This is a genomic window from Acinetobacter portensis (assembly GCF_023158935.1).
Lineage (GTDB): Bacteria > Pseudomonadota > Gammaproteobacteria > Pseudomonadales > Moraxellaceae > Acinetobacter > Acinetobacter faecalis.
Genome location: NZ_CP096120.1, coordinates 747,245 through 804,915 on the forward strand (window position 1 = coordinate 747,245; position 57,671 = coordinate 804,915).

Here is a 57,671-nt window from a genome sequence, read left to right on the forward strand (position 1 = left end):
TCAACATCTACCATCACATAGATATTGAGTGCGTTTATGCTAATTGCTGATGTTATTTTGAGCAATAAAAGTAACAAAGAGAAACAGCTCTATTAACTGAGCAAATACATAAGCCTTTAATTTGTTTTTCTTCTGTGAGAAATAGGCTAAAAATAAAGCAGAATTTGTATGTAAATATATTTTATCGATTAAATATTAATCTAAATTTTAAACTAAATAGTACAAATGGTTCATTATGAATAAAGAGTATAGAAAATTTTGAAGATATTGATGTCTAAATGATGATTTGTATTGTTTGAGAAAATGGATTTGATGATTGAACTCTGACTTTTTCTTGGTAGCATGAGTAGATGTATTATTTAACGGTAAGTTTCTTTTGAAATTGATTGCGCCAATAAAAGCTATTCCAATTCATATTATTTCGGGTTTCCTTGGGGCGGGGAAAACAACCGTATTACAGCATCTTTTAAGCCAAAAACCTGAACATGAAATTTGGGCTGTATTAATGAATGAGTTTGGTCAAATTGGAATTGATCAACAGCTTATGCCACAGTCGAATGGTTTTGCAATTCAAGAATTATTAGGTGGATGTTTGTGTTGTAGTAGTCAATTGCCGATGCAAATTGCGTTATCTCGGTTAATTTCAGAAAATAAAATTGATCGTCTTTTTATTGAGCCTACAGGCTTGGGGCATCCAGCACAATTGTTGGAACAGTTAACAGAACCGCATTGGTTACAACATTTAAGTATGCGTAGTTTGGTTACAGTTATTGATGGTTCACGTTTACATGATTCAGATTGGTCACAGCAAAATTTATATCAAGATCAATTAAAAGCAGCTCAAGTTGTGGTAATTTCACATCAAGATAAAATGACAGATGGTGATATTTTCGCTTTAGAAACATTGAAAAAAGAATATGAAGCTTATCAACAAAAATGGATTTTAACTTCTCAAGGCAAAATATCTATTCTTGATATAGATCAAATATATATAGGCACAAAACGTTTAATTCAGCCTTTATTAAAAATACAAAAAAACTTAACTGCAAATGAACAGCCTGTGATTAAACAATTGCCATATCACTATGTAGAAAGCGCACAAGGTTATAGCGTTGCAGGCTGGAAACTTCCTAAAAGTTGGACATTTAATTTTTATGACGTGCTTGATTTACTATGTGAACAAAAAGATTGGTTGCGTATAAAAGCGGTGTTTAATACAAATGAAGGTTGGAAATCATTTAATTTCAATCCAAATCAATTTAATTATCAAACTGCGCAAGAAGGCATTGATAATCGGATAGAAATTATTTATCAAAATGAACGTGAATGGTTAAATTTTGAAGAACAGCTTTTTCAATGTCGAATTGATTTAAGCGAATAAATCTTCTCTGCAAAAAAAGTTGAAATCTTATATGCTAGGCGCAAATTTGAGGAAAGTTTCATGGCGCTGAAAGCAACGATTTATAAAGCAGATTTGAATATTGCCAATATGGATGTTCATCAATATGGTGATTATCAATTGACAATGGCATTGCATCCATCTGAAACCATTGAGCGTTTAATGGTTCGTATTTTGGCGTATGCGCGCTATGCAGATGAAGCTTTAGAATTTACCAAAGATTTATTTGAAACAGATGAGCCTGCATTGTGGGAAAAAGACTTAACAGGTCAGCTTACAAAATGGATTGAAGTAGGCAGTCCAGATGAGGATAAAGTCAAAAAAGCCAGCGCACGTTGTAAGCAAGTTGCAGTGGTTACATACGGTTCATCTGTAGATGAATGGTACAAACGTAATAGCAAATTGAAAACATTGAAAAATGTGGAAGTTTGGCAGCTTTCAACAGCGACAACAGAAGCTATTCAAGCATTATGTGCACGTACTATGCAGTTGCAATTAAACGTAATGGATGGTGAGTGGACGTTAATTGGTGACAATGCTCAAGCTGTTATTGAGTGGACTCAATTGCAATAAATTGCTTTATTTATAAAGAATTTCAAAGAAGATGTTAGCTTAAGTTAGCATCTTCTTTTTTATACAAAAAATAATCATAAAGATGAAAAACTTACGAAAAAACTAAGCAAATATTGCAGCGTAGAGAAGATGTAAAACTTCATATTTTAGGTTCAATCCCGTTTATACTATAAGTTGAAATATTTGTTTTAAGGTGAATAACTGTGTCAGCAGAATTAGAAATCATTGATTTAAAAGTGGGTGAAGGCAAAGAAGCGGTTAAAGGCGCTTTAATTACAACGCATTACACAGGTTGGTTGGAAGATGGTACAAAGTTCGATTCTTCAATTGACCGTGGTAACTACTTTGAAACTGTGATTGGCACAGGTCGTGTAATTAAAGGTTGGGATCAGGGCATTATGGGAATGAAAGTTGGCGGTAAACGTAAACTTATTGTTCCATCACATTTGGCTTATGGCGAACGTAAAATGGGTAAAGTAATTCCTGCAAACTCAAATTTAATTTTTGAAATTGAATTGTTCGATGTAAAAACTCGCGATTAATCTTTATTTGTTGAATAAGGCAATAAAAGTTGCCTTATTTAATATAAAGCTCGAACTCTCTTTTTCATTTATTCCTTCGTATTGTTAGAAGTATAAAAGGGGAATAAATAATGATGAAAATGACTGATTAAATAAAAATAAATTGAATTGCGTCTAATTAATTAAGCATGTTTTTTTATTTTCTTTAATAAATCATGTACATTAAAAAGGGTGTAAACCGTGAATTTATCGTGGGTGCGCTTATGGTTAAGTTTTTAATATTTATTGTTTTTATTATTGCTATTTTTGCATTTTGCCAAGTTGTCCGTAAAATTAAAATCAATGACGCTTTTAAATCAAAGTATTTTGCAAAATTAAATAGTGTCAAAGTGTCTATGACCAAAGCATCTACACATACATCTGAAGAAATTGTAGAAGTGGTAGACGAATATGAACAGCAACTTTTTGATGATGTTGCTGCAATTTTTTTAGCATCTGAAACGCATGAAATGAAAAAAGAACAAGCGGTAAATATACAAGAATATGTGCTAAATAAAATGCCCATTCAAACGCAAACAAGTTTACGCAATTTAGATTTAGAAGAATGGTCAATTTATTGGGGATTTTATCATCAGTCCTTAGAATATTACGTGGGGCGTTATGGTGTTTTTATTACTCATGTAGATAGAGATGGTTTAGAGCATCAATATAGCTACCGTATTACTGAATAAATATTATGTGAATATGCTGTTTGTTCTTTGCTTTTATCACATCAAATTTAATTTCTGTTTTCTTTATAAAATTACATGAGAAGACTTGAGATTCGCATAAATGATTTCATAATGTGGCAACAGAATGGAATCGATTAATTTATGTCTCCTTTAGAAATATTTGCTGTTATTGTGAGTGTGATAGGCGTAGTACTTACTATTCGCCGTAATATTTGGTGTTGGGGCGTGAACCTCATTGCTTATATTTTGTATGGTTATTTATTCTTTGAATATAAATTGTATGGCGAAACTATTTTACAAATTGTTTTCGTATTTTTAGGTGTATACGGTTTTTATAATTGGTCGAGAACAAAAAAGGAAGACCATGTTATTAAAATTGAACCAATTTCTAAGCAGAAAATAGTGTTTCATGTGTTTATTACCGTAATAGGTGGATTCATTTTTGGTTTAAGTTTGCATTATTTTACCGATGCAGCCTTACCTTTATTAGATTCTCAACTTGCGGCATTTAGTTTACTTGGAACCTATTGGACAAGCCGAAAGCATATTGCAACTTGGGTGCTTTGGGTGTTTGTTGATATTGTTTATACAGGCATGTTTATTTATAAAGATTTGTATTTAACTGCGACTTTATATGCATCTTTTGTAGGTTTAGCGGCTTGGGGATGGCACCAGTGGACTCAAGTGAAAAATAAGCAAGATCAATTGGTTACTAATTAATTTATTTTAATATTTTGTTTAACTTAAGAGAGCTTAATTTCTGATTTTTAAAATTTGTGAATAATAATGAAACCTTATAATAAAAATTTAAAACAAGCTTCGCGTGATTTACGTAATAACATGACCGATGCTGAAAAGTTACTTTGGTCACGGCTTCGTAATAAGCAAATTTTAGGTTTGCAGTTTTATCGGCAAAAGCCGATTTTGAATTTCATAGTGGATTTTTACTGTCCTGCTGTTAATTTGGTGATTGAGTGCGATGGTAGTCAGCATTTTACGGAAGATGGTTTAGAGGCAGATCGAGTTCGAGATGAAGCTTTGGCTCAACTCGGATTAAAGGTGTTGAGATTTGATAATGGGCAAGTGATGGGGCAGATTGATGATGTGGTGGAAGTGGTTTATAGGTATTGTTTGAAAGAGATTTTTAAAGAATCCCCCTAAATACCCCTTTTGCAAAGGGGGACTTCACGCGAATTTTATAGCGGTTGTGGAGTCGGATAGCTCCTCCCTTTTTTAAAGGGAGGTTAGGAGGGATTATGCAGGTCCAGCTTCGTCTTGTAATATTACTTTAGGAATTAGAGCTTCTAGCTCAGAAATATTACTCCATTGTACTGCACCTTCAGGAAGAGCAGCTTCATTTTGATCAAGTAGAGCATCCAAAAGTTGCTTGATTAGATTGTATTTTTCAGGAATAGACTTGATCTTTGATATACAGTGTTCAGGTTTGTTTGTGCTTATATCTTCTGAGAAATAAGCATGTTCAAAATTAATAAGCGAAGCTACTACTTTGCAATTTCCCCCCATTTGGTTCTTGATTTTATTGTTATTAGTCCAAGCAGGGTTTGTTATTTCAACAATGTCATATATTTTATTTTTAGGGGTTGATAGTTGTTTATTCAGTTTTCGACTTTGACATGTAGGAGTATCTGAATCATGTAAAACGTAATATTTATTTTGAAAGTGATTTAAAACTTTCATCATTGAGGCAACAGTTACTTTTCCTCTAGCTCTAATAATATTTAAATCATCATAATTTTGATTCCCATTTCTACTTTCGAATTCACGAATGTAGTTAAAAGCTGCATATTCCGTATCACCCTCAACGACTAAAATTTTCCCTCCAAAAAAGGCATGTGAAATATGAGAGTCAAATAGATTGATTAGTTTTAGATTTTCTTTGTCATCATGATCTAATTGGGTCTGTTCAGGTGAAAATAATGTAGTAGTTTCAATTCCATCTGTAATATTCTTTTCAACACGTATTACTGTTGTATGGTCTTTTGATAAATCTATAAAGTTAGGGGAATGTGTAGCTATCATTATTTGCCAATTTTCACTTTTAGGTAGTGAGTATAAAACGTCACGTGCAGTTGTAATAGCTGTTGGGTGTAAACTAACCTCAGGTTCATCTAAAAGTAATATGTGAGCAGAATTACTGCCTAATTGTTCGTGTTGACTGACTGATTTACTAGAAGTAATTTTAGCTTTATAACCTTTGTCTGCTAATAATTTTAGGATAGTCCATAAAGCTGTTCTTCTGCTCCCGCTGCCTTGTTTTTCTAATGGAAAAATTTCTCCGTTAACATGTCCCATTTTCACTTCAAATTCATCACCTAATAAATCTATTTTTATTTCTTTTTCAGATGGGGGAGCAACAATTTTCAGATTATGGTTTGGAAAAATTCTGCTAATAATTTCATTTGCAGAATTCTCTAATTGTTCAATTTCAGATTCTTGATCTTGTTTGATTTTGTCACGTAAGTCTATCAATGAATCCAAAATTAGTTGGTATGATGTTTTTTCAGATTCTTCAAGTTTAAATTCTTTAATTTGATCATCTAAAATACTTTTTAAGAGTGATTTTATAGCTAGAGCTTGAACTTCAGGACTATCAAAGGTGCTTACCCTATGTGGTTTAGGTCTCTTCGATTTGGCCTTATTTTGCATTCCCCAAGGTTGTTTTTCCTTGTCGCTATCTTCTGCATAGCGATTGAGATTAACATTAAATCCAACTCTTGAAGGGTCTTTATTCGGACTATCCCATGTCCATTTTTCTCGTACTAGAAAATGATCTGTATTTTCAATTGCTAAACACCACTCATCCCCTGGTTTATTCTCGTTAGTGATAATCGAATGTAATTCTATGGTTGGCAAATAGTTACTATTAACTTGATTGTTATGAAAGTCACTTAAATCTAGTTTTAAATTATCAGTGACGGCTTCATATGCTCTAAGAATAGTACTTTTGCCAGTATTATTTGCTCCGACTAAAATAACAATTTTATCTATATCAACCGAGATAGGATCATTACCAATACAGCCAAAATTTTTGATAATTAATTTTTTGATTTTTGGAATAGACATTTTCCCCCATTATAAAGCAATAAGAGTTTATTTTTTAACCATATTTTGCAAGAATGTAAATGTTTAATTTTATCCCTCCCAACCTCCCTTTAAAAAAGGGAGGAGTTGTCGCGTAATTCATTTAATCACATGACAAAGTCCCCCTTTGAAAAAGGGGGATTTAGGGGGATTCCTAGATTAAAAAACAAAAAATCCCCTCACTCGAGGGGATTTTTTTATCTAAACTACAGAGTCTTTAAACCACTGAATCATCCAAATTCGGCGCTAACCAACGCTTCGCTTCATCCAACGTCCAACCTTTGCGCTTCGCATAATCTTCCAACTGATCGCCAGAGATTTTACCCACGTTAAAGTATTCAGTTTCAGGGTTTGCATAGTAGAAACCGCTTACAGATGAAGGTGGCCACATCGCAAAACTAGACGTTAAGAACGTACCCATCTTCTCAGTCGAACCTAACCAATCAAATAAAGACGCTTTTTCAGAATGTTCAGGGCAAGCAGGGTAGCCAGGTGCAGGACGAATACCCACATACTTTTCTTTAATCAAATCATCATTGTTTAAAGTTTCAGAAGCTTGGTAACCCCAGAATTCCTTACGAATACGTTGATGCAAATGTTCTGCAAATGCTTCCGCAAAACGGTCACCCAAAGCTTGAACCAAAATCGCGTTATAGTCATCGCCTTTAGCTTTATATTCTTGCGACATTTCTTCTGCACCAAAAATAGATACAGTGAAACCGCCTAAATAATCTTGAGCTACATCTTTAGGTGCAATAAAGTCCGCTAAAGAATAATTCGCTTTACCTGTTACTTTGTCAGACTGCTGACGAATATGCTCAAATGTATGCGTAACATTGCCAGATTCATCTGTTACAGCAACAGTATCCGCTGCTGTACGGTTTGCAGGGGAAATGCTGAACGTTGCACGAGCATCAAAACGTTTATTTTCAATAATGTCTTTTAGCATGATTTGTGCTTGTTCATACAAATCACGTGCAGCTTCGCCAACCACTTCATCTTCAAGAATTTTAGGGAATTTTCCTGCCAAACTCCAAGAAATAAAGAATGGTGTCCAGTCAAAATATTCAACCAAAGTTTCTAAAGGATAGTTGGTGAATGTCTCTGAACCAATAAAGTTTGGCTTAACAGGTGCATTTTTTTCAAAGTCGATTTTAAATCCATTTTTCACAGATTCTTGATACGACAATTTTGCAGCTTTCGGCTGTTTATTTGCTAAACGCACACGAATTTTTTCATAGTCTGCTGCATAATCTTCTGCCAATTTGGGCTTCATTTCAGCAGATAATAATTGTGTTGCAACACCAACCGCACGAGAAGCATCGGCAGTGTAGTAAACACCATCATTTTGATATTGCGGTGAAATTTTCACAGCAGTATGTGCTTTTGAAGTTGTTGCACCACCAATCATCAGTGGAATGTTAAAGCCTTTACGTTGCATTTCTTTGGCAACAAAAACCATTTCATCCAATGACGGTGTGATTAAACCTGACAAACCAATAATATCGACTTTCTCATCAATTGCAGTTTGTAAGATTTTCTCGCAAGGTACCATTACGCCAAGGTCAACAATGTCATAACCGTTACAGCCAAGTACCACGCCAACAATGTTTTTACCAATGTCGTGAACGTCGCCTTTCACTGTTGCAAGTAAGATTTTACCTTTTGCTTCTGCTTGAGTTTTTTCAGCTTCAATGAATGGGTTTAACCAAGCAACAGCTTGCTTCATTACACGTGCAGATTTTACAACCTGTGGTAAGAACATTTTACCTGCGCCAAATAAGTCGCCAACCACGTTCATACCTGCCATCAATGGACCTTCAATCACATCCAATGGGCGAGTCGATTTTAGACGTGCTTCTTCAGTATCTTGGTCAATATAAGTCGTAATACCTTTTACTAAAGCATATTCAAGACGCTTTTCTACAGATTCATTACGCCATTCAAGGTTTTCTTCGGCTTTTTGTGCGCCTGCTTGACCACGGTATTTTTCAGCAACAGCAAGTAATTTTTCAGTTGCTTCTTGACCGCTTTCACCTTGATTTTGGTTAAGTACAACATCTTCAACCGCAGCTTTTAAGTCTGCATCAATGTCATCATAAATTGCCATTTGACCAGCATTTACAATACCCATTGTCATGCCTTGTTGAATGGCATGGTAAAGGAATACAGAGTGAATAGCTTCACGTACAGGTTCGTTACCACGGAATGAGAACGAAACGTTAGAAACACCGCCTGAAATCATGGCGTGTGGTAGGTTTTGTTTAATCCAACCTGTCGCTTCAATGAAGTCTACGCCGTAGTTATTGTGTTCTTCGATACCTGTTGCAACCGCAAATACGTTCGGGTCAAAAATAATATCTTCAGCAGGGAAGCCCACTTCGTTTACTAAAACATCGTATGAACGCTTACAGATTTCTTTTTTACGCTCTGCAGTATCCGCCTGACCATTTTCGTCAAATGCCATCACAATAATAGCAGCACCATACTGACGGCATAGGCGCGCACGTTCTACAAATTCGTCATAACCTTCTTTTAACGAAATTGAGTTTACAACTGCTTTACCTTGGACGCACTTCAAGCCTGCTTCAATAATTTCCCATTTAGATGAGTCAATCATGATTGGCACGCGTGAAATATCAGGTTCAGATGCAACAAGATTCAAGAAGTGCACCATCGCACCTTGTGAATCGAGCATGCCTTCATCCATGTTGATGTCGATGACTTGAGCACCAGCTTCAACTTGTTGACGTGCAACATCTAAAGCTTCAGCAAAATTTTCTTCTTTAATTAAGCGAAGGAATTTCTTAGAACCCGTTACGTTGGTACGTTCACCTACGTTTACGAATAAAGAATCTTTAGTAATGTTAAATGGCTCTAAACCACTTAAACGGCATGCAGGTTCAATTTCAGGAATTTGACGAGGTGTAATGCCTTCAACTGCTTTGGCAATTGCACGAATGTGATCAGGCGTTGTACCACAGCAACCACCTGTAATATTAATTAAACCACTTTCAGCAAATTCTTTGATAAATGCAGCAGTTTCTTCAGGTGTTTCATCGTATCCACCAAAAGCATTTGGTAAGCCTGCATTTGGATGCGCTGAAACAAATGTGTCTGCTACGTCAGATACTGTTTTTACGTGAGGGCGCATTGCATCTGCACCAAGGGCACAGTTAAAGCCAATAGAAACTGGCTCTGCGTGACGCATAGAGTTCCAGAAAGCTTCTGCTGTTTGACCTGTTAATGTACGACCTGAGGCATCTGTAATTGTGCCTGAAATCATAATTGGAAGTTCGTAACCCAACTCTTTAAATACTTCTTTTACCGCAAAAATTGCAGCTTTAGCATTTAAGGTATCAAAAACAGTTTCAATTAAGATGATATCTACACCACCTTCAATGAGTGCCTTAGTCGATTCTATGTAGTCAACTTTTAAAGCATCGAAGGTAATGTTACGAAATGCAGGATCATTTACGTTTGGTGAAATAGAAGTGGTACGTGAAGTTGGACCAATTACACCTGCCACAAAACGTGGTTTTTCAGGAGTGGAATATTTAGCACATGCTTCTTTAGCAAGACGTGCAGCTTCACGGTTAATTTCTGGAACTAAATCTTCCATGTGATAGTCAGACATTGAAACACGTGTACCATTAAAGGTATTGGTTTCAATAATGTCCGCACCCGCTTCAAGATACGCTTCGTGAATACCTTGAATAATTTGTGGTTGCGTTAATACAAGTAAGTCATTGTTGCCTTTTAGGTCATATGCCCAATCTGCAAAACGTTCACCACGATAATCTGCTTCTTCTAATTTATGGCGTTGGATCATGGTACCCATCGCACCATCGATAATTAAAATTCTTTTGCTAAGAAGCTCTTTCAGGGTGGCAAGTGTGGACATTCAAACGTTCTCAGAAGGAATTAAAAAACGGTAATAATCTTAACAGATTAGCGCTCTGAATTCTGCCTTGGATTTGTCAGAAAGATGGATATAGTTGATTTGAAAAATTTATAAGAGAAGGCTTTATAAATGAGATGGGATAATTTCTATTTTGAGTAAATAGTGGAATGCGAATGTTTGGAGTCATAATGAAAACAATAATATTCAACATTGTCATAAATCCTTCATTATTTTGTCATAAATACAGTGCATATTATTAAGAGTGAAAATTTTGCTACTTTTTTGATCAATCATGCGAATTGTTACAATTAAATGTAACATTGTTGATCATTACTTTTAATATTGGGGTTTTTTATTAAGAATTTGATTTATATGTATTAATTTTTTTATTTTGTATGTTTTTACAAGATAACTGACAACAAAAAAGTATAAAAACTGTCTTTATATGGCAGTTGCTTGTCATATAATTGTCATAATTAAATTGAACAATAAGGGGATATTCTTATCCTCTTACTTGCTTGCATGAATTCTAATCAATCTCCAGTTTCAGATTCAGTACAACAATCGGCGAAAATCTCGTCGACTAATGTTCATGTACCAACACCGAAGTATTTTATGCCGGTGTTTTTAACAGTCATTATTTCAACACTTATTTATATTGGCTTCCAATTGGTGGCTGATTTATCTCATGTACCTGCATTAAGCCTTTATTCAGTAATCTTGCTTGCAACAGCATTATTTATTGCTTTAGGTTTTGAGTTTGTGAATGGTTTCCATGACACAGCCAATGCTGTTGCAACTGTTATTTATACCAATGCATTGTCTGCACCTGTTGCGGTAATGTGGTGTGGTTTCTGTAACTTTCTTGGTGTAATGGTTGCAAGTGGTGCAGTTGCTTACGGTATTATTGCTTTACTTCCTGTAGAACTGATTATGAATGTCGGTTCTGGTGCAGGTTTTGCAATGGTTTTTGCCATGTTAATTGCAGCTATTACTTGGAACTTAGGTACTTGGTATTTTGGTATTCCTGCATCTAGCTCGCATACGCTTATTGGTTCTATTTTAGGTGTAGGTATTATGAACTACATTCTAAATTCAAGCAGTGGCGCATCTGGCGTAGATATGGAGCAAGTATTAAAAGTAGGTAAAGCACTTTTATTTTCTCCATTAATTGGTTTTGCATTTGCAGCTGTGTTGTTCTTGTTGGTTAAAAAAATCTTCAAAAAACAATTAGAATTATTCCAACCACCTGAAGGCAATAAGCCACCACCACCATTAATTCGTGCACTTTTAATTTTCACTTGTACAGGTGTAAGTTTCGCGCACGGTTCAAATGATGGTCAAAAAGGTATGGGTTTAATCATGCTGATTTTGATTGGTTGTGTACCTTTGGCATATTCTTTAAACAAGAATTTAGATCAACAACATATTCAATCTTTCAGTGATTTATCTACACAAGCTGCTGAAGTAATTTATGCAAATCATGCAGATATTACAGATGAAAAAGCGCGTGAAGTATTAACTACATACATTCAAACTAAAGAGTTAACACCTGCTGTTGTACCTGCATTGGCAAGTATTACAGATCATTTGGGTGATCGTGTTGGTCAATACGGTTCTTTAAAAGATGTTCCAGAAACTGAAGTTTCTGCACTTCGTAACGATATGTACTTGAGTGCAACAACATTCAAACGTTTAGATAAAGCAGAAGCTTTACCTGCAATGAATGAATCTCAAGCGAAAGTAGTTGATCAGTACCGTGACAATATGGATTCATTCCTACAATATATTCCTACTTGGGTAAAAGTTGCTGTAGCACTTGCTCTTGGTTTAGGAACTATGGTGGGTTGGAAGCGTATTGTTGTAACTGTTGGTGAGCGTATTGGTAAGCAACATATGACTTATGGTCAAGGTATGTCTGCCGAGCTTGTTGCAATGACGACAATTGCTGCTGCTGATGGTTTTGGTATGCCAGTATCAACAACTCACGTACTTAACTCTGCTGTAGCAGGTACGATGGTTGCCAATAAATCTGGTCTGAACTTCCAAATGGTTCGTACTATTCTTTCAGCTTGGATCTTCACTTTACCTGCAACAATCTGTTTATCAGGTGCGTTGTTCTGGTTATTGTTAAAAGTATTCTAAGTTTAATGAATTTAAAAAAGCTGCCAAAAGGCAGCTTTTTTATTGGGTAATTTTTAGCAGTTTTATAATAGAAACTTAAATCTAAAATAATTAAACGCAGATTACTTGTTTAGATTTTTCTTAAGTGCTTTAGGAAGTTTAGCTTCTGCAAAACCATAAAGCGCTGCTAAAGGTAATGCTGTACGTGCTAAATAAGCAACACGCCAAAGTCCGCCATGGTTAGCACCTTCCATCATTAGTTCTAATGGATGTTCTAATTTCACTTCAGGGTTTGCTACAGATTTAGGATTACGTAAGTCGTGAATCCATAACGCTGCCATAATTGCATTTGTTGTTTCAGGTTTAAATGCTTCCACATCAAATAAGCTTGCACCGTTAAAGGCTGCTTTTAAAAGCGGATTTTTAGTTACAGAATGTGTAGTTGTGGATGGTGCAATATTAATACTGACACGTTGTCCCATATGTCTTGCTAAAGTTGCACGCCATTGTTGAATGCGTTTTGCTAAAGCATAGTTAGGACCTTGTTCAATGACTAAACAGTCTGCAATACCATATTGCTTACCATTTTCAGAGCTATAAAGTTCTGTTGAATTTTCTTTAAACAAATGTTTAAAGCTTAAAGATGATATGGCTTTAGAAAGTGTTTTTTGAAGCTGTGAGCGATCATTAAACTTTGCAGAAGATGCATCTACAATTTCTTTTGGAATTGCATAAACATCGGTTGGGGTACACATAAACATTAAGCTTGTATTGGCTTTATGCGTACTCACAAATTGCATAATTGCATCCATTGCCATAGATACACGTACATGCTTTTCACCATCTAAATATGCAATCGCAGCTAGGTCTAAATCATTTGGTTTTTCAAGTAACCATTGTGCAATTTCAGGTGTTTGCGTTAATAAATTCGCGCCAAGTTTTGTTTTTAATACGGAAATATCTGTATTTGCATCAAGGTTTTCTTGTGATGGAGCATAAAGCGTTGCATTACCGCTTTTAACCGTATTTAAAATTTTGTCCCAAACACGTTCACTTGGTAAATCTACAGCAACAATATTGGCTTTCCATTTAGATAACCAAGTTAAAGGGCCTGCTTCAGATGCAGCGCCAAACAATACCATTGTTCGATCAGATAAATCGAACCATTCAGGATGAGCAATGGCTTCACGTAAAGCATTTGCATGGCTTGGCTCTACAATGCCGTTATTTTCCCAAGTTTGAATTTGAGAAAGTAACGCATCACCTTGGAGCTTTTGTCCTTGATAAGGTACATACCATTCAGGAGCAGAAGTATTTTCACCTTTCACAGCAAATGTATGAAGTGAATGATTTGCAAATTGCATAATGTTAGCAAAGCAATGCTTCTGACCATCACGGTAAAATTCAAATGATTGATGGGCTTTATTTAAGCCAAGTTCAGCAATTTTAATCGGGTCATTTATTGTTTTAATACCAGATTCTACAAGTGCCTTGAAATATTGAGGATAAGTTTTACGCCAATTTTTTTCTTTAATAGCTTGTTGAGCAAGACTTGGATTTACTGTTGAAAGTGCTTCAGCAATAATTTCACGCCCAGTTTTTGATGTACTCGGCTTATTGTTTTGTTCTTGAATAGGAAATTGAAGACCATCTAGGATAGGGGACGACATTGCAAAATATCTCGATATTAATGATGTAAATATACAGATGTATACAATATCGCTGTAGCTTTGCTAGACCGTTGGCATTTACTTCCAAAATAATAGGATTATGTTTCAAGTTATATAGATGACGTGAGTTAAAGTCATGCTTTTTGGTGTACAAACTGAAATAATAAATTCATGTGATAATTGTAATGATGGAGTTTATTTTATGAGGTTTAACAGCATGGAATACAAAGGAATACTTAATTTGGTATGTATAAATAATGAACTTAAATTGGTTTAGTTATAATCACGTACAGAAAGTATGTATTTATGTAAAATGTGACAATTGTCACATTGCTTTGAGTGTATAGTGAGTAATAATTAATCTACTGGGTTTTTAGAGTTCACGTAAATGTCACCTATTTATTTATTTACCTCCAAATCTATGGGACTTCCATCGGCAGTATTCACATCTTTCGATTTAGCATCTGATTGGATTAAAAGTAACTATTTAAGCGGTATTTTAATGGAATATCCAGTCGATCAAAGTTGTTATGACTGGGCGATTGAGAGTGGGTATTTTAAAGAAAAGTCAGTTATTGATCGCTCTCCAACTTTCATTGAAAAATTTGTATCTGCATATCAGCAAAACTGGCATTTTGAACATGGTGAAGAACTCTGTCATCAAAATATGCAAGACAAAACATAAATAAGCAAAGAGACGAAAGAATCATCCCTTTGCTTTTAAGTTTGAATACCTATAAATGAATTAAGCTTAGAACGGTAAATTTGAAAGCTTATTTAGAAAATGTGGAATTAAGCGTGGTTCAATAATAATTGTGATGATGACACCGTAAGCTGCACCCCATAAATGTGCGCTGTGGTTAATGTTACTGTTTCCTTTTTTGCCAGACCAAATGCTATATACAACATATAAAATAGCAAAAATAATGGCAGGAACAGGAATGAAAAATACAAAAATAAGTTTCCAAGGTTCAAATAAAATATACGCAAATAAAACAGCGGAAACAGCACCTGAAGCACCAAGACTTGCCCATCTATGATCATTCTTATGTTGTAAATAACTTGGAATAATGGCGGCAATTAATCCACCCAAATAAAACAATACAAAGCCTAAATCGAATAAATACTGACGATAAAAAGTTTCAATAATGCTTCCAAAGAAGAACAAAGTGAACATATTGAAAAGTAAGTGCATGCCATCTGCGTGAACAAAACCATGCGTAATAAATCGATCATATTGACCTTTTTGCATAGCAGGTGGCCAAAAAATAAGACGATTCATTAAGTTTTGATTGGAAAATGCCAAGAATGAGATGATCACTGTAATAATAATGATCGTAACAGTATGGTTAAAAGGTAATTCGAACATAGTTAAAGCTAATCAGAAATTATTCTTCGATTATCCATAATGCCATTAAATTCATTAAAATTTTGAACTTTTATAATTAATCCGACAAATTTAGTTGAATTTTAAAAATTACCCCGCATCTTCAGTTAGAATAGCGACTTCAGCTTGAGGAAATATTGATATGTCGACTGATAACACCAGCACTGCAGTTGCAGAAGAAATTCCAAACTTATTAATTACTCCGACTGCTCAAGAGTATTTAGCGGATTTATTAGCAAAACAAAATACGCCAGGTATTGGTGTGCGTGTGTTTGTGGAAAATCCTGGTACGCCACGTGCTGAATGTTGTATGGCTTATAGTGCTCCTGAAGAAGTGCTTCCTACAGATTACAAACAAGATTACCCAGATTTTCCTGCATATGTAGATGCGCCATCTATTCCATATTTATTAGATGCGGTAATTGATTACAATAAAGACCGTTTTGGTGGCCAGCTTACATTCCGTGCACCAAACTCTAAGGTTCCGCGTGTAGGTCCAGATGCTTCAATGGAAGAGCGTATTACTTATATTTTACAATCTGAAATTAATCCTGGCTTAGCAGGGCATGGTGGTAACTGTGCATTGGTTGAAGTTGTAGAAGATGAAGAGCATGGTTTAACAGCAGTTCTTAAATTTGGCGGTGGTTGCCAAGGTTGTTCAGCAATTGACGTGACATTAAAGCAAGGTGTTGAAACAACATTAAAACAGCATATTCCTGAGTTAGGACGTGTTGTAGATCAAACAGATCATACACAAGCCGATGGTGCTTACTTTAAATAATTCATAAGTATAAAAAATAGCCTCCAATTTTGGAGGCTATTTTTTGACTAAAATACAAAATAAATAAGAATCATTATTAATAAGCGTTGCATTTAGATTTAAATTAACTACAATGTGTTACGAAAAAGTTACATATTCTCTCCTCAATTGCATGTGAGTTGATTTCAAATGACGCAAAAATTTCTTAAAAATACTTTAGCCGTATCAGTTTTATTGGTATTAAATACAACTGTGGCTGCTAGTGAGCAAGTAACAGAAAAAACAAATACAACGCAATTAGAAAAAATTGTTGTGACTGCTAGTGGCTATGGGCAAAAAATTGAGGATGCACCAGCTTCAATTTCAGTTATTACAGCAGAAGATCTAGAAAAGCGTTCATACAGTGATATCACGGATGCTTTAAAGAATGTTCCAGGTGTATTTGTGAGTGGTGGTGGCTCAAACCAAACAATTTCTATTCGTGGTATGGGTGCGGATTACACGCTTTTTCTAATTGATGGTAAGCCAATGAATGATGGCAAACTATTGACAACAAATGGTGGTGTTCATGGTGCAAATGTTAATTTTTTACCACCAGTAGAAGCGATTGAGCGTATAGAAGTAATTCGTGGCCCGTCATCATCACTTTATGGTTCAGATGCGATGGGCGGTGTAATTAATATTATTACCAAAAAACATCAAGATAAATTAACAGCTAGTATTCGTACAGAATACATTAAGGCAGATAAGTCAAATGAAGTGAACAATGATGCAACGAATACAAGTTTGTATTTAAATGCTCCATTGATCAAAGACCTTTTATCTTTACAGCTTAATGCTGGATTACAAACGACAGAAGAAAGTTCTTTAAAAATTAATAATAAAGAATCAAATGAAAGTGACCCTGAGTTTGAGAAAAAAAATATAGGTCTAAAATTTGTTTTAACGCCCAATAAAAACAATACCATTACGGCTGAATATTTAAATACCCAACAAGAGCGTACACATACGTCAGGTATTAGTTTACCAATTACTACAACACCAAGTTATTCAGAGCTTGAAAAAAATACATATAGTTTAAGTCATGAATTTAAAAAAGATAAATTTACAGTTACATCTTATGCTCAGTTAGATAAAGATGCTAATAATGCAAGTACAGGGCGAGATGTCATTATTAATAATAATGGGGATACAGTTAAATCGCCAGGCGGTATTAATTTTGAAACACTAACTCTTAACTCACAAGGGACGTATTTTTTTGATAAGCACGCATTAACACTTGGTGCAAATTATAAAGATGAAAGTCTTGAAGATGGTGCAAGTAATTCTAATGTACAGTTGGCTACTCAAGTTGCGAAAATGGAGCGTTACCAATGGGCACTATTTGCAGAAGATACTTGGGATGTAAATGATAAATTAGCATTAACATTAAGTGGCCGTTTCGATAAAAATGAGCAGTTTGGAAATAATTTTAGTCCGAAGGCTTATGCAGTATATAAAGCTACAGATAGTTTTACTTTAAAAGGTGGTGTTATTTCTGGTTATAAGGCTCCAAGCTTACGTGATTCTGCACCAGAATACATGCTTAGTTCTATGGGAGGAGCTATTTTACCAAATCCAGATTTAGACCCAGAAAAAAGCTTAACTTATGAAGTTGGTTTTGCATTTAATGACAGTGATCTAGGTTTAGGAACAAGTCTGATGCTATTTAAAACAGACTTTGAAGATAAAATTACTCGTTCAGACAAAATTGAGGGTAGTACAGATAGAAATAGTCAATTTTATGTAGACCATCCAGAGTTAGTTTATAATTCTCGAGGTTATACATATAAGTACAATGTGGATAAAGCCGAAATTAAGGGGATTGAGTTCACAACAGACTATCTTATTACAGATTATTTAAAGTATCGCCATTCTTATACCTATACAGATAGTGAGCAAAAATCTGGTGCAGATAAGGGTAAGCCTTTGAATGATATTTCTAAACATATGTTTAATGTCGGTTTAGAATGGGATATTAATGACCAATGGTTATTATGGACGCAAGCTAATTATAGAAGTAAAACAATTGGTAATGCAGATGGTGAGCAACGTCCTGGTTATACTTTTGTAGATTTAGGTGCAGTTTATAAATATAGTGATCAATTACAGTTCTCTACAGGTATATATAACGTAGCCAATAAAAATGTCCTTGATGATGGAAACTCATGGGTATTGGATGGTCGTCGTTATAGTGTTGCAATGAACTTTAAGTTTTAAATGATTATGAGGGCTTAGGCCCTCATTTCTTTTGTTTTAGATTGCTCGAGTGTTGAAGGTTCCGTATGCAAAAAAATGAAGGTTACGTTATAGATACGACCTATCCATTATATTTTTATAAAGAAATGCAGCCTCTTTGGCTTAAGACTATATTGGATGTTTTTGGATTACAAACTATTAATATTGATCAATCTTTTTCATATTTGGAGCTAGGTTGTGCGAAAGGCATTAATTTAATTATTGCAGCATTACATTATCCCCAAGGCAAATTTGTGGGAATTGATTTTAATCAAGAGCATATCCAATCGGCTAAAAAATTGGTACAGCTTCTAGACTTAAAAAATATAGAATTTATTGAAACAGATTTTGAAACATTCTTAGCAACGAATATCCAAAAATATGATTTTATTGTGAATCATGGGACATTCTCTTGGGTGTCTTCAACACAACAGCAAAATATTTTAGAAATTGCATCTAAGTACCTTAATGATTTAGGTGTCTTTTATTTACATTACATGTGTTATCCAGGTTCAACTGAATTACAACCTATTCAAAAATTATTAAATTTGGTTGATCAAAAAAATGGCATGAGTTCTTTAGATGGCATTTACAAAGGTAAAGAGCTCTTTACTCAATTACGAGATGCGGGGGCCTTTATTGATTATCCAAAAATTCAACAAATACAAAAAACGCTTGAGCAAAATGATGAATATTTAGCACATGAGTTTTTAACAAATCATTGGCAGCCATTTTATAGTGTTGATGTTCATGAGCGTGTATTTGATGTAACTAAAATGGCATTTATTGGCAGTGCAAATCCTTGCGATAACATTGAAAATATTAGTATTCCTTCAAAATTGCATCAAATCTTAAAAGATACAAAAGATCCTGCATTGAAGGAGTATCTAAAAGATATTGCAAGAAACTCTAAGCAAAGATCCGATATTTTTCAGAAAAATCCTAAAAGGGTAACAACTGAAAAACAGTTAAATATTTTAAACTCAATAACATTTAAAGTAATTCGTGATTATTATAAACATCAAAAAATTGTGTTTAAAACCCCTATAGGGAATATTCAAGCGCATGATAATGTTGTTTATCCATTATTAGATCTGCTAAAGCATAACCATTGTAGTCTTGGTGACTTATCTAAATTAGTCCCATTTCAAAACAACTTATATTTTTTAATAGAAACAATATTTTTATTGATGAATGAAGGGTTTATACATCCTTTTAAGAATGATATGGGGGCGGTAAATAATTTAAAAATAACAAGTTTTAATAATTTTATGCAAGATAGTAATATGCATTTAAGATTATCGAAATACTGTGTGGCTAATGTTTAAAAGGATATAAATAAAGAATATTTAAGTTATTTACAAAACCGCTCCGGCGGTTTTTTTTATATTTGAAAATATATTCAGGATGTAAATCTTGTAACTGTATTAGAGAGTCCTGTTAATTTAATATTAGTCGTAATGATAATGATTTGCATTAATTTTACATAGAGCTATAAAATCCACCAACTTTTTAATATTTCTTAACAGTTGGTGGGTCTAATGCAACACAATTTTAGTAAAACAATATTAGCAAGTTTGATATTAAGTAGTCTTACAGGTGTAGTTTATGCAGAAAATAATAATGAAAAAAATGCTGTAAATACTGAAACTGCAAAATTAGAAACGATAGTTGTGTCCGCAAGTGGGTTTGAGCAGAATATTAAAAAAGCAGCTGCAACTATTTCAGTATTATCACAAGAAGATATCAATAAAAAAGCATATCGTGATGTAACTGATGCACTTAAAGATGTACCTGGCGTAGTTGTAACAGGTGGCGGTAGTTCAAGTGATATTAGTATTCGTGGTATGGGCAGTGCTTATACGGTCATTATGATTGATGGTAAAAAAGTAAATACACGTTCAGTCCGTCCAAATAGTGATAATTCTGGCATTGAGCAGGGTTGGTTGCCAGGTATTGAATCTATTGAGCGAATTGAGGTAATTCGTGGTCCAATGTCTGGACTTTATGGTTCAGATGCAATGGGCGGTGTAATTAATATCATTACTAAAAAATCTGCGACAGAATGGTCTGGTGCTGTAAAAGTAGATACAACATTACAAGAAAACTCAGATTCAGGAAATATTCATCAAACGAATGCTTATGTTTCAGGACCATTAATTAAAGATTTATTATCTTTAAAAGCCAACGCTACGTATTCGAAGCGTGAAGAAGACAATATTATTGGAGGTTATAAAGAACAAAAAATGCGTGCAGGTGGTGCAACATTAACCTTAACGCCAAATGATAAACACGCAATTGATTTTGACTTTAAACGTTCTATTCAAAATCGTAATGGTAGTGTTGGAAAAACCATCGAAAATAAACCGAATAAGAAAGGTGAATATCCAACAGATTCATTAACAGATTACTACCGTACCGAATACAGTATTTCACATAGAGGTGAAGTGGGGGCTGTTAAAACAAATTCCTATATTCAACGTGAAGAAAATGAAAATCCTTCAAGACAAATGAAAGCAACCAACACGACGTTCAATACTAATAATCAGTTCCAGTTGGGTTCACATAATATTAGTTTTGGGGGAATGTATTTAAAAGAAGAACTAAATGATCAAGGTAATCAATTAGAAGTAAATGGTAAAATTCTTTCAAAATTAGATCGTTATAGCTGGGCTTTATTTGCAGAAGATAACTGGAGAATTGTAGATCCATTTGTTTTAACAACATCACTTCGTTTAGATAAAGATGAAAAATTTGGAGATAACTTAAGCCCTAAAGTTTATGGCGTTTGGACTTTAAATGATGAGTGGATTGTGAAAGGTGGTGTATCTACAGGTTATAAAACGCCTGCTTTACGTGCAACAGTTGCAGAGTGGGGGCAAGTAACTGGTGGTGGTCAAAGTAATGGTGTAATTGTTGGTAACCCAGACTTAAAACCTGAAAAAAGTATTAATTATGAAGTATCGGCAAATTGGGATAATAATGCGAATTTGAATGCAGGAATTACCGTATTTAATAGTGAATTTAAAGATAAAATTACAGAAATTCGTGTTTGTAATGGTGATTCGGGTTCAGCAGGTTGCCCTTGGTTAGGTGAGAACTTTGATTTTGTAAGTCTGCGTGAAAACGTAGATAAAGCCAATATGCGTGGTATTGAAACAACATTTGGTTGGCAAATAAATGATTCTGTTAAGTTAAATGCGAATTATACATTTACAGACACAGAGCAAAAAAGTGGTGTAAATAAAGGCAAGCCACTGAATGAAATGCCAAAACATATGTTTAATACCACTGTAGATTGGCAAGCAACAGATACTGTAGGTACTTGGACGCGTGTAAATTATCGTAGTGAAACGTCTGATTATTTAAGTCGTACTTCTATGGCTAAAGGCAAGCCTGCTTATACAATGGTAGATGTTGGCTTAAACTATAAACCTACAGATAAAATTCAAGTAAATGCAGGCGTTTATAACGTATTCGATAAAAAAATTGATACCGACACATATAACTATATATTAGATGGTCGTCGTTATAATTTAGGGTTAACTTATAAGTTCTAATTGATAGACTACAAATACTAAAAAGCCTCCAATTGGAGGCTTTTTTTATTTCACTAGAATTTTTTGAGCTTGCTCAGAATAATAAAATTTTTCCAAATAAAAGCGAGCGCGAGTTTTTAAATGTTCAGTAGAAACCATTTTTTGAATAATGGGCGCTAATAAATTTTGCAATTCATTTTGAACTAAGGCTTCATCAATATTTAAATCACGTAATAATAAATCTAAAGAGCGTTCTTGATTGCGTACATACCATGCATAAATACCATCATGAACTTGCTGTTTTAAATAGTTTGTTTGGCGAATGAAATCCCAAATTTCATGTCCCATTTCTACAGTTTTTGGTAAATCTTGCGTTTCAATATAGTTTTTTAAAACGGACAAAGGTTTGTCTTTAATTTTATGCCATAAATTTGCTTGGAAATGGTAAAGCTTATTGTCATCAAAATGATTATTTAAAACTTGTTCACTCATTTGGCTGAACTTTTGAATATTCTTTTGCAAATAGTTATTTATGGTGTTTTCTAAATTGGAATCGGTCACTGTTTCTAATACAGATTTTCCAATTTTCATAAAGCTTGAAACACCAGGAACGCTTTTCACCATTGCAGAATTATCTAAATAATCTTGAATAGAATGTTGAATAAGCTGTGTCACCATTGCTGAGAAGGCTTGATTGTTTACAACGGTTTTGATTAGGCGCTCTCTATGACCACTTTTACTTGCAACATATTGTGCAATTTTATCTACCGTTAAAACAGGAATAACATCTGCAATTTTAGTTGTTTCATTAATAGGGTGTACCAAAGCAAAACGAATATGTTCAGCAATTTGTTCAATTAAAAATGCGCTTGCAGGCGTTGCTAAAACTTGTGTTTGAATGAGCTGATTAATTTGTTCAAATGTCCAAATATCTTGAAGCTTTTGTTTTCTAAACCAATGATGAAAATGCAAAAACTCATCTTCAACTGTTTTAGCTTGAGAAAATTCATGTTCTAAAAATTCGAGATGAGCTTCGATGAGTTGCTCAATCATTGGGTTTTTTTGCATAAAAATTCTAAAAGCCTAGTTGAAAGATATTAGTTTATCAGCAAGTGGATTCTTTAGGTCCTGTGTCTTTGAAAGGAATGGTAAATAATGTTGAGCAACCAGCTTTTCAGCTTCAATAATTGGCATATGTCCGACATTATTTAAAATAATTGGTTTTTCTGAGCGTTTTAAAAGTTGGTGTAATTCACTGGCAACTTCATAATTAATAATTTGATCTTGCTTGCCCCACATAATGAGAGTAGGGGCTTCAACATTACGTGTTAGCTGTGCAAAAGTATCGGGTGTGTAAATTCGGTTAAGTTTAACAATTTGGTCAATTGCTTGATTTGTTTTGGATGATTTTGAAATTAAAATTTGTTCTTGTGCTTCTTTAAGCTCGGAAGGAACTTTAGGTGGTGTCGTCATTAATTTATAGATGACTTGTTCAAAATCACCTTGCTTATAAACAAGTAAATTTTTCAGAGTTTTAGGATCTTTGGCATAACGTGTGTTTGCCTGTTTATAGATTCCTGCACTACTAAGTAAAAAAAGGCTTTGTGTATCAAATGGATATTGTGATGCATAAACAGTAGCAACAGAACCACCTAGAGAATGACCTGCAATATGGAGGTCTTTATCTATATGAATGCTTTGTGCAAAGTTTCTAAGTTCTGAGGTAATGTTCGGAATAGACATATCAAAACTTTTGGGAAATGTTGTGTCGCCATTTGTAGGTAAATCTGGAGCAATGACATGGTAGTGCGGTGTTAAGTAATGTGCGACACGGTTCCAGTGATCCCGAGTTCCTGCTAAACCATGAATAAGTAAAACTGTAGGCTTAGAAATATCACCACCTTCATTATATGTCCAAACAATATCACCCACTTTTAGCGTTTTTGTTTTAAGTCCTGCTTTTGATCGTTCTTGTTTTAAATAATTTTGTAAAATATTGGCTTCGTTGTTTTTTGTATCTTTTAATTTGTCTGCATAAGAAAAATTTGAACAAAATACAGCCAGACTAATACAAACTGCATGTCTTAATTTGAAGAATTGAATATTTATTTGTTCCATTTTTGAGCCCCAAATTTTGCATTCTTACAAATGTACTAAAATATTAGATTTATGTTTTGCCTATAAAACAGCATTAAAATTATTCAATCTATTTGATTCTATTATAAATAATTTAATCCGACTGTCATCCTTTGTTTTTGTAAGATTCAATTAAAGCTGAAATTAAAATGTGAGAAGTGTCATGTAAAGTTCACTTTTAATTTATTCATTCAAACTTATAAACAATAAGCAGCTATTATTTTTTGCAAGTGACAATCAAAAAACATGAGATTAAACTATGACAACTTAAAAGGTCGGTGGTAGAAATAATGCTAACAGCAGCAGAAGCTTTAGATCGTTTAAAAAAAGGAAATTTGCGTTTCGTTCAAGGTGAAACGAGTCATCCTAAGCTTTTGACACATCAAGAACGTGCAGAAATGGCAGGAAATCAAGAGCCATTCGCAATTATTTTAGGTTGTTCTGACTCTCGTGTACCCGCAGAAATGGTGTTTGATCAGGGGTTGGGGGATCTATTTGTTATTCGTGTTGCTGGTAATATCGTAGCGCCATCTCAAGTGGGTAGCGTTGAATTTGCAGCAGATAGTTTTGGTTGTCCAATTGTTGTGGTTTTAGGTCATACACATTGTGGTGCGATTCATTCAACAATTGATGTACTTATGAATCCAGAACAATCATCTTCTGCAAACTTAATGTCGATTGTAAATCGTGTTCGTCCATCCGTTGAAATTTTAATGCAGACCGAATTGAAAGATGATTTAGAAAAACTTTCACAACATGCCGTTCGTTCAAATGTATTTGCTTCCGTAAATCAACTTCGTCATGGTTCTGCCGTACTTGAGAATTTAATTGGTCAAGGCAAGTTAAAAGTTGTAGGCGCAGAATACTCATTAGAAACGGGAGAAGTAACTTTCTACGATTTCTAAAAATTATAAATAAATAGTAATAATAAAAGGCGCTTTATAAGGCGCCTTTTATATATGGGTATGCATTGTTTAATAAAATAGGTTGTGCTTTAGCATTCGGATGAATTTGGTCTTTTTGCATTAAGCTTTTATTACCTGCAACATCTTTTAAAAAGAAAGGCATTAATTTAATTTTATATTGATTACTTACAACTTTATAAGAATTTTCAAATGCTTGTTGATATGCAGAGCCATAATTTGGTGGAATTTTCATTCCAAATAAAATGACTTTGGCATTCGATTTTTGGCTTAAGTTTACAAGTTGTGCCAAATTCTTTTGAATGAGCTGCGGTGGTTGTCCACGTAAACCATCATTTCCACCCAGTTCAATTACAACAATATTGGGTTTATGTGTTGTTAATAATTTAGGTAATCTTGCTAAAGCACCGCTAGTTGTTTCACCGCTAACACTTGCATTGACCACTTTATGTTTTTTGGGATATTGTTGCTCAAGACGTTTTTTGAGTAAATTAACCCAGCCTTGTTCAACTTGAACCCCATAACCAGCACTCAAACTATCTCCAACGATCATAATCGTTTTTGCTGAAACATACATGGGCAAGATGCTGAAGCACACCAAACAGATATACGCCAATACACGATTTTTAGAATTGCGACTTTGCATACAGGGACAATATGACCGATTTCACCAAGAATAATTCCATCATGCCACAAGCAATTATTTCTGCACAACAATTGAGTCAGAAGATACAACTTGCACATAAAGAGTTAAGTATTTTTGAAAATCTTAATTTAGAAATAAAACAAGGTGAGCAAGTTGCAATTACAGGGCGTTCAGGTTCTGGTAAGTCAACACTATTGGGTATTTTAGCTACTTTGGATCAGGCAAGTTCAGGTCAGCTTATTGTATGTGGTGAGCAAATTCAGACCTTAAATGAAGAGCAACGTGCTTTAGTTCGTTTAAAAAATATTGGTTTTGTTTTTCAATCTTTTCAGCTATTACCTCATTTAACAGCGCTTGAAAATGTGATGTTACCTTTAAGATTAAAACCTGACTTTAACTATAGTCACGCTGAAAACAAAGCATTAGCACTATTAAAAAGAGTAGGCTTAGAGCGTCAAGCAACACAAACACCTAAAGTTTTATCGGGTGGTGAACAGCAGCGTGTTGCAATTGCTCGAGCATTAATTAGTGATCCAAAAATTATTTTTGCAGATGAGCCAACAGGCAATTTAGATGGTGAAACTGCAAAAGAAATTGAACAATTACTTTTTGAATTAAATAAAGAAATTGGAACAACTTTGGTTTTGGTTACACATGATGTTCAGCTTGCAGAACAATGCCAAAAACATTATGAATTATTGAATGGTCAGCTTGTAGATCGAACTCAGGAAGCATAAAAATGAATGCTCTTTTTCGACCTTTATTTATTCAAAGTTTTAAAAGTTCAGGAATCTATCTGCTTATTATTGCTTTAATTTTAGCAATAAGCGCAACTACAGCTTTAAAGTTTAGTAATGAACAAATTCAAGATGCTGTTGCTTTACAGGCGGCCGAAATGCTCGCAGCAGATTTGGTCATTACCGATAATTATCCTATAGAAAATAAATGGCGTGAAGAAGCGAAAAAACTGAATTTACAGCAGTCCAATGCGACAGTTTTTGGTTCTATGGCATTTACCAATGATCAATTTGTGATGGTGAATGTAAAGGCAATAGATGATGCCTTTCCTTTACGTGGTGAGTTAAAAGTCAAAGAAAATGCATCTGAGAAAATAAAGTCAGGTGAGGTTTGGCTAAGTTCACGAGCAATGGATTTACTGAAAGTAAAAGGTGGAGACACACTTAATATTGCAGATGGGCAATTTAAAGTGGGTGCTGAAATTGAACATGATTCGAATCAAGAGCTTGGTTTTTCTGCATTTTCGCCAACTGTCATTATTTCACAAGCAGATATAGCAAAAACCAATGCCATTCAAACAGGAAGTCGAATTGAGCATCGCTTATTACTTTCTGGCGATGCAAAAAATACTAAAAAGTTTGAGCAAACTTTTAAAGCAATTGTAAAGCCAAATAAAAATGACACAACTGCCGATAATGCAAATGCGGATGAGCAAAATAGTTTAAGGCTCCGTAATGCAAGTGAAGGTAATACTCGCTTGATGAAACCAATTGCAAATTTAGATACCTTTTTACAACTTGCTAATATTTTAACAATTTTATTGTGTGGTATTGCAATTGCGCTTACAAGTCAGCGTTATGTGCAGCAAAATCAAGATCATATTGCTTTACTTCGTTGTATTGGCTCCACAAAAAAACAAATTTTAACTGCGTATTTAAGTTTGCTTGCTGTTGTTTTGGCTATTTCTATTGTGGTTGGATGCGTTGTTGGGTTGGCACTTGGCTATGGTTTATTACAGCTTATGCTACAGCTTATCCCACATATTGAATTGCAATTTTCAGCACTTGATATGTTGTTAGGACCTTTACCAATAGCTATGCTGACAAGTGCAGTTGTACTTTTAGGATTTGTTGTTCCTAGTCTTATGCAATTATTAAATACACCGCCTATTCGTGTGATTCGTCAACAAGAAAAATCTGTGAAATCTATGCTTTGGATGTTACTCACAGGCACATTAGGTTTAGTTATTTTTAGCGTAGTTTTAACTGAAAATTTAGTATTAACGCTGTGGGTAATTGGCGCAATTATTGTATTGTGCGCTGTTTTATATGCATGTATTTGGGCGGTTCTTAAATTTATTCAAAGCTTGAAATGGAAAGTTTCGGCTTATGTACGTGTACCATATCAATCTGCATTTCAAATTACTGCTTTAGCTTTAGGATTAAGTTTAATTACAGTTTTAGCTGTATTAAGAACAGATTTGTTAGATCGTTGGCAGCAACAATTACCAGAGGGAACACCCAACCAATTTGTATATGGTTTACCACCATTTGATATGCCTGAACTGAAAAACCAGTTAGATACAAATCAATGGAAAAGTACGCCTCTATATCCAAATATTCGTGGCAGATTAGTTGCTAAAAATGATCAACCTTTTGCTCAAGAATTAGTTAAGCAAAACAACTCTTTGCGCCGTGAACTGAATTTAACGCAATCTGAGCAATATCCTACAGATAATATAATTATAGAGGGCAGTGCCAAATTTACAGCTAAAAATGAAGTTTCTGTAGAAGCTAAAACCGCAAAAGAGTTAGGTATTCATATTGGCGATAAACTTACATTTAGCTTGCCTGAGGGTTTATTAGAAGCCAAGGTGATTAATCTGCGAACCGTTGAGTGGGAAAGTTTTAGTCCTAACTTTTTCTTTATATTTTCACCACAAACTATGGATGAAAATGCAGGAAGTTATTTAGGAAGTTTCTATGTTCCTGAGCAAGATAAGCCCAAATTAATTGAAACAATTCAGCAATTTTCCAATACGGTGTTTATTGATATCAGCCTTATATTGGATGAAGTAAAACGTATTGTGAGCGTGTTGGTTCAAATTATAAGTTTACTTGCGATATTGGTGAGTATTTCGGGCATTTTAGTGCTGATTGCATGTTTGAATTTGCTGATGGAGGAGCGTAAACGAGAAGTTGCATTATTACGTTCTTTTGGCGGTTCTAAGCAAAAACTTAAGCAAATGATGACCTTTGAAATTGGATTTATGGGCTTGGTTGCAGGTATTGTTGCGTGTTTATTTGCTGAAGTAATTAGTGCAATTGCTAGTTATAAAATGGATTTAATGATGCAAATGCATTGGGAAATTTGGTTGATTTTACCTTTAAGTATGACGTTGCTTTGTGCGCTCATTGGACGTTATAGATTAAGTTATTTATCTGAAATTCCACCATTACAAAGTTTAAGAGAGATGAATCAATAAGAGATTCATCTTCATTTTATGTTTTAGCTTGGAGCATTTAATTCGTTAAATGCTCAAGTAATGCTTGCCAAAGTGGTGAAATGTATTCTACTTGAGCTAAGCAGTATTGGTAGCTGAAATAACAAAGAACGCTACCTAGAACAATGCCAAACCATGTGAATAGCTTACTTTTATTAAATTTCTGTCCAAAATACCAAATAAAAGTAAGCAATAGGCCCATCAGCATTCCGCCAATATGAGCGGCATTATTAATACCTGAAATCATAAAGCCCATGCTTAAGTTAATGACCATCACAATAATGAGGGTTTTTTTATCTAGAATGAATTTTTGACGTGCTAATGGCGGCAATATTGCTAAAAGTGTTAAAGATGCACCTAAGCCCATTACAGCACCAGAAGCACCAGCGCCTACACGAGGCAGTAATTCAGGAATCATTGTATTAGAACTAAGTAGGGTATAGCTGTCTTGAATAGAGATATATCCACTTAATAAACTGCCTGAAAGCCCTGCTAAAATGTACAATCCTACAAAATACCAACGCCCAAAAAGCTGCTCAACCACACTGCCAAAAATATATAAAGCCCACATATTGAGCATGAGGTGAATTAGCCCAAAGTGGAAAAACATACTACTAAATAAACGAAATGGTTCTGTTAAAAAAGTTAATGGTGCATAATCTGCACCCCACCGAATTGCATCAGCAGAGCTAGGATTTGAAACATCCATACCTGTAATCACTTGCCATGAAAACAAAGCAACATTAATGGCAATAATGACGGCAGTAAGCCACCACAGATGGATTTCAACTTTTGTGTGAATAATTGGTGGATTTTGATTGGACATATGATTTTTGAGATATGATTAATTATGATAACAATGAAAATAAGCTTTTTAGAAAAGCTTATAAGTTCTAAGATAACACGAAAAAATTCGACAGGGGTACGACTCTAAAGTGAAAGCCTTTATTCTGCGTATATTGATGCTACTGATTAGCCTTGTACTCATTATCCAATTATGGATTTTTGCAAGTCTGGCTTGGTGGCGTACGAATCCTGTAAATACAACAATGTTTATGCGTATAGATTATTTTTCTGATATGTCGACGCCGATTAAACATGAATGGCGTGATTATGACCAAATTAGCGACTATTTAAAGCATGCTGTTGTTGCTGCAGAAGATGGTAAATTCATGAGCCATAATGGTTTTGACTGGGATGGAATGCGAGTTGCTTTAGAGCGCAATAAAGACAAAGGAAAACTAGTTGCAGGCGGTTCAACTATTTCACAGCAATTGGCAAAAAATCTATTTTTATATAACAAACGATCTTTCATTCGAAAAGGGCAAGAAGCCGTTATTACTTGGATGATGGAGCGAATGTGGTCGAAAGAACGTATTTTAGAAGTGTATTTAAACTCCGTGGAATTTGGTGAAAATATTTACGGAATTGAAGCTGCAACACAATATTATTTTGGAAAATCCTCAAAAAGCTTAAGCCGTGAGCAAGCCATTTTCTTGGCAGCGATTTTACCTAATCCTAAGTATTTTCAAGATAGACGGCATGACAGCAAGTTGAAATATCGTAAGCGTATGATTCAAAAGTATATGCACTATAGCCAAATTCCATAGGGCGCACATGTTATAAGCAGTTAATAAAAAGTCTATATTAATTGGGCTTTTTTTATGAAATTGTCACAATTTTGAAGCATACTTATAGGTATGGGCATACTTAAAAAAATGATGGTGATTTATGAATACAGCTGTTAATGAAACTCCAACACAAATTGAATACGCATATAACGACCGTTATATTAACCGTGAATTATCAATTTTAGATTTTCATTTACGTGTATTGGAGCAAGCAGTAGATCCACTTCATCCATTGCTTGAACGTATGAATTTCTTGCTTATTTTTTCTCGCAATTTAGATGAATTTTTTGAAATTCGTGTTGCGGGAATGATGGAAGAACTTGATTTAGGTAATGAAAGTCATAGCCCAGATGGTTTAACGCCTAAGCAGGTTTTAGAAAAAATTTCTAAAACGACGCATGAAGCGATTGAACGTCAATATCGTATTTTAAATGAAGAAATTTTGCCTAAATTACGTGAAGAAGATATTTGCTTCTTACGCCGTGGCGAATTAACACCTGCACAATCTGCATGGGTTAAAAAATACTTCCAAGAACAAGTTGCTCCTGTATTAACGCCAATTAGCTTAGACCCTGCACATCCATTTCCACGGTTAGTGAACAAGTCACTTAATTTTATTGTTACTTTGGAAGGTAAAGACGCATTTGGTCGTCAAATCGATTTAGCCGTTGTTCCTGCACCACGCTCATTGCCACGCGTTGTACGCTTACCAGATGAATTAACAGATGGTAAAGAGCATCATGTTATGCTGTCTGCAATTATCCATGAACATGTTTCAGACTTGTTCCCAGGTATGACAGCAACGGGTTGTTACCAATTCCGCGTAACACGTAATGCAGATTTAGCATTAAATGAAGATGTTGAAGATTTAGCAAAAGCTTTAAAAGGTGAGTTAAATTCACGTCGTTTTGGTCGTGCAGTTCGTTTAGAAGTGACGCAAAACTGCCCAAAAAATATTTATGAATATTTATTAGATGAATTTGATTTACACGAATCTCAACTTTATAAAGTACATGGACCTGTAAATCTTGCACGTTTACTTACAAACTTTAAGCGTCCACATTTACGTTACGATTCACACACGCCAATTATTCCTAAAGTACTAAAAAAATCTGAAAATATTTTTAGTGCAATGCAAAAACAAGATATTTTGCTCCATCATCCATTTGAATCTTTTGCTCCTGTTATTAATTTATTACGTGAAGCTGCGCGTGATCCACAGGTTTTAGCAATTAAGCAAACCTTATACCGTAGTGGTCCAGATTCTGAAATTGTTCAGGTGCTTGCAGAAGCAGCACGCAATGGTAAAGAAGTTACAGCCGTTATTGAGCTTCGTGCACGTTTTGATGAAGAATCAAATATTGAAGTAGCTAATGTATTGCAAGAAGCGGGTGCTGTCGTTGTATATGGCATTGTGGGCTATAAAACACATGCCAAAATGATTTTGGTTGTGCGCCGTGAAAACAATAAACTTGTGCGCTATGTGCATTTAGGCACAGGAAATTATCACGCAGGAAATGCTCGTATTTATACAGACTACGGCTTACTTACAACAGATAAAGAGCTATGTGAGGATGTGCATCGCGTATTCCAAGAATTAACAGGAATGGGCAAAATGGCGAAGCTGAAAAAGCTTTTACATGCACCATTTACGCTTCATGCTCAATTGCTTAATTTTATTGATGATGAAATTGCCAATGCAAAAGCAGGAAAACCTGCGCAAATTATTGTGAAAGTGAATGCTTTGACAGAAGTACAGCTTATCAATAAATTGTATGAAGCTTCTCAAGCAGGCGTGCAAATTGATTTGATTATTCGTTCAATTTGTTGCTTGCGTCCTGGTTTACCAGGTTTGTCTGAGAATATTCGTGTGCGTTCAATTGTTGGACGTTTCTTAGAACATACACGTGTTTATTATTTCAGTAATAATGGTGATGCACGTATTTATTGTTCAAGTGCAGATTGGATGGATCGTAACTTATTTAATCGTGTTGAAGCGTGTTTCCCAATTGTAGATCCGGCATTGAAAAAACGTATTTACCAACAAGGTTTACTGACTTATTTAAAAGATAATCAACAAGCTTGGTTACTACAAAGTGATGGAACTTGGTTACGTGCGAGCGTTGAAGCAGGTAAGGAATTACACAATTCACAGCGTTTATTACTTGCTGAGATTAAATAATCTTTAAAGTGTAAAACAAAAAAAGGAGTCAAATATGACTCCTTTTTAATGAGCTAAAGAAATTACTGCAAGTTTTGTGTGATTTTTTGCAGAATTTGTAAAAGAACATCAAATTCACTTTGAAGTGGTGTGCTTTTACGTGTAACCAAAGCCAATGTACGGCTAGGTGCAGCATCAATTGATTTCACTATTAAATCTGGATTTGCTTTCACCATATTGGTGTGAATGGCAATTTCAGGAAGTAAAGTAAAGCCAAGGTTCGCAGAAATCATTTCTACAAGCGTAGGAAGAGAGCTTGCTTTTAAACGATGATCATTTTTACGTTCGCCAATTGGGCAAGCGCTTAATGCATGATCACGTAAACAATGACCTTCTTCAAGCAACATTAAGCGAGATAGATCAAGCTGATCTAACGTTTTCGCATTTGCCGCATTTTGGTCAGATTTATGATAAACCAAACATAAATTTTCACGTGTAATTTCAGAAACTTTTAAGCTACGTGTATCGAAGGGAAGCGCAAGAACAACCATATCTAGATTGCCATATTCTAACTTTTCTACAATTTTTTCACTTTGAGCTTCATGGAAATGTAATTGAATTTTAGGCAGTTGCTTATGCACTTCATCTAACAGTTGCGCCAAAATAAATGGTGCAATTGTTGGAATAACGCCAAGATGTAAATCACCAGTAAGTGGTTCACTCATTTCACGACTTAAACGCATTAAATCTTGAGCATCGGCCAATAGAACACGAGCTCGTGCAACGACTTGTTCACCCAAAGGGGTTAAGCGTACGTTTTGGCGATCACGTTCAACGAGTACGCCACCCAATAATCGCTCTAACTCCATGATGCCGCCCGACAAAGTCGATTGGGTTACAAATGAGCGGCGTGCGGCTTCTGTGAAGTGCAGCGTTTCAGACAGTGTAACTAGATATGACAGCTGTCTTAGGGATGGTAATGCAGCCATAGTGTCCTAATTTTTCGATTTAAAGTGATGTACAAATAGTCCGCTAAGATAAGGAATAAAGTGCGGAGGGACATCATGCCCCATTCCTTCAATTAATTCAAACTTAGCACCTGGTATTGCTTTTGCAACAGCTTTACCATGCCCAGGAGGCAATAAACGATCGCAAGAACCATGAACAACAAGGGTTGGTTTTTGAATCTGCTTATTTAAATGTAACAATGATCCTGTACATAATATTGCTAAAAACTGTTGAAGTACACCCGTTGGGTAATAACTTCGACGATATAGTTTCTTCGCTGTTTGAATGACTTCCAGTTGATTGACAAAGCCCGGAGATCCAATGGTTTTGAGCACATGAATACTATGATCAATAATACCATTTTCATCTGCTGATTCTGGCTTGGCAATTAAACTTAAAAGTTGTTTTGGGTAAGGTAAAGGTAAAAAAGGTTTATTATTACTGGTAAAGAGTAAGCCAAGACTTTGTACTTTTTCTGGATAATTTGATGCAAGAATTTGTGCAATCATACCACCCATAGAAGCGCCAATCACATGAGCTTTTTCTAGACCAAGTCTCTCAATTAACAAGGCAGCATCTTCAGCCATATCATATAGGCTATAAGGCGCTCCCTGATTTTGTAGACCAACAGAAAAGCGACCCATCATTTTTATGGTATTTAGTTTTGGTCCTTTGTTTCGTATTTTACTAGATAATCCTATATCTCGATTATCATAACGTATCACACGAAAGCCTTGATCAATAAGTGTTTTACAAAAAAAATCAGGCCAAAATAGTAATTGTGCACCTAAGCCCATAATGAGCAAAATGGCAGGATCATCTTTTTTACCGCCTACTTCTACATGAAGTTCTATGCCATTTGCTAAAGTCACTTTAGTTTCAGACATAAAAGAGGTGTAAGGGGAGTCCTGAAATTTTAGGGCACTATTCATTTTTATTTTCCTAACAAGGGTGCTTTTAGGCATCCTTGTCATTTAAACCTTAAACAGATGCAGGTATCAAGTCGGGAACAAGTTTCGTTAATACTAAACGTTGTTTCGCCGCTGTTGCACCTAATAATACAAAGCCACGTAAAGTTTCAGATGAATCGAAAGCTTTTGCAATCATACCATCATCTAGTTCTTCAGTTTGCCAAGTTACCTCTAGGTCATTTGGAACAGCTAAAACAGTAAGAGGTGCAGCAGGTGTTTTTACAGCTACAGGCATAGCAGGGTAATGAACTGTTGTTTGTACGCCATTAAGTGTTTTAGCAAGCGCACGTGCTTGTTGCATAATTGGCATGACAAAAGGTAGTAAAGTTCCATTTACTTCAGCACAGTCACCTACGGCAAAAATATCTGCCTGATTTGTTTCAAGTGAGCTATTTGTAAGTACGCCACGAGCTGTTGCAATATTTGTTGCTTTTGCAAGTGCTGTATTAGGTTGTAAGCCAATTGCAGAAAGAACGGCATCTGCAATAAAAGATTGTCCATTCGCTAAAGTCACAACATAGCTGTGGTTGTCTGCTTTAGAGATTTTTTCAACTGTTGTACCCAGTACAAAGTGAACGCCAGTATCTTCTAAACCTTGTTTAAATGCAGATGCAACATGTGCAGGCAATAAACGGCAAAGTGGCTGAGTTGCTAAGTCGATAACAGTAACTTTATGACCTGTGTTTTGTAAGTCATTGGCAAATTCACAACCAATTAAACCTGCACCTAAAATTACGACACGTTTATCGTGATTGAGGTCAATTTGCTTACGAAAAGCGGTGTAGTCACTTAAGTTGTTTACAACATGAATATCATCACTTGCATCGCCTGAAATAGCCAAGCGAATAGGATTTGCACCTATTGCTAAAACAAGTTTTGCATAAGTTAGTGTAGATTCAACACCATCTTTTTCTAAACTTAAAAGGTGATTTTCTGCATCTATGCTTTTCACCCACGTATTTTTTTCAATGCGCATATTGAGTTGAGCACTCATTTTTTCTGCATCGCCTAAAGCAATTTGCTCTGGTGCTTTGTTGCCTACTAATGCGTTTGAAAGCGTTGGTTTTGCATAATTTACTGCGTCATCGGCACAAATCATAACAAGTTCTTGTTCTGTATTTAATTTACGGAACTCACGAGCTACGGTATAACCCGCCATACCTGAACCAATGATGACGATAGGATGCATAACAATCTCCACGTTAAAAGGAATAGTGCATAAAAAAGACCAGATGATGGTCTTTCGTGCAAATACTTAGATTTCAATCATCTCAAAATCTACTTTAGAAACGCCACAGTCAGGGCAAGTCCAGTCATCTGGAACATCTTCCCATTTCGTACCTGCAACGATGCCATCTTCAGGGCAACCTTCTGCTTCGTCATAAATCCATCCACATACGATGCATTGATATTTTTTCATTTGACTCTCCAATACCGATCAAAACGAGATCAGTGAAAATCCTTATAAAAGGCAAGATACTTTTTATATGACGATCAGCGTACATATATACGTAAATTTTTACGCAGTTACATAGGGAAAGTAAAGTAAATATCTTTCTTTAATTGGGCATTTTCAAAAATGTATGTAATTAATGAACAAAACTTGTCATAAATCATTGGAATGTTGAAATTTAAAGAACAAATGAACAATTAAACTGAATAAATATTTGATGATGCTAGAAAGATAAAAGTAGGTTGTTTAGACTTAAGTTGAACATACTTTTTTCAAGTAATTCTGTATTTTATAATCAGATGAATCTATATTTGATATTTAGATAGAAAATAAAGTAATAAATACAAACGCTTAGTATTTTTTGGTTCGTGTGATTATTTTTAATACAAGCCTGATTTGCTAGCCCTTGCTAAAAATAAGCTGTAAAATTCAACTATTCTCCTATTTATTAAATTTCTCCCATGAGTAATCAGTCTACAGTTCTGTGGTCACACATTCGTACGGTTCAAGATTTTCCAAAACCAGGTATTTGCTTCTACGATCTAACACCATTATTTATGAATAACATTGGTCTTTTGACTGATGCACTTATTGCGAGTATTCCTGCAAAACAACTTGAAGAAGTTGAAAGCTTTATTGCTGTAGAAGCGCGCGGCTTTGTTTTAGCAAGCTTACTTGCACAGCGTACAGGCAAAGGGCTTATTTTGGTTCGTAAAGCAGGTAAGTTGCCACCTCCTGTTGTAGGTGTTGGTTACAGCCTAGAATACGGTTTGGATCGTTTAGAAATGTCGGCTGAAATTGAAAGCCAAAAAGTCATTATTGTAGATGACGTGCTTGCAACTGGCGGTACTTTAAAAGCAGTAAAACAACTTGCTGAAAAATGTAATCACAATGTTCTTGGTGCAAGTATTTTCCTAGACTTACCAGATTTACATGCTGATTTGGGTTTAGATATTTGGACTGTTTTAGATGATAAATCTAAGCCTGAATCTGTAGCTGCATAAGCTTTATTAGATACTAAAAAAGCCACATAAATTGTGGCTTTTTTATTTTGAATATTGCAATAAATTTGCTTAAAAAGACTTTTCTATTTCTAAAATTAAATCATTAATTCTTTCAGGATGTTCTAAGCGGTGATGTCCGTCTTCAATGCTTTGAATTTGCATATAATTTTCTAAAAATTCTTTTGTCCCGTGCATATCTAAAATTTCATCACCTAATTCTAAATATGCCATTTGCTGAATGTCATGATCTAAAATTTTATCAGAAATAGGAGGGTAGTCGTCACGGAAATTCGGTGTTAAATTAGGGTTAGCAATAACGCATGGAATTTGATGTTTAAAGGACATTAATAAAGCCCAATATCCACCTAAGCTATGACCCACAATAATGTGTGGATTAATTTTCTCAATAATATCGTGATAAAACTGAGCGACTGTTTCAAAATTTAAATTTCGATAATCAACGTTAATACAATATTTTTTAGGCGCATCAATCGCGTGAAATTTTGTTGAATCTCTTGAAGAGTCCAAACCATGAAAAAACAAAACTGTTGAAGTGTAAGTCGTCATTATTATTTATTCACAAAGTAAAAATGTTAAAACGTGATTTTTCAACAAATGGTTAAGTCTAATTTTAATTTAAATAAGATAATGTGCATCTTAGATTTTGGTCTATTTTTTGAGTGGTTTTAAGGCTTTAGTCTAAGTTTTAAACAATGTTATTGTGTTAAAAGAAAAGGCTTTAACTATTTTAAAAATATAAAAAATAGCGTTAATTCTTATAATTTTGTATTACATCGTAGATTTTTATACATGAACAGTATTTCTCTCTGCGCATTATGCTCTAAATCTGCTATTCTATGCCACTTCTATTTCTTATCTAAATTACGAGGCAGAGATGACGCAAAATAACGCTCAATCGACTTCTGAACAAACTATTTCCGAAAACGATTTAATTGCACAGCGTCATGCCAAGTTAAAGCAAATCCAAGAACAAGCAAAAGAAACGGGTGTTAGCCCTTGGCCAAATACGTTTAAACGTGAACATTACGCACAAGACTTACAAGATCAATTTGCAAATGTATCTAAAGAAGATATTGAAGCAGGTGAAAAGGTTTATGTATCTGTCGCTGGTCGTGTAATGCTTAATCGTGGTTCATTTATGGTAATTCAAGATATGACTGGTCGTATCCAGTTATATGTTGCACGTAAAGAACTTGCGCCTGAAGTGTTGGAAACAATTAAAGGTTTAGACCTTGGTGATATTATTGCGGTTAAAGGTTATGTAGGTCGTTCTGGTAAAGGCGATCTTTACGTACATATTGAACATTTTGAATTATTAACAAAATCATTACGTCCACTTCCAGATAAATTCCATGGTTTAACAGATACAGAAGTAAAGTATCGTAAACGTTACCTAGATTTAATCGTAAACGAAGAAACACGTAAAACTTTTGAAATTCGTGCAAAAGTAGTTTCTGGTATTCGTGCGTTCTTAACTGAACAACGTTTCATGGAAGTTGAAACACCAATGATGCATGTTATTCCGGGTGGTGCTTCTGCGCGTCCATTTGAAACGCATCATAATGCATTAGATATGCCATTATTCTTGCGTATTGCGCCTGAACTTTACTTGAAACGTTTAGTTGTTGGTGGTTTTGAGCGTGTGTTTGAAATTAACCGTAACTTCCGTAACGAAGGTGTGTCTACACGTCATAACCCAGAATTCACAATGATTGAATTCTATCAAGCTTATGCAGATTACAAAGATTTGATGGAATTGACTGAAAAAATGCTTGAGAAGCTGGCAATCGATATTTTGGGTTCTACAGATGTTCCTTATGGCGAAGAAGTGTATAGCTTTAAAGGTCCATTCAAGAAAATTTCAATGTTTGATGCAATTCTTGAACATAACCCAGAATTTACCCCTGAAAATGTGGGTGACCGTGAATTCCTTGCGAACTTTGTGAAAGAAACATTGAAAGAACAAGTTAAGCCAGGTTTTGGTTTAGGCAAGCTTCAAACAATCGTATTTGAAGAAACGGTTGAAACTAAACTTCGTCAGCCTACGTTTATTACAGAATACCCAGCGGAAACTTCTCCATTGGCACGTCGTAACGATGACAATCCGCATATTACAGACCGTTTTGAATTTTTCATTGGTGGTCGTGAACTTGCAAATGGTTTCTCTGAGTTAAATGACCCAATTGACCAAGCAGAACGTTTCCAAGCGCAAGTTGACGAAAAAGAAGCGGGTGATGATGAAGCAATGCATTACGATGCAGACTTCGTTGAAGCATTAGAATATGGTTTACCGCCTACAGCAGGTCAGGGTATTGGTATTGACCGTTTGGTCATGTTATTTGCAAATGCGCCAAGTATCCGTGATGTAATTTTATTCCCTCATATGCGTCATAAAAATGCATAAGTTGTGAAACTAAAAAACCCGCTTAATGCGGGTTTTTTGTACTTTAAATAATACTTAAAGTAGGGCAGTTTGAATGCGAACTTTCATGTCTAATGCTTGCTGCACAATAAAGTCTTTCATCCATTCAACTTGTTGACCCATAGGATTGGTCTTAATAGCGGTATTTAAGAAAGACATACTATCTAACTGGAAAAGTTGTTGTTCAATTGCTTGTGTAAGTTGTTGACTGTTACAAGCTAAAGGCATGTTGATGGTGTAAAAGCCTTTAGGGAAGTTGTAGAAGGCATAAAGTAAGTTAAATGCGCGTTCATCTCCCTTTAAATTGCCTGCGCCAATTTCATAGCTACGGTCTTGGTTGCTGTGTGTAATACCAACAACAAACTGCCATTGCTTCTCCGAAAGTCGTAGACCAAATTGCAGACCTAATTGGTCGGCTGTATGTTCGTGTTGAATAAAGTTATTTAGTGCAGAACCATCGTCATTTAATGCTTCTTGCAGTACTAACATATGTTGCTGATGCTGATAGATATAGCCTGCAAGCGCTGCTTGTTCTAAGCTGCTTTTAAGGGCTTCGATATCAAAATGGCTATAAGGCATAAATATAAGTCTTTTACTTGAATGTCTTTATTTAATCATATTTGGTGTAAAATATAAGGGTTTTATAATAGTTTTTACGACTAATAAGGTCACTATTGGCTCTAAAAATTTCAACGATAAAAAACTAAAAAATAGATTTGAATTGAATGATTTTAATACTGTGCTTAATTATATTGAATAAGCAATATCAATAAAGCTTTATATGATGAATTTGCATATTAATATCAGAAAACAAGCAATAGAATGAATAACTAAATCACTATAATGTATATAAAATTTCATATGTGTCATAAGTACACGTTTTCTAAGCTGGTGTTGTCCATGTCGTTAAATGAGGAAAGACTTACTCATCTAAAACAGCTTGAAGCTGAGAGTATTCATATTATCCGTGAAGTAGCTGCTGAGTTTGAAAACCCAGTTATGCTCTATTCAATTGGTAAAGATTCAGCAGTCATGCTGCATTTAGCCCTCAAAGCATTCTATCCCGCAAAACTTCCATTTCCACTTCTACATGTAGATACAGGTTGGAAATTCAAGGATATGATTGCGTTCCGTGACAACATGGCGAAAAAGCATGGCTTTGATTTGATCGTGCATCAAAACAAAGAGGGTGTTGATGCTGGCATTAACCCATTCGACCATGGTAGCTCTAAATATACAGACATCATGAAAACTCAAGGCTTAAAACAAGCACTTGATAAATATGGTTTTGATGCTGCATTTGGTGGCGCACGCCGTGACGAAGAAAAATCACGTGCAAAAGAACGTGTTTATTCATTCCGTGATTCGAAACACCGTTGGGATCCTAAAAACCAACGTCCAGAACTTTGGAACCTTTACAACGGTAAAGTGAACAAAGGTGAAAGTATTCGTGTGTTCCCATTATCAAACTGGACTGAGCTTGATATTTGGCAATACATTTACTTGGAAAGCATTCCATTAGTACCGCTTTATTTAGCTGCAGAACGTCCTGTAGTTGAACGTAGTGGCACACTGATTATGGTTGATGATGAACGTATGCCTTTAAAAGAAGGTGAAGTTCCGCAAATGAAATCGGTACGTTTCCGTACTTTGGGTTGTTACCCACTTACTGGTGCTGTTGAGTCTGAAGCTGACACATTGCCTGAAATTATTCAGGAAATGCTTTTGGCAACAAGTTCTGAACGTCAAGGTCGTATGATTGACCATGATGAAGCAGGCTCGATGGAGAAGAAGAAACAAGAGGGTTACTTCTAATTTAATTTTCCCCCCAAGAATCTCCCTTGCGTAGCAGTGCTACTCACCTCTTTATAAAAGAGGGGCTTCAAAAGCGGAGCAAAGTCTCCCTTAACAAAGGGAGATTTAGAGGGATTAAAGAGATTAGAAAACGATTTCAAAAGAATATGTGGAGTTTGAGCAATGTCTCATCAATCAGATTTAATTAGCCAAGATATCTTGGGTTATTTAAAACAACACGAAAATAAAGACTTATTGCGTTTTTTAACTTGCGGTAACGTAGATGACGGTAAATCGACTTTAATTGGTCGTTTACTTTACGATTCAAAATTGATTTATGAAGATCAATTGCAAGCAGTTACGCGGGATTCTAAAAAAGTAGGTACAACAGGTGATGCACCTGACTTGGCTTTACTTGTAGACGGCTTACAAGCTGAACGTGAACAGGGTATTACCATTGATGTGGCTTACCGTTATTTCTCTACAGAAAAACGTAAGTTCATTATTGCGGATACACCGGGGCACGAACAATACACGCGTAACATGGCGACAGGTGCATCTACTTGTGACCTTGCGATTATCTTAATTGATGCGCGTTATGGTGTTCAGACTCAAACTCGTCGCCATACATTTATTGCAAGCTTGTTAGGCATTAAGAACATTATTGTTGCAATCAACAAAATGGACTTGGTGGAATTCTCTGAAACTCGTTTCAATGAAATTCAGACTGAATATAACGACTTTGTTAATCAGTTGGGTGATCGTAAACCTGCAAACATTATCTTTACACCAATTTCAGCTTTAAATGGTGATAACGTTGTAAACAAATCTGCGAGCACACCTTGGTATCAAGGTCAAACGTTGATGGAAACGTTGGAAACAGTTGAAATTAACCGTACATCTGCGAAGCAAGATTTCCGTTTCCCAGTTCAATATGTAAACCGCCCTAACTTGGACTTCCGTGGTTTCTGTGGAACTGTTGCGTTAGGTGATGTTTCTGTTGGTGATACAATTGTGGCTTTACCATCAGGTAAATCTTCAACTGTTAAAGAGATTGTGACTTTTGACGGCAACTTAGAACGTGCTGTTGCAGGTCAAGCTGTAACGCTTACTTTAAACGATGAAATTGATATTTCACGTGGTAACGTTTTAGTTCGTGCAGATCAAGCTGAGCCGTTTATTTCACGTTCTGTGAATGCAACTGTTGTTTGGATGGCAGATCAACCGCTTGTAATTGGTAAGTTGTATAACTTAAAAGTGGGTACGCAAACTGTTCCTGCTAAAGTGACTGCAATTAATTTCCGTACAAATGTGAACACGCTTGAAAAAGCACAAGTTGAAAGTTTAGAGCTAAACTCTATTGCTAACGTAACTGTTGAGTTTGACGCGCCTGTTGTATTTGACCGTTATAAAGACAGCCGTTACACAGGCTCGTTCATTTTTATTGATCGTTTAAATAACGTGACGATTGGTGCGGGTATGGTAGAGGAGTCTGTTGAATGGACAGCACATACCAACCCTGTAACTGCGGAAGCACGTGCTGCACGTTTAGGTCAAAAGCCTGCGTCTGTTACTGTTTCTGAAACTGCGTTGGACAATGCTCAAGTACTTGAAAACTTGTTACTTCAACAAGGTGTTGTCGCAATTGCTAAAGCTGGTTTAGATGCTGCTCAAGTTGCTCTTTTACGTGAAACTGGTGTTGTGGTAATTACAACTGTCGCTGAAGGCACAGATGCAACTGTTGCTGTGGATGCTGTTGAAGAGTTAGCTGAAAAGATTGTTGAATTGGTTCGTCTGTAATAGATTGGATTAATTTAAAAAAACCCGCGTAATTGCGGGTTTTTTTTGTATAGATTTGAGAATTTTAATTAAGCTAGTGATGAAATTCAAAAACTTATTTATAAAAAGCCAATAAAAAATAATTGTGCAATCAAAACAATCAGACGTGATACAGTTATTCCAACTAAAATAAAAAATTGTAAAAAGATAGAAAAAAATAGCATCCAACCGCTTGCGCCTTTTACATCACTCGCTTGTCGTTCAAAACCCCAAATAATTAGAAATATCAAGAACTCGATAGCAGCCACTGTATAGAAAACCGAATCCCATGGAAAATGTAATAACCAAGTCCATCCAGCAATAAAAAGTGAGGGAATGAAAGAGGCTAAAAAAATATCACGATTATGCGATGAAGCCATTTTTCTTTTTAAAATTAAAATGATAGTCGAGTTAAAATAAAGCTTAATGAATGATAAGTGAAGTATTAAATATTACAAAAAATATAATGTATATGCTTTTAAATTTTAAGAAGCTATATTAAGATATATCTTAATTAATTGTAAGATATATCTTTACTATGCCTAAATCAGAAATTATTACTGAAATTGATGGTACTTCAAAGCCAAGAAAACGCTTGTTTGAAACAGGCGAAATGAAGCTATTGGTACTTCATTTTATTTCACAACAGCCTAAATTTAGCTACGACATCATCAAAGACGTTGCAAACTTAGTTGGTGGAAACTACAAACCAAGTACAGGCACCATTTGCCCAACTATTAATTACTTAGAAGAACAAGGCTATACAGAAGTTCATTTAAGCGAAGATGGTCGAAAGCAATATCACATCAATTCAAAAGGCATAGAACATCTTCAGGCGCAAAAACAAAAAATAGATAAAACACTTTGCCGTTTTAATACACGTATAAAAATTCAAAACAATACGGAATTAACCCAAATAAAAGAAGCAATGGATGAACTTAAAGCTTCGCTTAGACAGCATTTACAAGATGATGAAATTCATCCTGATAAAGTCGCAAGTATTGCAAAAATAATTCACCAAGCAGCAATGCAAATTAAAGATATAGGCTGAAAAATTATTATGAGCAAAATTAAATTTCATCCAAAACATCTGACATGGCTTATGCCACTCATTTTATCTGGCATTATGAGTGGTGCAATTTCATGCTACAACATGATTCTAAATTTAGGATTGGTACATAACTTTTTAGAACTTTGGTTGTTTGCTTGGGCAAAATCTTGGTTGTTGGCATTTCCATTAATTTTAATTGTATTGCCAATTGTACGTAATTTTTTAATGAAATTTGTTGATTCACCAAAATAACAATGCAGTTATGCTATTTAATAACTTGATGATTCTACATTGGACATAAGTGTAAATTGGCTTCTAAGCATGAATTAACTATGTTCAAATAAGCACAAGAAACATGAATAGTAAATAAATAAGGAAAAGCAAATGTCACAAGCAAGCATGCAACAAGTCATTATTACAGAACCGGGCGATATCGATAAACTTGCCTATGAAACTGTAGCAATTCCAAGCCCAAAAGCAGATGAAGTGCTTGTAAAAGTACATGCATTTGGTATTAATCGTCCAGACATTTTACAGCGTCAGGGTTTATACCCAATGCCAAAAGGCGTAACACCTGTGCCGGGTTTGGAAGTTGCAGGCGAAGTATTTGCCGTTGGTGAAAATGTGACACAATTTAAAGTGGGCGATAAAGTTTGCGGACTTACCAATGGTGGTGGTTATGCAGAATATTGCGTTGTACCTGAAAGCCAAACTTTAAATATTCCTGAAAATGTAAGCTATGTGCAAGCCGCTGCAATTCCTGAAACCTTCTACACTGTTTGGGCAAACGTATTCCAAATGGGTAAAGCCAAAGCAGGTGAAACAGTACTCATTCATGGCGGAACAAGCGGTATTGGTACTACGGCAATCATGCTTTGTAATGCTTTAGGATTAAAAACGTTTGCAACAGTGGGTTCAGATGAAAAAGTAAAAGCAATTTCAAACATCACCACTGCCATTAACTACAAAACTCAAGATTTTGAGCAAGTGATTAATGAAGCAAATAACGAACATGGTGTAGATGTTATTTTAGATATTGTTGGTGCGCCATATTTGGCACAAAACTTAAATCTATTACGTCGTGATGGTCGTTTGGTCTACATTGCATTCTTAGGTGGTGCAAAAGCCAAAGATGTAAAACTCGGTCAAATTATGATGAAACGCTTGACCATTACAGGTTCGACAATGCGTGCGCGTAATACCGCAGAAAAAGCTGAAATTACGGAAGGCTTAAAAGCTAATGTTGCACCACTTTGGGCAAAAGGCGAATGCTTACCAATGATTTATAAAACATTCAAATTTGACCAAATTCAAGATGCACATGCATGTATGGATACAGGCGAGCATATAGGTAAAGTTGTGGTTGAGGTGATTTAATCTATCTCATAGCCTTAATTGCGATATTTAGAAAAATCCCAACGTGTTTTAAAGCATTGTTGGGATTTTTTATTTAAAAAGTGGCTTAATAAGTACATTGCGTCTCAATATTCGCTTTCCGATTCAGATATATTTCCACGCAGATTTATGCGAAAATACGTTTTTATATATTTATTTGTCCAAAGGCATTTCATGACTGACCAATCTCCTGAATCTTTAAGCGATATCGAAATTGTAGATATTTTACAATCAATGAAAAACGATGAGCTCAATACAGAAGCAAAAGAGATTATTCGTAATGGCGGTAAAGCAGGTCGTCAAGAAGCACATAAACAAGCACTTGTATCATTGCATACAGCATTTGAAGAGCGCTTTGTTGAAGCTGTGACTTTGGCTTTAGGCTTAAATGAAGGTCAGGCGAAAAAAATTCGTTATAAAAAAGACCGTATTCGTATTTTGAAGGTACGTGGAATTGATTATTTAGCAATTGATGGTGCGGAAACAGCACAAGTACTATCACAAGTTGCACAAGCAATTAGCCGTGAAGATGCAATAGTAACTCATGATTTGCATAACATTTTCCCATTTTGGAAAGAAGGCTGGCCTATGGTTCAGTTCGATAATGCTTATAAAATTTTGGAAGATGATATTAACATTCACTACCAAGCAGTCTTAGATGCATTGTTAAGCAAGTAATTTAAATTACTTGTTTAACACCAATAAAAAAGCACCTATAAGGTGCTTTTTTATTAGTTTGGAGATTAACCGAGTGTTGAATAAAGCGGGAATACACCAAATAGAAGTGCTGCAGCAAGCATCACTAAACAGGTTAAAATTGCCCATTTAATAGTGAATTTTTGATGTGCACCAAACTCAATGCCTGCTAAACCAACAAGTAAGTAAGTTGATGGAACAAGAGGAGAGAGTAAATGCACAGGCTGACCTACAATAGATGCACGTGCCATTTCTACAGGGCTAATACCATAATGAATAGCAGCTTCTGAAAGAATTGGAAGTACGCCATAGTAGAAAGCATCATTCGACATAAAGAATGTTAAAGGCATGCTGACAATTGCGGTAATTGGTGCAAGAAAAGGTCCCATACTTTCAGGAATAATGGCAACAAGCTCTTTAGACATCGCTTCTACCATGCCTGTTCCAGCTAAAATACCTGTGAAGATACCTGCGGCAAAAATAATACCTACAACGTTAAGTGCACTACCTGCATGGCTTGCGACAAGTGCTTTTTGCATGTCGATATCTTTATAGTTCACGACAAGTGCAATACAGAGCGCAATCATGAATAAAATAGACATTGGTAAAATACCAAGAACTAAAGACACCATAAGTGCAAGAGTAAGTAGAGCATTGAACCAACGTAAATGTGCGCGGTTTGCTTCAGGGTTATTCGAAATTTGAATAGAATCGCCGTGACTAACGTCTAACTCAACAATACCTAAGCGTTTACGCTCCATACGACCATACATAAAGCCGACGAAATAGAGCCAGAAAATTGCGCAAATCATTGGCAAAATCATTGGAATAAATACATCACTTGGGTCTACATGCAATGCGCTTGCTGCACGTGCAGTTGGGCCGCCCCAAGGTGTTAAGTTCATAATGCCACTAGCAAGCATCATTAAGCACGCCATAATAAGAGGGCTCATACCTAAACGTTTGTATAGCGGTAACATTGCTGCCACACAGATCATATACGTTGTAGAACCATCACCATCTAAAGAAACAATGAGTGTTAAGGTAATTGTACCCATGACCACTTTCAGTGGATCACCTTTTATAAGGCGTAAAATCCATTTTACAGAGGGGTCAAACAAACCTGTATCAATCGGTGTAGCTAAAACAATAGTTTATCTTTCATTTTTTTTAATATGGTTTAAGAAGTAGGCTGGAGGCTTGTAAGTACTAGTAACATTGAGTAACTATATGTATCTTTTGAATAAAAATGATTAAATTCACCGCAAATTTTACTTTGTTTTTATAGCTAAATAAGTGCAAAAGAATGCATAAATAAAAAATTTATTGAATAAGATAGTGTTGGAATTAGCTTGTTATATTTATTATGTGAATAGTAGTGAAATTAAAAGAAGAATCAGATTATTCTGATTCTTCTTTTAATAGGTCTGAGCTGTCAATTAATCGAGTAACTAAGAGTTGATCAATTTTAAAATGGTCTACATCGACAACCTCAAATTTGAAACCTGAGTAAATAACAAAGTCGGCAGGACGTGGAATTTTACGTAAACTGTACATCATGTAGCCAGCTAAGGTTTCATAGTTTTCATCGTCAGGCATTTCATCGATTTCAAGTGCATGTTTAATGTCTTCAATTGGCGTGCTACCTTCAATTAACCATGAATTTTCATCACGTTTAATAATTTGTTGATCTGCTTCTATTGGTATAACCCAGTCACCCATTACCGTTGTCATAATGTCTGAAAGTGTAATTACGCCAACAACAAGTGCATATTCATTAATAACGACAGCAAATTTTTCTTTGCTAGAGCGGAAGCGATCAAGCAATTCTGAAAGAGTTAAAGTATCTGGAATGGTTAAAACATTCCGAATGGTATTTTCGTTTAGTTGTAATAAAGATTGATTGTTTAAGATGCGAACCAAAATATCTTTAGCATCTACATAGCCAATAACATCATCAATATTTTCACTACACACTAAAAATTTCGAGTAGGGAAATTGTGCAAGTTTTTGACGAATACTCTCTTCAGATTCTTTTAAAGTGAAATATACGACGTTTTCACGTGTTGTCATGCTCGAAGGAACATTTCGTTCTTCAAGTTCAAATACGTTTTCAATGAAATGGTGTTCTTGTTTCTGCACAACACCTGCTAAGGCACCTGCATCCATAACAGCAGAGATATCTGCAAAAGTGATGTTGTCATCACGAACTGTGTTTACTTTAAATATTTTAAATAGCACGTTTGCAATGCTGTTAATAAACCAAGCCAATGGCTTACATACAACAATAAATACTTGAATAGGGTTAATAACAGAAATTGCAATTTTTTCAGGTGCAATCATTGCCAAGCGTTTTGGCATTAAGTCTGCAAATAAAATAAATAATGAAGTCACTAAGGTGAAAGATAATGTGAAGCTAATGGTTTCTGCCCAAGGACCTGAGTAAAACCCATTCACAAAATTAAGGAAATAGGGGCGAAAAGCACCTTCACCTAAAATACCACCTAAAATTGCAACAGCATTTAAACCAATTTGAGATGCTGCAAAAAAGTCTGCTGAATTTTCCTGTAAATCTAATACCTTCTGCGCTCGGTCTTCACCCGATTCTGCAAGAATTTTAAGTTTAACTTTTCTTGCACCAGCAAGTGCAATTTCAGTTAAAGATAAAAAACCTGCCCCTGCAATAAGGACAACAATTATCAGGATATTTTGAAAAAGGCTCACGAATCCACCTGTGGCTCATCATTATTATGAATATTTTTAACACAAATTAACCTGAGCTCATATAAAAATATTTACTCAGGTTCATAAAGGATAATCTTAATAAATAAGAACTTATAAATAAAAAGGAATTAATACGTAGAATTTTGAGTGTTATTTAATAAAAACTCACGATTCTCTTCTTCAATCATTTGGCGTGCAACATACAAAATAAGTTGGCGTAACCAACGATGTGCAGGGTGATGATGAAGTAAAGGACACCATGCCATTTTTAATTCAAATTCAGGAATATAAAAAGGAGGGTCTTTAATTAATAGATTTTGACTGTTCGATTGTAAGCTTGCAATACGCGTAGGTAATGTTGCAATTAAATCTACGTTAGAAGCTAAAAGTGCAGGCATTTGGTAGTGGCGAGTAAATACTGAAATTTTACGCTTTTGACCAATACGCTCTAAAGCTTGATCAATCCAGCCTAAGCCAGCTTGCTTTTCAGGATTCACACCAAAGCCAACACCCATACCTGTTTTAGATACCCAAATATGCTGTGCATCTAAGTAGCTTTTTAAGTTTAAATTGGCAGCAGCTGGGTGCTTTTGATTTAACAAGCAAGAAAAACTATCACGCCAAACTAAAACCTGATGAAAGCTTTGTGGAATTTCATTGAATCTATTAATAGCAAGATCGACTTTACCTTGTTCCATATCTCTGTAAGACACATCACTTGGTGTTAAAAAGTCGAGTACAACATTCGGTGCTTCAGAACGTAAAGCTTTAACTAGGCGGGGAACTAGTGTTGCCTCTGCATAATCTGAAGTCATAATGCGGAATACACGATTCGATGTATAAGGACGGAACTCTGTGCGAGGCTCCAAAATCATCGATAAATCAGATAAAGCATCACGAATACGTGGTTGTAGTTCTAATGCACGTTCTGTTGGGGTCATTCCTTCAGAAGAACGAATGAGAAGCGGATCGTTAAATAAATTGCGTAGTCTGCGTAAAATGTTACTCATTGCAGGTTGGGTTACACCCAATTGTTCTGCCGCACGAGTTACATTTTTTTCACGTAATAGTACATCAAGATAAATAAGAAGATTAAGATCTACCCGCTCTAGATTCATACAGAAAATACCGAAAATAAAATCAAGAAATTATGGTGATTATGCCATAAGGAGTATGATTTGTGTAGAAATATGATGGAAAAAACAACGAATTAGTTATCTTAAAATACTGTATTTATTTAGATTGAATGATTGTTAAGACATGAATTTTCACTGAAAATTTTATTATAAAAGACATTAAAATCAATTAAAGAAAATGAATGGACTTAAAATATAAATTTTTTATAGATAGAAAAACTAATATGTTTAAAAAATATTCAAATAAATATGTGGAAATTGGCGTTTAATGCAAATTTTGTGGTCAAAAAGGTCAATAAAAAATCTAAAAAATAGTATGTCGACTTAAGTCTCATAATTAAAAAATAATCAAAAAAGTTAAAAATTATCCAATTGTTATTTAAATAATTTTAATTAAAAACAATGCTTTATTTAATATTATTTATTTTGGATTACGACTTTGATCTACATATTTTTTAAATAAATAGTGAAGATTCTTGGAGAATATTGGATTAATTTTTTCAGTCAATCTAATCTGTATCCATAGCAACAAAGCGATCGAAAATTAAACAGCCTTAAAGCAAGTTTATTTATCGGTTGAAAAATCCTAAAATTATATACAGGGTAAAATATCATGACTACATACCAAACAGCGATTGATGCAATCCGCGAATTAAAAGCAAAATTCGGCAACACTTGGGCAGACATCAGTCCTGAAGATGCTGCGCGTATGCAATTACAAAACCGTTTCAAAACTGGTTTAGATATTGCTAAATATACAGCTGCGATTATGCGTCGTGATATGGCTGCTTATGATGCTGACTCTAGCAAATACACTCAATCATTAGGTTGCTGGCACGGTTTCATTGCACAACAAAAAATGATTGCGAACAAAAAATACTTCGGTACAACTGAACGTCGCTACATCTACCTTTCAGGTTGGATGGTTGCTGCTCTTCGCTCTGAATTCGGTCCTTTACCTGACCAATCAATGCACGAAAAAACATCTGTTCCTGCATTGATCGAAGAAATCTACACATTCTTACGTCAAGCTGACGCGAAAGAACTAAACGATCTTTTCCGTTCACTTAAAAAAGCTCAAGAAGCTGGTGACACTGCTAAAGCTGCTGAAATCACTGCTCAAATCGATGGTTTCCAAACTCACGTTGTGCCAATTATTGCGGATATCGATGCTGGTTTCGGTAATGAAGAAGCGACTTACTTACTTGCTAAGAAAATGATCGAAGCTGGTGCATGTGCACTTCAAATCGAAAACCAAGTATCTGACGCTAAACAATGTGGTCACCAAGCTGGTAAAGTAACTGTTCCACACGAAGATTTCATCGCTAAAATCCATGCATTACGTTATGCATTCTTAGAAATGGGTCTTGATGATGGTATCATCGTTGCGCGTACTGACTCTGAAGGCGCTGACTTGACTCAAAAAATCCCAGTGGTTAAAGAGCCAGGCGACATCGCTTCTCAATACATCAGCTACTTAGACACAACTGAAATCGACATTTCAGAAGCACAAGAAGACGAAATCTTAATCAAACGTGATGGTAAATTACATCGTCCTAAGCGTTTAGCTTCTGGTTTGTATCAGTTCCGTGAAGGCACTCAAATTGACCGTGTTGTACTTGACTGTGTAACTAGCTTACAAAATGGTGCTGACCTTCTTTGGATCGAAACTGCAACTCCAAACGTTGCTGAAATCGCTCACATGGTTAACCGTGTTAAAGAAACAGTTCCAAATGCGAAACTTGTTTACAACAACTCTCCTTCGTTCAACTGGACTTTAAACTTCCGTCAACAAGCTTACGACCGTTGGGTTGCTGAAGGTAAAGACGTATCTGCTTACGACCGTGCTAAATTAATGAGCGCTGAGTACGATGCAACTGAATTAGCTGCTGAAGCTGATGAAAAAGTACGTACATTCCAAGCAGATGCTGCACGTGAAGCAGGTGTATTCCATCACTTGATCACTCTTCCGACTTACCACACAGCAGCTCTTTCTACTCATGAGCTTGCTCAAGGTTACTTCGGTTCTGAAGGTATGTTAGCTTATGTTGCTGGCGTACAACGTAAAGAAATCCGCGGTGGTATCGCTTGTGTTAAACACCAAGCAATGGCTGGTTCAGACATCGGTGATGATCACAAAGAAATCTTTGCTGGCGACAATGCATTGAAAGCTGGTGATGATGCTAAAAATACAATGAACCAATTTGGTGGTTAATCTACCTAAATGATTCAAAAAAACCCTGCGAAAGCAGGGTTTTTTATTTAGATATTTAAAGTAGTAAGATAGTTCTATTTATTAAATATGAATAGTAGCTAAAAATTACGTTACTAATAAATTAACTTTTAGAATGCTTTAAATAGATATAAATAGATGGTGTAATTTTGTGCAATATTTTTAAAAAATAGTAACTTACAAAAAAATATACAAATATATATTAAGAGGTTAAATGTTAATCAATTTAGGCTTTTTAAAATAAATTAGCTTGATAGAATTCGTAAACATTAATTTACTTGGAAATGCTTGTGTTTGAAAAAGCTGCAGAACAAAGTTTACGAATGATGGGGTGGGAAATTGATAACCATTGGCCTTTAGATTTAGATCAATGTGTCATGATTGCAGCACCACATACCAGTAACTGGGATGCGCTTTATGCACGACTTGCATTAAAAGCATTAGGTGTGAACGTTCGCTTAACAATTAAAGACAGTTATATGAAATTTCCATTTGGTCCATTTGTACGAGCAATGGGTGGAATTGGAATCGATCGTCGTCCGAAAGAAGCTGGGCAAGAACGCTTAAGTATGGTTCAGGTCATGACTGATTTATTTAAAACGCATCCTAAACTTGTGATGTTGGTTACGCCCGAAGCAACGAGAGCAAAACAAGAAAAGTGGAAAACAGGTTTTTATCATGTTGCGCTCAATGCCAATGTTCCTATTGCTTTGGCATATATGGACTATAAAAATAAGAAAACTGGCGTGGGTAAAATTGTGTATCCTACGGGAGATATGGAAAAAGACATGAAAGAAATTATGGATTTTTATGCAAATATTCACGCTAAATTTCCTGAAAATTTCAGTGTGGATCAGCGTTTTATTTCAAATTAATCATTTGCAATAAAACACTCTTGAAAGCAAGTTAAATCAAATGGTCTAACTTGCTTTTTAGTTTATTCACTTTTAGAAATACCACCTAAGCTTTGGCATGCTTCTTTATAAATAACATATTGTTGTTCTACAACTTCATGTAAAGAGATATCAAATAATTTATCTCCTTGTTTGTAGCTTTCTATATATGAACCTGCTTTTTTCTTAGAAGAATAAAGTGATTGTTCATAATAAGAATTAAGAGAACTATGTGGAATTTGAGTGCTTTCAATGTTTGTACATTTAAATTGAATAAATAATGATTCTGCTTTTTTAATATCTTTAGATGTACCCATACAACCTGTAAGAATAAATGTTACAACGACCAAGCTTAGAATTTTCATGTAGCGAATAATAAAGAATAGGGTGCGCATTATTGTATTGGTTTTTTACACCCTAATTCATTTGAAATATACTATTTGGTTAAAAAATGAATATTTGTGACAAAAGACACACAAATCACAATTATCCTTTGACTAAACCACCATCTACAATTAAGTTTTGCCCTGTTACAGCACGTGAATATGGTGATAAAAACATCATAATTGCAGAAGCAAATTCTGCAGGCGTAATGACGCGTTGCAGAGGTGTGGAAGATGCGATTAAATCGAAAACAAAACTTGGTGTAGATTGGCTTGCATCTGTAGTTTGAAGTAAACCACCAGAAAGCATATTAACGTTAATTCCGTATTGCCCTAAATCTTGAGCCGACGTTCTTGTAAATGCGAGTAAGGCAGATTTAGCAACAGTATAATCGTGATAAGGAACAACAGGATTTTGAACAAGGTTAGTACCTATATTCACAATACGACCAAAATTGGCTTGTTTCATATCATTTAGCGCAGCTTGAGTTGTATTTAAAGCAGCAAGTACAGCGCCATCAAATTGTTGAGTCATTATCTCTGCGCTTAGATCTTCAATTTTAGGTCTTAAGTCGCCATTAAATTTAAAATTAACTAATGCATTATTTACAATAGATGTAATTGCACTGCCGAAATGTTCTTTCACTGCCAGAAAAAGTGCTTGAACTTGTTCTTTGTTGGTAACATCTGCTTGATATGCAAAAACTTGTTTTGGATATTTGTTGGCAAGCACATCGGCTTGTTGCTTACTGGTGTGATAATTTACAACAACACGAGCACCTTCAGATATTAAAGATTCTGTAATTGCTAAACCAAGTCAGAGGTGGTCCCACTTGTTTGAACAACTAAAAGCGTATTTATAAGTGATATTCCGCTCTAGTTAAGCCACCTTGTTTTGTTGGGGTAGCTGATCATAGTAAAACTCATTTGGTGTCATTTTGTCTAGACTCGAATGAGGTCGTTTCAAATTATAAAACTCAAAATATGCACTTAATTGCTTTTTCGCATCTGTGACACTGCTATAAGCTTTGAGATACACCTCTTCATATTTAACGCTCCGCCATAATCGTTCAACCATCACATTATCTACCCATCGACCTTTACCATCCATACTGATTTGAATGCCATTTGATTTCAATACATCAATAAATGCATCACTGGTAAACTGGCTGCCTTGGTCTGTATTAAATATTTCAGGTCGACCATATTTTTCAATCGCTTCATTTAAAGCCGAAATACAAAAATCCACCTCCATACTAATCGATACCCTATGCGCAAGTACCTTGCGGCTATGCCAATCAATCACAGCACATAAATAAACAAAGCCTTTTGCCATAGGGATATACGTTATATCCGTAGACCACACTTGATTACTGCGCTGAATAGCCAACCCTTTGAGCAGATATGGATATTTACGGTGAGCTTGATTAGCCTGGCTTAAATTTGGTTTGCAATATAACGCCTGAATACCCATTTTCTTCATTAAAGTACGTGTATGACGTCGTCCTATATGATGTCCTTGACGATTCAACAAATCACGCATCATACGACTGCCTGCAAAAGGATATTGCATATGTAATTCATCAATACATCGCATCAGCTTCAGATCTGATGCACTCACAGGTTTTGGGCGATAGTAATAACAACCACGGGAGACTTTCAGCAGCTTAGCTTGCTTAGATACTGAAATCTGAAGTGAGTCGTCGATTAACTTTTGTGGTTGAAGCGGCCCAGTTTCTTCAACACACCTTCTAAAAAATCAATTTCTAATGCCTGCTCACCGATTTTTGCATGTAGTTTTTTTAGATCGATGGGTGGTTCTGTTGGAGCTTTTGATTGATCGAAAGCTTGCGAGGAAGCTGAGATCAATTGATTTTTCCAGTCAATAATTTGGTTTTGATGAACATCAAACTCAGCACTCAATTCAGCAAGTGTTTTTTCTGCTTTAATCGCAGCAAGTGCTACCTTAGCTTTAAAATCATTTGAATGATTTCTTCTTGGTCTACGTGCCATAAAATACTCCATATATTGATGTTTATAACATCATTTGAGGAGCAGAATATCACTTATAGGAGTTGTTCAAATTTACGGATCCATCTCTGTCCGCGAGCACCACCTGTTACAAGTACAATTTGATCGCAAATATGCATAATAAATCTCAATAATTTTACTTGTGACGAAAGATAGCAATCTTTCAAATAAAGCCAAAGTAAAATTAACTATATGAAGATTATTGTATTTAGTTAAATAAATTATAAATAGATAAAAGTGAAGAACAGCTAATAAAAATAACAAAAGTAACAAATTGTTAAGATAATTGTTGAATTGTACTCAATTGCAGAATATTTATATGCTTTTGCTATACTTCGCGCAACTCGAGGTGCACTAGTTTTGGTTTAAATTATTAAGTATTTTTAAATAGTTGAAGCATTCAAACTTTGATTTGAAAAATCAATTATCAAATTTTGTACAGTGCATGACTGAGATTTGTTACAATCAGTAAATTGCATACTTCGTTGCATATTTAAATACAAAAATAAGTTTAATTAAAACTAATGTTAAGAAATTTAAAGAGTATCTATTAAGGAACTCAATAAATTCATAAAAGGAATATAAATGTCTAATCTCTCATACGCAAATGCAGAATACGGTCCTTGGAAAACATTTTTAGAACAAGTAGATCGTGTTGCGCCATATTTAAGCGAAGACCTTTCAAAATATGTTGATACTTTAAAGCGTCCAAAGCGTGCGTTAATTGTTGATGTGCCAATTATTATGGATGATGGGACGGATCCGTCACTTTGAAGGTTACCGTGTACAACACAACCTTTCACGTGGTCCGGGTAAAGGTGGCATTCGCTATCACCCAGATGTTGAAATTAATGAAGTAATGGCGCTTTCTGCCTGGATGACGATTAAAACTGCTGTTGTTAATTTGCCATTTGGTGGTGCTAAAGGTGGTATCCGCGTTGATCCACGTACATTATCACCACGTGAATTAGAGCGTTTAACACGTCGTTATACAAGTGAAATTAGCCATATTATTGGACCTCAAAAAGATATTCCTGCACCAGATGTTGGTACAAATGCCAATGTAATGGGCTGGATCATGGATACTTATTCATCTGGTCAAGGTCATACAGTAACAGGTGTTGTAACAGGTAAACCTGTTCACCTTGGTGGTTCATTAGGTCGTGTAAAAGCAACAGGTCGTGGCGTGTTTATTACAGGCTACGAAATTGCAAAAAAAATTGGCTTAAGCCTAGATGGTGCGAAAGTATCTGTTCAAGGTTTTGGTAACGTAGGTAGTGAAGCTGCTAACTTATTCAGCGAATACAAATCTAAAATTGTATGTATTCAAGATCATACAGGCACTATTTTTAATGCTGATGGTATCGATTTAGAAGGCTTACATGCGCACGTTGCAGCAACTCAAGGCGTATTAGGCTTTGCAGGTGCAAAACAAATTGATAATGAAGATTTCTGGGATGTTGAAACAGATATTATTATTCCTGCTGCGCTAGAAGGTCAAATTACAATTGAGCGTGCTAAACGTTTAAAAGCTAAAATGATTTTAGAAGGTGCAAACGGTCCAACTTACCCAGAAGCAGATGACATTTTAGTAGGTCGTGACATTGTTGTTGTGCCTGACGTAATTTGTAATGCTGGTGGTGTAACTGTTAGTTACTTTGAATGGGTTCAGGATATGTCTAGCTTCTTCTGGACGGAAGATGAAATTAATGAACGCTTAGATAAGTTAATGATTCAAGCTGTTGCAGATGTATGGAATTGTGCTGCGGATAACAAATGCACAATGCGTACAGCGGCGTACATTTTAGCGTGTGAACGTATTTTACGTGCTCGTAAAGAACGTGGTATTTACCCAGGTTAATTCTGAGTAGTTTAAAAGCCTCCGTATTCGGGGGCTTTTTTATAACTATTGA

Annotated in this window: 47 protein-coding genes and 2 pseudogenes; 28 read left to right on the top strand and 21 right to left on the bottom strand. The window is 35.2% G+C overall.

Going from position 1 to position 57,671, the window contains the following annotated elements:
- Positions 1-376 precede the first annotated feature (376 nt).
- The 6 genes from MZO21_RS03845 to MZO21_RS03870 all read left to right on the top strand — a co-directional run bounded on the left by MZO21_RS03845 (position 377) and on the right by MZO21_RS03870 (position 4,385).
- Complete coding sequence (locus MZO21_RS03845; protein WP_154772826.1) at positions 377-1,381, top strand: CobW family GTP-binding protein; 1,005 nt, start codon at positions 377-379, stop codon at positions 1,379-1,381.
- A 60-nt stretch (positions 1,382-1,441) separates the two neighbouring features.
- A complete protein-coding gene (locus MZO21_RS03850; protein ID WP_154772825.1) occupies positions 1,442-1,972 on the top strand; it encodes a YaeQ family protein in 531 nt (176 codons plus the stop codon).
- 203 nt (positions 1,973-2,175) lie between these two features.
- Complete coding sequence (locus tag MZO21_RS03855) at positions 2,176-2,514, top strand: FKBP-type peptidyl-prolyl cis-trans isomerase (protein WP_171501382.1); 339 nt, start codon at positions 2,176-2,178, stop codon at positions 2,512-2,514.
- Positions 2,515-2,708: 194 nt separating this feature from the next.
- Positions 2,709-3,224: a hypothetical protein gene (locus MZO21_RS03860; RefSeq protein ID WP_248101795.1), complete on the top strand. Its 516-nt coding sequence runs from the start codon at positions 2,709-2,711 to the stop codon at positions 3,222-3,224.
- Between the two features lie 141 nt (positions 3,225-3,365).
- Entirely contained in the window at positions 3,366-3,944 is a 579-nt protein-coding gene (gene pnuC / locus MZO21_RS03865; protein WP_154773815.1) for a nicotinamide riboside transporter PnuC, read from the top strand.
- A 66-nt stretch (positions 3,945-4,010) separates the two neighbouring features.
- The gene (locus tag MZO21_RS03870) at positions 4,011-4,385 is read left to right on the top strand and encodes an endonuclease domain-containing protein (RefSeq protein ID WP_154773814.1); all 375 of its coding nucleotides are present in this window, start codon (positions 4,011-4,013) and stop codon (positions 4,383-4,385) included.
- A gap of 93 nt (positions 4,386-4,478) precedes the next feature.
- On the opposite strand, the gene MZO21_RS03875 is transcribed toward MZO21_RS03870, so the two are convergent.
- On the bottom strand, positions 4,479-6,308 hold the full coding sequence (locus MZO21_RS03875) for an ATP-dependent nuclease (protein ID WP_248101792.1): 1,830 nt from the start codon (positions 6,306-6,308) through the stop codon (positions 4,479-4,481).
- A 235-nt stretch (positions 6,309-6,543) separates the two neighbouring features.
- Complete coding sequence (gene metH / locus MZO21_RS03880) at positions 6,544-10,230, bottom strand: methionine synthase (protein WP_154773048.1); 3,687 nt, start codon at positions 10,228-10,230, stop codon at positions 6,544-6,546.
- 522 nt (positions 10,231-10,752) lie between these two features.
- Between metH and MZO21_RS03885 the strand changes: the two genes are divergently transcribed.
- Entirely contained in the window at positions 10,753-12,375 is a 1,623-nt protein-coding gene (locus tag MZO21_RS03885; protein WP_154773047.1) for an inorganic phosphate transporter, read from the top strand.
- A gap of 101 nt (positions 12,376-12,476) precedes the next feature.
- Here MZO21_RS03885 and MZO21_RS03890 read toward each other — a convergent pair whose 3' ends face one another.
- Complete coding sequence (locus MZO21_RS03890) at positions 12,477-14,024, bottom strand: hypothetical protein (RefSeq protein ID WP_154773046.1); 1,548 nt, start codon at positions 14,022-14,024, stop codon at positions 12,477-12,479.
- 388 nt (positions 14,025-14,412) lie between these two features.
- On the opposite strand from MZO21_RS03890, the gene MZO21_RS03895 reads away from it, so the two are divergent.
- Positions 14,413-14,709 (top strand): DUF7710 domain-containing protein, encoded by a 297-nt coding sequence (locus MZO21_RS03895; protein WP_248101789.1) that lies wholly within the window; start codon positions 14,413-14,415, stop codon positions 14,707-14,709.
- Between the two features lie 66 nt (positions 14,710-14,775).
- Here the strand turns inward: MZO21_RS03895 and MZO21_RS03900 are convergent, their stop codons facing one another.
- Positions 14,776-15,393 carry a rhomboid family intramembrane serine protease gene (locus MZO21_RS03900; protein WP_154773044.1) on the bottom strand — a complete coding sequence of 206 codons (618 nt, stop codon included), beginning with the start codon at positions 15,391-15,393 and terminating at the stop codon, positions 14,776-14,778.
- Between the two features lie 160 nt (positions 15,394-15,553).
- Between MZO21_RS03900 and nfuA the strand changes: the two genes are divergently transcribed.
- The 4 genes from nfuA to MZO21_RS03920 all read left to right on the top strand — a co-directional run bounded on the left by nfuA (position 15,554) and on the right by MZO21_RS03920 (position 22,008).
- Entirely contained in the window at positions 15,554-16,192 is a 639-nt protein-coding gene (gene nfuA / locus MZO21_RS03905) for a Fe-S biogenesis protein NfuA (protein ID WP_154773043.1), read from the top strand.
- Between the two features lie 168 nt (positions 16,193-16,360).
- On the top strand, positions 16,361-18,430 hold the full coding sequence (locus MZO21_RS03910; protein WP_154773042.1) for a TonB-dependent receptor domain-containing protein: 2,070 nt from the start codon (positions 16,361-16,363) through the stop codon (positions 18,428-18,430).
- Positions 18,431-18,495: 65 nt separating this feature from the next.
- Entirely contained in the window at positions 18,496-19,776 is a 1,281-nt protein-coding gene (locus MZO21_RS03915) for a class I SAM-dependent methyltransferase (protein ID WP_154773041.1), read from the top strand.
- A 213-nt stretch (positions 19,777-19,989) separates the two neighbouring features.
- The gene (locus MZO21_RS03920) at positions 19,990-22,008 is read left to right on the top strand and encodes a ligand-gated channel protein (protein ID WP_248101786.1); all 2,019 of its coding nucleotides are present in this window, start codon (positions 19,990-19,992) and stop codon (positions 22,006-22,008) included.
- 45 nt (positions 22,009-22,053) lie between these two features.
- On the opposite strand, the gene MZO21_RS03925 is transcribed toward MZO21_RS03920, so the two are convergent.
- Entirely contained in the window at positions 22,054-23,055 is a 1,002-nt protein-coding gene (locus MZO21_RS03925) for a hypothetical protein (protein WP_248101783.1), read from the bottom strand.
- A gap of 15 nt (positions 23,056-23,070) precedes the next feature.
- Positions 23,071-24,105, bottom strand: coding sequence for an alpha/beta fold hydrolase (locus tag MZO21_RS03930; RefSeq protein WP_154773038.1), 1,035 nt, complete (start codon positions 24,103-24,105; stop codon positions 23,071-23,073).
- Between the two features lie 308 nt (positions 24,106-24,413).
- Here MZO21_RS03930 and MZO21_RS03935 point away from each other — a divergent pair, with 308 nt between their 5' ends.
- On the top strand, positions 24,414-25,028 hold the full coding sequence (locus MZO21_RS03935; RefSeq protein WP_154773037.1) for a carbonic anhydrase: 615 nt from the start codon (positions 24,414-24,416) through the stop codon (positions 25,026-25,028).
- A gap of 34 nt (positions 25,029-25,062) precedes the next feature.
- Here MZO21_RS03935 and MZO21_RS03940 read toward each other — a convergent pair whose 3' ends face one another.
- A complete protein-coding gene (locus tag MZO21_RS03940) occupies positions 25,063-25,692 on the bottom strand; it encodes an arylesterase (RefSeq protein WP_248101780.1) in 630 nt (209 codons plus the stop codon).
- Between the two features lie 11 nt (positions 25,693-25,703).
- Here MZO21_RS03940 and MZO21_RS03945 point away from each other — a divergent pair, with 11 nt between their 5' ends.
- Both MZO21_RS03945 and MZO21_RS03950 read left to right on the top strand, forming a co-directional pair.
- Positions 25,704-26,429, top strand: coding sequence for an ABC transporter ATP-binding protein (locus tag MZO21_RS03945; protein ID WP_248101777.1), 726 nt, complete (start codon positions 25,704-25,706; stop codon positions 26,427-26,429).
- 2 nt (positions 26,430-26,431) lie between these two features.
- Positions 26,432-28,915, top strand: a complete 2,484-nt coding sequence (locus tag MZO21_RS03950; RefSeq protein ID WP_248101774.1) for an ABC transporter permease — start codon at positions 26,432-26,434, stop codon at positions 28,913-28,915.
- A 37-nt stretch (positions 28,916-28,952) separates the two neighbouring features.
- On the opposite strand, the gene MZO21_RS03955 is transcribed toward MZO21_RS03950, so the two are convergent.
- A complete protein-coding gene (locus MZO21_RS03955; RefSeq protein WP_248101771.1) occupies positions 28,953-29,759 on the bottom strand; it encodes a rhomboid family intramembrane serine protease in 807 nt (268 codons plus the stop codon).
- Positions 29,760-29,868: 109 nt separating this feature from the next.
- Here MZO21_RS03955 and mtgA point away from each other — a divergent pair, with 109 nt between their 5' ends.
- Together mtgA and ppk1 are read left to right on the top strand one after the other, a co-directional pair.
- Positions 29,869-30,543 carry a monofunctional biosynthetic peptidoglycan transglycosylase gene (mtgA, locus tag MZO21_RS03960; RefSeq protein WP_171501297.1) on the top strand — a complete coding sequence of 225 codons (675 nt, stop codon included), beginning with the start codon at positions 29,869-29,871 and terminating at the stop codon, positions 30,541-30,543.
- Between the two features lie 121 nt (positions 30,544-30,664).
- Positions 30,665-32,746 carry a polyphosphate kinase 1 gene (ppk1, locus tag MZO21_RS03965; protein ID WP_154773032.1) on the top strand — a complete coding sequence of 694 codons (2,082 nt, stop codon included), beginning with the start codon at positions 30,665-30,667 and terminating at the stop codon, positions 32,744-32,746.
- A gap of 62 nt (positions 32,747-32,808) precedes the next feature.
- On the opposite strand, the gene oxyR is transcribed toward ppk1, so the two are convergent.
- From oxyR to rubA, 4 genes are all read right to left on the bottom strand, one after another.
- On the bottom strand, positions 32,809-33,714 hold the full coding sequence (gene oxyR, locus MZO21_RS03970) for a LysR family transcriptional regulator OxyR (RefSeq protein ID WP_154773031.1): 906 nt from the start codon (positions 33,712-33,714) through the stop codon (positions 32,809-32,811).
- A 6-nt stretch (positions 33,715-33,720) separates the two neighbouring features.
- Positions 33,721-34,665 carry an alpha/beta fold hydrolase gene (locus MZO21_RS03975; RefSeq protein ID WP_154773030.1) on the bottom strand — a complete coding sequence of 315 codons (945 nt, stop codon included), beginning with the start codon at positions 34,663-34,665 and terminating at the stop codon, positions 33,721-33,723.
- 49 nt (positions 34,666-34,714) lie between these two features.
- Entirely contained in the window at positions 34,715-35,893 is a 1,179-nt protein-coding gene (locus MZO21_RS03980) for an NAD(P)/FAD-dependent oxidoreductase (protein ID WP_154773029.1), read from the bottom strand.
- Positions 35,894-35,959: 66 nt separating this feature from the next.
- Entirely contained in the window at positions 35,960-36,124 is a 165-nt protein-coding gene (rubA, locus tag MZO21_RS03985) for a rubredoxin RubA (RefSeq protein ID WP_154773028.1), read from the bottom strand.
- A 494-nt stretch (positions 36,125-36,618) separates the two neighbouring features.
- On the opposite strand from rubA, the gene MZO21_RS03990 reads away from it, so the two are divergent.
- Positions 36,619-37,161 carry an adenine phosphoribosyltransferase gene (locus MZO21_RS03990; protein ID WP_154773027.1) on the top strand — a complete coding sequence of 181 codons (543 nt, stop codon included), beginning with the start codon at positions 36,619-36,621 and terminating at the stop codon, positions 37,159-37,161.
- Between the two features lie 69 nt (positions 37,162-37,230).
- On the opposite strand, the gene MZO21_RS03995 is transcribed toward MZO21_RS03990, so the two are convergent.
- Positions 37,231-37,728 (bottom strand): YqiA/YcfP family alpha/beta fold hydrolase, encoded by a 498-nt coding sequence (locus MZO21_RS03995; protein ID WP_154773026.1) that lies wholly within the window; start codon positions 37,726-37,728, stop codon positions 37,231-37,233.
- Between the two features lie 328 nt (positions 37,729-38,056).
- On the opposite strand from MZO21_RS03995, the gene lysS reads away from it, so the two are divergent.
- Positions 38,057-39,586, top strand: a complete 1,530-nt coding sequence (gene lysS / locus MZO21_RS04000) for a lysine--tRNA ligase (RefSeq protein ID WP_154773025.1) — start codon at positions 38,057-38,059, stop codon at positions 39,584-39,586.
- A 54-nt stretch (positions 39,587-39,640) separates the two neighbouring features.
- On the opposite strand, the gene MZO21_RS04005 is transcribed toward lysS, so the two are convergent.
- The gene (locus tag MZO21_RS04005) at positions 39,641-40,183 is read right to left on the bottom strand and encodes a hypothetical protein (RefSeq protein ID WP_248101768.1); all 543 of its coding nucleotides are present in this window, start codon (positions 40,181-40,183) and stop codon (positions 39,641-39,643) included.
- A gap of 321 nt (positions 40,184-40,504) precedes the next feature.
- On the opposite strand from MZO21_RS04005, the gene cysD reads away from it, so the two are divergent.
- Together cysD and cysN are read left to right on the top strand one after the other, a co-directional pair.
- Complete coding sequence (cysD, locus tag MZO21_RS04010; RefSeq protein WP_154773023.1) at positions 40,505-41,419, top strand: sulfate adenylyltransferase subunit CysD; 915 nt, start codon at positions 40,505-40,507, stop codon at positions 41,417-41,419.
- Between the two features lie 162 nt (positions 41,420-41,581).
- Positions 41,582-43,198: a sulfate adenylyltransferase subunit CysN gene (cysN, locus tag MZO21_RS04015; protein ID WP_248101765.1), complete on the top strand. Its 1,617-nt coding sequence runs from the start codon at positions 41,582-41,584 to the stop codon at positions 43,196-43,198.
- Positions 43,199-43,296: 98 nt separating this feature from the next.
- Here cysN and MZO21_RS04020 read toward each other — a convergent pair whose 3' ends face one another.
- Positions 43,297-43,596 (bottom strand): hypothetical protein, encoded by a 300-nt coding sequence (locus tag MZO21_RS04020; protein ID WP_248101762.1) that lies wholly within the window; start codon positions 43,594-43,596, stop codon positions 43,297-43,299.
- Positions 43,597-43,754: 158 nt separating this feature from the next.
- On the opposite strand from MZO21_RS04020, the gene MZO21_RS04025 reads away from it, so the two are divergent.
- From MZO21_RS04025 to MZO21_RS04040, 4 genes are all read left to right on the top strand, one after another.
- Complete coding sequence (locus MZO21_RS04025) at positions 43,755-44,267, top strand: PadR family transcriptional regulator (protein ID WP_154773020.1); 513 nt, start codon at positions 43,755-43,757, stop codon at positions 44,265-44,267.
- A 9-nt stretch (positions 44,268-44,276) separates the two neighbouring features.
- Positions 44,277-44,519 (top strand): DUF2798 domain-containing protein, encoded by a 243-nt coding sequence (locus MZO21_RS04030; RefSeq protein ID WP_154773019.1) that lies wholly within the window; start codon positions 44,277-44,279, stop codon positions 44,517-44,519.
- Between the two features lie 132 nt (positions 44,520-44,651).
- On the top strand, positions 44,652-45,644 hold the full coding sequence (locus MZO21_RS04035; protein ID WP_154773018.1) for an NAD(P)H-quinone oxidoreductase: 993 nt from the start codon (positions 44,652-44,654) through the stop codon (positions 45,642-45,644).
- A gap of 192 nt (positions 45,645-45,836) precedes the next feature.
- Entirely contained in the window at positions 45,837-46,340 is a 504-nt protein-coding gene (locus tag MZO21_RS04040; protein WP_154773414.1) for a hypothetical protein, read from the top strand.
- A gap of 65 nt (positions 46,341-46,405) precedes the next feature.
- On the opposite strand, the pseudogene MZO21_RS04045 reads toward MZO21_RS04040, so the two are convergent.
- The 3 genes and pseudogenes from MZO21_RS04045 to MZO21_RS04055 all read right to left on the bottom strand — a co-directional run.
- Positions 46,406-47,500, bottom strand: a pseudogene (locus MZO21_RS04045) (CitMHS family transporter); the annotation flags it as partial.
- Between the two features lie 259 nt (positions 47,501-47,759).
- The gene (locus tag MZO21_RS04050; protein WP_171501343.1) at positions 47,760-49,082 is read right to left on the bottom strand and encodes a hemolysin family protein; all 1,323 of its coding nucleotides are present in this window, start codon (positions 49,080-49,082) and stop codon (positions 47,760-47,762) included.
- A 128-nt stretch (positions 49,083-49,210) separates the two neighbouring features.
- Positions 49,211-50,200, bottom strand: a complete 990-nt coding sequence (locus MZO21_RS04055) for a LysR family transcriptional regulator (protein ID WP_154773415.1) — start codon at positions 50,198-50,200, stop codon at positions 49,211-49,213.
- A gap of 631 nt (positions 50,201-50,831) precedes the next feature.
- Between MZO21_RS04055 and MZO21_RS04060 the strand changes: the two genes are divergently transcribed.
- The gene (locus tag MZO21_RS04060; RefSeq protein ID WP_154773416.1) at positions 50,832-52,433 is read left to right on the top strand and encodes an isocitrate lyase; all 1,602 of its coding nucleotides are present in this window, start codon (positions 50,832-50,834) and stop codon (positions 52,431-52,433) included.
- Between the two features lie 302 nt (positions 52,434-52,735).
- A complete protein-coding gene (locus tag MZO21_RS04065; RefSeq protein WP_154773417.1) occupies positions 52,736-53,326 on the top strand; it encodes a 1-acyl-sn-glycerol-3-phosphate acyltransferase in 591 nt (196 codons plus the stop codon).
- A 62-nt stretch (positions 53,327-53,388) separates the two neighbouring features.
- Here MZO21_RS04065 and MZO21_RS04070 read toward each other — a convergent pair whose 3' ends face one another.
- The 3 genes from MZO21_RS04070 to MZO21_RS04080 all read right to left on the bottom strand — a co-directional run bounded on the left by MZO21_RS04070 (position 53,389) and on the right by MZO21_RS04080 (position 55,740).
- Complete coding sequence (locus MZO21_RS04070; RefSeq protein ID WP_154773429.1) at positions 53,389-53,709, bottom strand: hypothetical protein; 321 nt, start codon at positions 53,707-53,709, stop codon at positions 53,389-53,391.
- A gap of 121 nt (positions 53,710-53,830) precedes the next feature.
- The gene (locus MZO21_RS04075) at positions 53,831-54,532 is read right to left on the bottom strand and encodes a 3-oxoacyl-ACP reductase (RefSeq protein ID WP_248101798.1); all 702 of its coding nucleotides are present in this window, start codon (positions 54,530-54,532) and stop codon (positions 53,831-53,833) included.
- 75 nt (positions 54,533-54,607) lie between these two features.
- A protein-coding gene (locus MZO21_RS04080) for an IS3-like element ISAba14 family transposase (RefSeq protein ID WP_223155595.1) occupies positions 54,608-55,740 on the bottom strand; the annotation gives its coding sequence in 2 pieces (ribosomal slippage) (positions 54,608-55,488 and positions 55,488-55,740; 1,134 coding nt in all).
- A 603-nt stretch (positions 55,741-56,343) separates the two neighbouring features.
- Here MZO21_RS04080 and MZO21_RS04085 point away from each other — a divergent pair.
- Positions 56,344-57,619: pseudogene (locus tag MZO21_RS04085) on the top strand (Glu/Leu/Phe/Val family dehydrogenase).
- Positions 57,620-57,671: the final 52 nt, after the last annotated feature.

What these genes read in the sequence shown, in the direction of transcription:
- MZO21_RS04030 (WP_154773019.1), top strand. Translation starts at nt 44,277, where the DNA reads ATGAGCAAAATTAAATTTCATCCAAAACATCTGACATGGCTTATGCCA.
- MZO21_RS03990 (WP_154773027.1), top strand. Translation starts at nt 36,619, where the DNA reads ATGAGTAATCAGTCTACAGTTCTGTGGTCACACATTCGTACGGTTCAA.
- pnuC (WP_154773815.1), top strand. Translation starts at nt 3,366, where the DNA reads ATGTCTCCTTTAGAAATATTTGCTGTTATTGTGAGTGTGATAGGCGTA.
- MZO21_RS04060 (WP_154773416.1), top strand. Translation starts at nt 50,832, where the DNA reads ATGACTACATACCAAACAGCGATTGATGCAATCCGCGAATTAAAAGCA.
- MZO21_RS03885 (WP_154773047.1), top strand. Translation starts at nt 10,753, where the DNA reads ATGAATTCTAATCAATCTCCAGTTTCAGATTCAGTACAACAATCGGCG.
- rubA (WP_154773028.1), bottom strand. Translation starts at nt 36,124, where the DNA reads ATGAAAAAATATCAATGCATCGTATGTGGATGGATTTATGACGAAGCA.
- ppk1 (WP_154773032.1), top strand. Translation starts at nt 30,665, where the DNA reads ATGAATACAGCTGTTAATGAAACTCCAACACAAATTGAATACGCATAT.
- MZO21_RS04065 (WP_154773417.1), top strand. Translation starts at nt 52,736, where the DNA reads ATGCTTGTGTTTGAAAAAGCTGCAGAACAAAGTTTACGAATGATGGGG.
- MZO21_RS03925 (WP_248101783.1), bottom strand. Translation starts at nt 23,055, where the DNA reads ATGCAAAAAAACCCAATGATTGAGCAACTCATCGAAGCTCATCTCGAA.
- cysD (WP_154773023.1), top strand. Translation starts at nt 40,505, where the DNA reads ATGTCGTTAAATGAGGAAAGACTTACTCATCTAAAACAGCTTGAAGCT.
- MZO21_RS03870 (WP_154773814.1), top strand. Translation starts at nt 4,011, where the DNA reads ATGAAACCTTATAATAAAAATTTAAAACAAGCTTCGCGTGATTTACGT.
- MZO21_RS03900 (WP_154773044.1), bottom strand. Translation starts at nt 15,393, where the DNA reads ATGTTCGAATTACCTTTTAACCATACTGTTACGATCATTATTATTACA.
- MZO21_RS03915 (WP_154773041.1), top strand. Translation starts at nt 18,496, where the DNA reads ATGCAAAAAAATGAAGGTTACGTTATAGATACGACCTATCCATTATAT.
- metH (WP_154773048.1), bottom strand. Translation starts at nt 10,230, where the DNA reads ATGTCCACACTTGCCACCCTGAAAGAGCTTCTTAGCAAAAGAATTTTA.
- MZO21_RS03995 (WP_154773026.1), bottom strand. Translation starts at nt 37,728, where the DNA reads ATGACGACTTACACTTCAACAGTTTTGTTTTTTCATGGTTTGGACTCT.
- MZO21_RS03920 (WP_248101786.1), top strand. Translation starts at nt 19,990, where the DNA reads ATGCAACACAATTTTAGTAAAACAATATTAGCAAGTTTGATATTAAGT.
- MZO21_RS03950 (WP_248101774.1), top strand. Translation starts at nt 26,432, where the DNA reads ATGAATGCTCTTTTTCGACCTTTATTTATTCAAAGTTTTAAAAGTTCA.
- MZO21_RS04035 (WP_154773018.1), top strand. Translation starts at nt 44,652, where the DNA reads ATGTCACAAGCAAGCATGCAACAAGTCATTATTACAGAACCGGGCGAT.
- lysS (WP_154773025.1), top strand. Translation starts at nt 38,057, where the DNA reads ATGACGCAAAATAACGCTCAATCGACTTCTGAACAAACTATTTCCGAA.
- MZO21_RS04020 (WP_248101762.1), bottom strand. Translation starts at nt 43,596, where the DNA reads ATGGCTTCATCGCATAATCGTGATATTTTTTTAGCCTCTTTCATTCCC.
- MZO21_RS03895 (WP_248101789.1), top strand. Translation starts at nt 14,413, where the DNA reads ATGTCACCTATTTATTTATTTACCTCCAAATCTATGGGACTTCCATCG.
- MZO21_RS04040 (WP_154773414.1), top strand. Translation starts at nt 45,837, where the DNA reads ATGACTGACCAATCTCCTGAATCTTTAAGCGATATCGAAATTGTAGAT.
- MZO21_RS04055 (WP_154773415.1), bottom strand. Translation starts at nt 50,200, where the DNA reads ATGAATCTAGAGCGGGTAGATCTTAATCTTCTTATTTATCTTGATGTA.
- MZO21_RS03930 (WP_154773038.1), bottom strand. Translation starts at nt 24,105, where the DNA reads ATGGAACAAATAAATATTCAATTCTTCAAATTAAGACATGCAGTTTGT.
- MZO21_RS04070 (WP_154773429.1), bottom strand. Translation starts at nt 53,709, where the DNA reads ATGAAAATTCTAAGCTTGGTCGTTGTAACATTTATTCTTACAGGTTGT.
- nfuA (WP_154773043.1), top strand. Translation starts at nt 15,554, where the DNA reads ATGTCGACTGATAACACCAGCACTGCAGTTGCAGAAGAAATTCCAAAC.
- MZO21_RS03910 (WP_154773042.1), top strand. Translation starts at nt 16,361, where the DNA reads ATGACGCAAAAATTTCTTAAAAATACTTTAGCCGTATCAGTTTTATTG.
- MZO21_RS03875 (WP_248101792.1), bottom strand. Translation starts at nt 6,308, where the DNA reads ATGTCTATTCCAAAAATCAAAAAATTAATTATCAAAAATTTTGGCTGT.
- oxyR (WP_154773031.1), bottom strand. Translation starts at nt 33,714, where the DNA reads ATGGCTGCATTACCATCCCTAAGACAGCTGTCATATCTAGTTACACTG.
- MZO21_RS03890 (WP_154773046.1), bottom strand. Translation starts at nt 14,024, where the DNA reads ATGTCGTCCCCTATCCTAGATGGTCTTCAATTTCCTATTCAAGAACAA.
- MZO21_RS03935 (WP_154773037.1), top strand. Translation starts at nt 24,414, where the DNA reads ATGCTAACAGCAGCAGAAGCTTTAGATCGTTTAAAAAAAGGAAATTTG.
- MZO21_RS03980 (WP_154773029.1), bottom strand. Translation starts at nt 35,893, where the DNA reads ATGCATCCTATCGTCATCATTGGTTCAGGTATGGCGGGTTATACCGTA.
- MZO21_RS04005 (WP_248101768.1), bottom strand. Translation starts at nt 40,183, where the DNA reads ATGCCTTATAGCCATTTTGATATCGAAGCCCTTAAAAGCAGCTTAGAA.
- MZO21_RS03975 (WP_154773030.1), bottom strand. Translation starts at nt 34,665, where the DNA reads ATGAATAGTGCCCTAAAATTTCAGGACTCCCCTTACACCTCTTTTATG.
- MZO21_RS03940 (WP_248101780.1), bottom strand. Translation starts at nt 25,692, where the DNA reads ATGCAAAGTCGCAATTCTAAAAATCGTGTATTGGCGTATATCTGTTTG.
- MZO21_RS03850 (WP_154772825.1), top strand. Translation starts at nt 1,442, where the DNA reads ATGGCGCTGAAAGCAACGATTTATAAAGCAGATTTGAATATTGCCAAT.
- cysN (WP_248101765.1), top strand. Translation starts at nt 41,582, where the DNA reads ATGTCTCATCAATCAGATTTAATTAGCCAAGATATCTTGGGTTATTTA.
- MZO21_RS03945 (WP_248101777.1), top strand. Translation starts at nt 25,704, where the DNA reads ATGACCGATTTCACCAAGAATAATTCCATCATGCCACAAGCAATTATT.
- MZO21_RS03860 (WP_248101795.1), top strand. Translation starts at nt 2,709, where the DNA reads ATGTACATTAAAAAGGGTGTAAACCGTGAATTTATCGTGGGTGCGCTT.
- MZO21_RS03955 (WP_248101771.1), bottom strand. Translation starts at nt 29,759, where the DNA reads ATGTCCAATCAAAATCCACCAATTATTCACACAAAAGTTGAAATCCAT.
- MZO21_RS04025 (WP_154773020.1), top strand. Translation starts at nt 43,755, where the DNA reads ATGCCTAAATCAGAAATTATTACTGAAATTGATGGTACTTCAAAGCCA.